Consider the following 57,671-nt stretch of genomic DNA (forward strand, 5'->3'; position numbering starts at 1 on the left):
GTTCCCATACCGAACACGGAAGTTAAGCTTCTCAGCGCCGATGGTAGTTGGGGGCTGTCCCCCTGTGAGAGTAGGACGCTGCCGGGCACATGAAAGAGCACCTGATGGGTGCTTTTTTTTATGTGTAATTATAGGTATCTGAATCAGTTGGACTCTTCTTTTTAGTTGAAAAGTGCAGATATGTGTCACTTCGGCCAACATATGCGTCACTTTTTCAGGATATGCTTCACTTGGGCACATATATGCGTCACTTTTCGCATTTATGCGCCAGAATTAAATTATATGCGCCATTCCTCATCTCGCCGTCTGTTTTAATAATCGATTTCATTCTTAGAAAGGAATTATCCCAAATGTAAGATAAACTTCACAATATGTTAGATAAAAATGAAAACTTGATAGATAAACTTATAAACATGTTAGATAAAACCCCATACATGCTAGATAAACTCCAAAATCTGCTAGATAAAACTGTTACGAACCTCTCTCCTGCATATAGCCTCTTTAACCCAGACAAACCCCATTAAAAGATAAGCAGTTTCATCCCACACAAAAAAGGATAACCTATACACAAAGAATCAATTTTTGAAAAAAGGTTATCAAAAGCCAATTTCTTTTGTACAATAGGGACTTAATGGGAAGAGGACACTCATTTGCCTCTTAATTCCCCTCTGAAGGAGGACTTGAATTGATGGAAAATAGTTTTATTATGGTCGCTATTATTCTGATCATTAATATCGTATATGTATCATTTTTCACCATTAGGATGATTCTGACGCTTAAGGGACAGCGTTACCTGGCAGCTTTTATAAGCACCATCGAAGTTGTTATCTATGTCATTGGACTGGGGCTGGTTCTGGATAATCTGAATGAAATACAAAATCTGATTGCTTATGCAGTCGGTTATGGAATCGGCGTTATTGTCGGGATGAAAATTGAAGAGAAGCTGGCCCTAGGCTATATTACCGTAAATGTAATTACAAAGGAATATGACAGAGACCTGCCAAAAGCCTTAAGGGAAAAAGGGTATGGCGTAACCAACTGGGCTGCCAATGGTCTTGAAGGCGATCGGATGGCCCTGCAGATCCTGACACCGAGAAAATATGAGTTGAAGCTTTATCAGACGATTAAAGAGCTGGATCCTAAGGCCTTTATCATCGCTTATGAACCGAAAACGATCCATGGCGGCTTCTGGGTAAAATCAGTTAAGAGAGGAAAGTTGTCTCAATGAGCAAAGGCAAGAATAAAATGTCATTCGAAATCCAGGAAAATGAAACGATTGATCAGTGCCTGGAAAGAATCAAAAAGGCTGGATATATACCTGTAAGAAGGACTGAAAAGCCTATTTTTAAAGAAGTTAAGACAGGCAGTAAAGTCGATTATGAACCGGCCGGCCGGCAGATTGTTTTTGAGGCAAAACGAGAAGAAGGCTAAAATCCGAACAATAATTGTCTGACTTTTAGTATTGTTCGATTTTTCAATTGACAGAATATCAGGTATGTTGTTAATATGGTGGTAGTTAATAAAACGTGAATAAACCCCTCGTATAATAATGGGAATAGGGCCCATAAGTTTCTACCTGGCAACCGTAAATTGCCGGACTATGAGGGAAAGCTGATATGCCCGGCATGCAGAAGGAATGGTCCCTGCCGTTTGCAGGTTTCTTCCTTACGGATCTTTTTAGCCCGGACAGATTACTTTCTCTCATATAAGAGAAGGGTCTGTGCGGGTTTTTTGTCGCAGTCTAACGGGCAGTAAGACCCCCTCTTCAAGACTCCGAAGAATCGAAGGAGGATAAGTGGGGGTCAAACTGACCGTAAGGGCCCGATTGGTGAGATACAGTGAAACTTGCCGACGCGCAGGCAGAGGCTTAGTTGAACCAATCGGGTTCGTAGTGTCGATTGATCGAAGCGCTAGCGGAGATCTTAGCGACACTAGAACGCGACTAACAATCACCGGGGGATAAAGCGCCCCCACTGATTGTAGTTTCACTTTATATTGGAAGATTTGGAGGAGAAGGAATGAGCGTACAAGCAGCAGTCATTATGGGAAGCAAGTCAGATTGGGAGACAATGAAGCACGCTTGCGGAATTCTGGAAGAGCTTGAAATCCCGTTTGAAAAGAAAGTTGTTTCAGCCCATCGGACTCCAGATCTTATGTTTGAATATGCTGAGCAGGCAAGGGACAGAGGCATTAAGGTTATTATTGCGGGTGCAGGCGGAGCAGCACATCTGCCAGGAATGGTAGCAGCGAAAACAACACTTCCCGTCATTGGAGTACCAGTGCAATCAAAGGCTCTAAAGGGACTGGATTCATTGCTGTCCATTGTTCAAATGCCCGGCGGCGTTCCGGTTGCAACAGTTGCAATTGGAAAAGCAGGAGCCGTTAATGCCGGATTGCTGGCAGCACAAATACTCGGCGCTTTTGATACAGCCATTGCAGAACGTCTTCAGTCCAAAAGAGATAAAACAAAACAGGAAGTACTGGAAAGTAGTGATGAACTTGTCTAATACAACCATTTTACCTGGACAAACAATTGGAATTATTGGCGGGGGACAGCTTGGGAGAATGATGGCGCTGGCAGCTAAGGCTAATGGCTTCAGGATTGCGGTATTGGATCCATCAGATGATTCTCCTTGCGGGCAGGTTGCGGATATAAAAATCCTTGGCGAATACGGCCATTTAGATTCTATAAAAGAGCTGGCGAAAGTAAGCAATGTTATCACTTATGAATTTGAGAATATCAGTGCAGAAGCTCTTGAGTGGCTTTGTGCAAATGCGTATGTCCCACAGGGGAGCGAGGTGCTGGGGATTACCCAGGACAGGTCAAAGGAAAAAGCAGCCATCCAAAAAGCCGGCTGCGAGGTCGCGCCATATGCGGTCATTACGACTGAAAAAGACATTTATGATAATATAGAAAAGCTTGGCTATCCAGCAGTGTTAAAGACATCCAGAGGCGGATATGACGGAAAAGGGCAGTTTGTAATAAAGAACGGGCAGGATATTGAGAAAGCTGCAAATCTTCTGGAGAATGGCGAGTGCGTCCTTGAAAAATGGATCGCTTTCGAAAAGGAAATATCGGTTATTATCTGCCGGAATATTTCGGGTGAAAAAGCAGTATTTCCAGTCGGGGAAAATGTCCATAAAGAAAACATACTGCACCAGACCATTGTGCCGGCCATGATCACAGCTGATGCGGAGGAACGGGCAGTAAAGGCAGCAAACCGGCTGGCAGAAGCTTTAAGCCTTGTCGGTACACTGGCAGTCGAAATGTTTCTGACAAAGGACGGACAGATTTACATTAACGAGCTTGCACCCCGTCCGCATAACTCAGGCCACTATTCGATTGAAGCCTGCGAAACCTCCCAGTTTGAACAGCACATCCGCGCGGTATGCAATTGGCCGCTTGGAAGCACAGAGCTATTAAAACCGGCTGTTATGGTAAACATATTAGGAGAGCACCAGGAGCCTTTAATTAAGAAAATACCCCAATTGGATGACTGGAAGATACACCTGTACGGAAAAAAGGATGCCAAATATAAACGCAAAATGGGACATGTCACACTTCTGCGGAACTCAGCCGAAGAGGCACTCGAAGAAGCAGAACAGAGCGGCATTTGGACCCCTGTGAAGGAAAAGATCGGAGGATAAAACATGATTGAACGCTATACGAGACCGGAAATGGGAGCTATCTGGACAGAAGAGAACCGCTTTAAGGCTTGGCTTGAGGTAGAAATTCTTGCCTGTGAAGCTTGGGCTGAATTAGGAGATATTCCGAAAGAAGATGTTCAGAAAATCCGTGAGAATGCTTCTTTTAATATTAACCGCATTAAAGAAATCGAAGAGGAAACACGGCATGATGTTGTCGCTTTTACTCGTGCGGTATCTGAAACGCTTGGCGAGGAGCGCAAATGGGTTCATTACGGGCTTACTTCCACAGATGTCGTTGACACGGCTCTTTCTTACGTAATCAAGCAGGCGAATGATATTCTTCTAAAAGATATTGAACGTTTTGTGGAAATCCTGAAAAACAAAGCACAGGAGCACAAGCATACAGTGATGATGGGCCGTACGCACGGAGTGCATGCGGAGCCAACAACTTTCGGTTTAAAGCTTGCACTATGGTATGAAGAAATGAAGCGTAATCTTGACCGCTTTAAAGAAGCAGCTGCTGGTGTAGAGTTCGGTAAAATCTCTGGTGCCGTTGGAACATATGCAAACATCGATCCGTTCGTTGAAAAGTATGTGTGTGAAAAGCTGGGCATCCAGCCTGCGCCAATTTCTACACAAACACTTCAGCGTGACCGTCATGCACATTATATGGGTGCACTTGCACTTGTGGCCACTTCAATCGAGAAATTTGCGACGGAGATCCGCGGCCTGCAAAAAAGCGAAACGCGTGAAGTGGAAGAGTTTTTCGCGAAAGGCCAGAAGGGATCATCAGCAATGCCGCATAAACGCAATCCGATTGGTTCAGAAAATATGACGGGAATGGCAAGAGTAATCCGCGGCTATATGATGACTGCTTATGAAAATGTGGCATTATGGCATGAGCGCGATATTTCCCACTCATCAGCTGAAAGAATCATCCTGCCTGACGCTACAATTGCACTGAACTATATGCTGAACCGCTTTGGGAATATCGTAAAGAACTTAACAGTTTTCCCTGAAAACATGAAGCGCAATATGGACCGTACTTTAGGGCTGATTTACTCTCAGCGTGTTCTTCTGGCCCTGATTGACAAAGGCATGACTCGTGAAGAGGCATATGATACTGTCCAGCCGCGGGCCATGGAAGCATGGGAAAAGCAGGTGCAATTCCGCAGCCTGATCGAACAGGACGTGACCATTACATCAAAGCTATCCGAAGCAGAAATAGATGACTGCTTTGACTATAACTACCACATCAAGCATGTGGATACTATTTTTGACCGTTTAGGTTTATAAAAAATAAAGAGGTAAAGAGCAGTCTTTACCTCTTTGCCATCACGAAAATTCCCAATCTTCAAAAAATAAGGAGGCTCTCCGCAATGGAAAAAGGAGCATTGTTATACGAAGGCAAAGCCAAAAAGGTATATCAGACAAACGATGAAAATATTGTCTGGATTGAATATAAAGATTCTGCAACAGCCTTTAATGGGGAGAAAAAAGCAAGCATCAGCGGCAAGGGCCGGCTGAATAATGAGATTACCAGTTTGTTATTTTCAAAGCTTCAGGAGCTGGGGATTGATTCTCATTTTATTAAAAAGCTTTCGGAGACAGAACAGCTTGTAAAAAAAGTGGATATCATTCCGCTCGAAACAGTGGTCCGTAATGTTGCGGCGGGGAGCTTTTCTAAGAGATTGGGAGCTGAAGAAGGGAAAGAATTATCAAGACCAATTGTTGAGTTCTACTACAAAGATGATGAGCTTGGTGATCCGCTGCTGACAGAAGATCATATTGAAGTTCTTCAACTGGCTGATAAGCAGGAAGTTATCCTTTTACAAGAAAAAGCACTACAAGTTAATGCCGTTTTAAAAGACTTTTTCAAAGACCTGGGCATTAAACTAGTAGATTTCAAGCTGGAGTTTGGTAAAGATGAATCTGGCCAAATTTTGCTGGCTGATGAGATTTCGCCAGATACCTGCAGGCTTTGGGATATTGAAACAAATGAAAAACTGGATAAAGATGTTTTCCGCAGGGACCTTGGAAATTTAACGGATGCATATGAAAATATTTTAGCGAGACTGGGAGGCCAAACCGTATGTACAAAGTAAAAGTTTTCGTCACATTAAGAGAAAGTGTTCTAGATCCTCAAGGAACAGTTGTAAAAAACTCTCTGCACTCCATGAACTACAGCGAAGTGTCTGATGTACGCATTGGAAAATACATGGAGCTGACAGTGGAAAAAAGCGACCGTCCTGTTGAAGAGGCAGTAAAGGAAATGTGTGAGCGCTTGTTGGCTAATGTTGTGATTGAAGATTACCGCTTTGAAATTGAGGAGGCTGTTGCTCAGTGAAGTTCGCAGTGATCGTATTTCCAGGGTCCAATTGTGACATCGATATGTACCATGCAGTAAAGGATGAGCTTGGAGCGGAAGCCGAATATGTCTGGCATGACGCAGAAAGCTTGGATGAATATGATGGAATCCTTCTTCCAGGCGGGTTCTCATATGGTGATTACCTTCGTTCCGGTGCAGTGGCACGCTTCAGCAATGTCATGAAGGAAGTAGTGAAAGCTGCTGAGGCAGGCAAGCCGGTTCTCGGTGTCTGCAACGGATTTCAAATTCTGCTAGAAGCCGGTCTTCTGCCGGGAGCGATGAGAAGAAACGACAGCTTGAAATTCATTTGCCGCACGGTCGAATTGAAGGTTGAAAACAATGGAACGATGTTTTCATCCTCATACGAAAAAGGCGAGGTAATCAATATCCCAATCGCCCATGGCGAAGGTAACTATTATTGTGACGAAGCAACTTTAGAGGCTTTAAAGGCAAATAATCAGATTGTCTTTACTTATAACGAAACAAACCCAAATGGCAGCCTGGAAAACATCGCAGGCATTGTCAATGAAAAGGGAAATGTACTCGGCATGATGCCGCACCCTGAAAGAGCCGTTGATGAGCTTTTAGGGGGAGCAGATGGCCTGAAACTTTTTCAATCAATCGTAAAACAATGGAGGGACGCACATGTCGTTAAGCTTTAAGCCAAGTCCGGAACAGTTAAAGGCACAGAAGGTATACAAAGAGATGGGATTGTCTGATGACGAATTTGCGATGATTGAAAAGATTATCGGGCGTTTGCCAAATTACACAGAAATCGGTTTGTTTTCGGTTATGTGGTCAGAGCATTGCAGCTACAAAAACTCAAAGCCCGTGTTAAGCAAGTTCCCGACAACAGGAGAGAAAGTACTTCAGGGACCAGGGGAAGGAGCTGGAATTGTTGATATCGGCGATGGGCAAGCAGTTGTTTTTAAAATTGAAAGCCATAATCATCCGTCTGCAATCGAGCCTTACCAGGGGGCAGCAACAGGTGTCGGCGGGATTATCCGCGATGTATTTTCAATGGGCGCAAGACCGGTCGCACTCCTCAACTCTTTACGCTTTGGAGAATTGGATTCTCCTCGTGTACGGTACCTTTTTAAAGAAGTAGTCGCAGGCATTGCGGGCTACGGAAACTGCATCGGCATTCCAACAGTTGGGGGAGAAGTGCAGTTTGATCCTTCCTATGAAGGAAATCCGCTTGTAAACGCTATGTGCGTCGGCTTAATTGACCATAAGGATATCAAAAAAGGCCAGGCCCACGGAGTAGGCAACACAGTCATGTATGTTGGTGCAAAAACGGGCCGTGACGGTATCCATGGTGCTACTTTTGCATCTGAAGAATTAACAGACCAATCAGAATCAAAACGCCCGGCTGTCCAGGTTGGCGATCCATTCATGGAAAAGCTTCTGCTTGAAGCATGTCTTGAACTGGTCCAGTCTGACGCACTTGTCGGCATACAGGATATGGGAGCTGCCGGTTTGACAAGCTCTTCTGCTGAAATGGCGAGCAAAGCGGGATCGGGAATTGAAATGAATCTGGACCTTGTTCCTCAAAGGGAAACGGGCATGACTGCATATGAAATGATGCTTTCCGAGTCTCAGGAGAGAATGCTGATTGTCGTGAAAAAAGGACGCGAGCAGGAGATCGTTGATTTATTTTCCAAATATGATCTTGAAGCTGTTTCGATTGGCAAGGTAACGGATGATAAAATGCTCCGCCTGACTCATCAGGGGGAAGTGGTGGCAGAGCTGCCGGTAGATGCGCTTGCAGAGGATGCGCCGGTTTATCATAAGCCATCAAGCGAGCCGCAGTATTACCGTGAATTTCAGGCAATGGAAAATGAAATTCCTGCGGTTGAGGATTATAAAGAAACATTGGTAAAGCTTCTTCAGCAGCCGACGATTGCAAGTAAGGAATGGGTTTACGACCAGTACGACTATATGGTCCGCACGAATACAGTAGTGGCACCTGGATCAGATGCCGCAGTCATCCGCATCCGCGGCACCCGCAAAGGGTTGGCCATGACGACAGACTGCAACTCCCGCTATATGTATCTTGATCCTGAAACAGGCGGAAAAATTGCTGTTGCCGAAGCGGCAAGAAATATCATTTGCTCTGGCGGCCAGCCATTGGCAATAACAGATAATCTGAACTTCGGAAACCCGGAGAAGCCTGAAATCTTCTGGCAGATCGAAAAAGCCGCAGACGGAATCAGTGAAGCATGCCGCACATTGAATACACCCGTTATCGGCGGAAACGTCTCATTATATAACGAAACAAATGGAACAGCTATTTACCCAACGCCTGTCATTGGAATGGTGGGGCTTGTAGAAGACATTGACCATGTGACAACACAATCTTTTAAAGCAGCTGGGGACTTAATTTACCTGGTTGGCGAAACGAAGGATGAATTCGGCGGCAGTGAGCTGCAGAAGATGACATACGGCAGGATTTTCGGAAAAGCGCCTGAGCTTGATCTTGAAGAAGAAGAAAAGGCACAGGAACAAATTTTAAAAGCCATCCGTTCAGGGCTGGTTGCCTCTGCGCACGATGTGGCAGAAGGCGGGCTGGCTGTAGCTGCTGCGGAAAGCCTGATCGGTTCAAAAGGTCTGGGTGCAGATATCCGGGTAACAGGAAATGCGACTTCAGCTTTATTCAGTGAATCACAATCCCGTTTCCTGCTATCAGTAAAAAAAGAAAACCAGGAAGCATTTGAACGTTTGGTGGATGCGACACTAATCGGTGAAGTAACCGAAGCACCTGTACTTTATATGTCTAATGAAGAGGGCCTATTGCTTGCCGAACAGGTTAACGTTCTGAAGCAGGCCTGGAAAGGAGCTATTCCATGCTTGCTGAAATAAGAGGACTGAATGAAGAGTGCGGTGTTTTTGGAATCTGGGGGCATCAGGATGCTTCCCAGATCACGTATTACGGGCTTCATAGTCTGCAGCACCGCGGCCAGGAAGGCACCGGGATGGTTGTTACGGATGGAAAGAAGCTGAAAGGCATGAAAGGTGAAGGCCTTGTAACGGAAATTTTCACAGCAGATGCCATGAAGGAGCTGGAAGGAAAAGCAGCGATCGGACATGTCCGCTATGCGACTGCCGGCGGGGGCGGATATGAAAATGTCCAGCCTCTCCTGTTCAACTCACAAAGCGGCAGCCTTGCTCTCTGCCATAACGGAAACCTGGTGAATGCGACTGCCTTGAAGCATCAGCTTGAAGGACAGGGAAGCATTTTTCAAACGAGCTCGGATACAGAGGTGCTGGCTCACTTAATTAAGCGTGCAGGTTTCTCTTCACTTAAGGACCGTGTCAAAAATGCATTATCCATGATTAAAGGAGCTTATGCTTTTCTGATTATGACCGAAACAGAACTGATGGTTGCGCTGGACCCGAACGGCATGAGGCCGCTCTCACTTGGCAAGATTGGCGATGCTTATGCGGTTGCATCTGAAACCTGTGCATTTGATGTGGTCGGGGCAGAGTTTATCCGCGACATTCTGCCGGGAGAGCTGCTGATCATTGATGATAATGGATTCCGATCCGAAATGTTTGCCATGGCCTCTAATATTGCCATGTGCACGATGGAATATGTTTATTTCTCCCGTCCGGACAGCAATATCAACGGGATCAATGTGCATACCGCCCGGAAAAATCTTGGGAAGCAGCTGGCTCTTGAAGTGCCGATTGAAGGTGATGTTGTTACGGGTGTGCCGGATTCCAGCATTTCAGTTGCGATTGGATATGCTGAAGCGTCTGGCATTCCATACGAGATGGGTCTGATTAAAAACCGTTATGTGGGGCGCACATTTATCCAGCCATCCCAGTCGCTGCGTGAACAGGGTGTGAAAATGAAGCTGTCCCCGGTACGCGGAGTGGTAGAAGGCAAAAGAGTCATCATGGTGGACGACTCGATCGTCCGCGGAACAACAAGCAGACGGATCGTTACCATGCTGAAGGAAGCTGGTGCGACTGAGGTACATGTGCTGATCAGCTCACCGCCGATTAAAAATCCATGCTTCTATGGGATCGATACGTCGACAAAGGAAGAATTGATCGCCGGCAATCATTCTGTCGAGGAAATAAGAGAAATCATTGGTGCAGATACCCTTACCTTCTTAAGTACAGAGGGGATGGTCAAAGCAATTGGACGAAAAGACGGACAATGCCTGGCATGCTTTACAGGACAGTATCCGACGGAGATTTATCCGAGTACATTGCATCCTTATGAAAAGGTATAGATATGAAACTTGGCCGGTATTTTGCTCTTTTTGGCCGGTAAATATAAAGAATTGGCCGGTAAATCATCATTTTTGACCGGTAAAAGCACAATGTTGGCCGATAAAATACAAAATCGGCCTTTATTTTTCCAATACGGGGTGAAAAACAGATGGCAAATGCATATAAACAGGCCGGAGTAGATATTGAAGCTGGCTATGAAGCAGTTTCCCGCATGAAAAAACACGTACAGAAGACGATTCGTCCGGGTGTGCTTGGCGGTTTGGGTGGATTTGGCGGCATGTTCGATCTTTCTGAACTGAACCTGAAGGAACCGGTTTTGGTGTCAGGAACAGATGGTGTCGGCACGAAGCTGATGCTCGCTTTTATGATGGAAAAGCATGACACGATTGGGATTGATGCGGTCGCCATGTGTGTAAATGATATTGTCGTACAGGGAGCAGAGCCCCTTTACTTCTTGGATTATATCGCTTGCGGAAAAGCGGCGCCTGAACGGATTGAAGCGATTGTGAAAGGCATCGCGGATGGCTGTGAACAGGCCGGGTGTGCACTCGTAGGCGGTGAAACAGCCGAAATGCCTGGCATGTACAGTGAGGAAGAATATGATCTTGCCGGCTTTGCAGTCGGTGCCTGTGAAAAATCCAGCCTGATAAATGGTGCGGACATCAAGGCAGGAGATGTGCTGATTGGCCTTGCATCCAGCGGAATTCACAGCAATGGGTATTCACTTGTCAGAAAGCTGTTTTTTGAAAAAGCGAATATGTCCTTAACCGATCATGTAGAAGAATTAGGCTGCACTTTAGGGGAAGAGCTGCTTCGTCCTACAAAAATTTATGTAAAGTCCCTTCTTTCAGCTATGAAGCAATTCAAGCTGAAAGGCATGGCCCACATTACCGGCGGCGGATTTATTGAAAATATCCCGCGCATGCTGCCTGAAGGCCTTGGCGCCCAGCTTACTGAAAGCAATTGGGAAGTGCCGCCTGTGTTCACGGTGATGGAGAAGCTTGGCCGACTCGAACGCAAGGAAATGTACAACATTTTTAATATGGGAACAGGCATGGTGATTGCAGCAGATAAAGATATTGCTGATGAACTGATCGCCTATTTTAATGAATTTGGCGAAAAGGCCTATCTGATGGGGACAGTAACGGATCAGGAAGGAATTGAAATTCTGTAACTTGGAGGAAGTCATGAAAAAAATAGCAGTGTTTGCTTCCGGAAGCGGAACGAACTTTCAGGCCATTGCTGATGCCGCCAGAAAAGGGGACTTGCAGGCTGAGATTGTCTTGTTTGTCTGTGACCGGTCAGGTGCCTACAGCATCCAGCGTGCGCAAAACGAACAGGTGCCGCAATTTGTTTTTTCAGCTAAAGACTATGCCGGCAAAGCAGAGTATGAAAGAGCGATTTTGCAAAGGCTGAAGGAGAGCGGGGCCGAGTATATTATTCTCGCAGGCTATATGAGACTGATTGGCCCGACGCTTTTGAAAGAGTTTGAAGGCAGGATTATTAATATCCACCCTTCTCTTCTTCCCGCTTTTCCAGGTAAGGATGCGATTGGCCAGGCATTATCTGCCAATGTGAAGGTAAGCGGTGTGACGGTTCATTTTGTCGATGAAGGAATGGATACGGGCCCGATAATTGCTCAGGCGCCAGTTGCTATAGATGAGGGTGAGACTCTTGAAAGTCTTCAAAAGAAGATACATGAAGTCGAGCATAAGCTTTATCCGCAGGTTTTGCAAAGTCTTTTCTGTGCTAAAATGGTAGAGAGCTAAAGTTTATTCAACAGAGTCAGGGGGAGCGAACATGAAGAAACGTGCATTAATCAGTGTTTCCGACAAAAATGGCATCACAGAATTTGCCCGGCAGCTAAGCGAACTGGGATTTGAAATTATTTCAACAGGCGGTACAAAAAAAGCGCTGGAAGAGAGTGGGGTTCCTGTTATCGGCGTAAGCGATGTGACAGGCTTTCCGGAAATCCTGGAAGGACGTGTAAAAACATTAAATCCGATGATACATGGCGGACTGCTGGCTAAGCATGGCGAACCAGCCCACAAGCAGCAGCTTGAGGAGCATGGGATCCAGCCTATCCAGGTTGTGTGCGTGAATTTGTATCCGTTCCAGCAAACCATAGCTAAACCGGATGTGACAGTAGAGGATGCGATAGAGAATATAGATATCGGCGGCCCGTCCATGCTGCGTGCTTCCGCCAAGAACCATGAATATGTAACGGTTGTGGTGGATCCTGTCGATTATGAAACAGTTCTTTCACAGCTGAAAGAAACCGGAGAGGTTCAAAAGGAAACCCGCCGCAGGCTTGCTGCGAAGGTATTCCGCCACACAGCTGCCTATGATGCGATGATCGCTGAATATATGACAGATTTGGCAAATGAAGAAACGCCTGAAAAATTAACGGTTACGTATGAATTGAAGCAAACATTGAGATACGGGGAAAATCCGCATCAAAGTGCTGCGTTTTACCGTAAGCCGCTTGGTTCTGAATTTTCGATTGCGAACGCTGAACAGCTTCACGGCAAGGAATTATCCTACAACAATATCAACGATGCAGATGCAGCTCTCCAAATCGTTAAAGAATTCTCGGAGCCTGCAGCAGTTGCTGTTAAGCATATGAATCCTTGCGGAGTGGGGACCGGAGAAAATGTATTTGATGCTTTTTCAAAAGCTTTCGCAGCTGACCCTGTTTCAATTTTCGGCGGAATCATTGCCTTAAACAGGGAAGTGGATGCAGAAACAGCCAAAAAGCTATATGAAATTTTCCTTGAAATCATCATTGCACCATCCTTCTCAGATGAAGCGCTTGAAATTTTGAAAGGGAAAAAGAACCTGCGCCTGCTGACCATTCCTTTTGAAGGAAAAAAGAAAGCGGAGATGAGATTGTCCGCTATTGAAGGCGGCCTGCTGACGCAGGAATATGATCTATTCACTCTTGAAGATGCAGAAGTAAAAGTTGCGACCAAGAGGGAGCCGACGGAAGAAGAGTGGAAAGCACTGAAGCTGGGCTGGAAAGTCGTTAAGCATGTGAAATCCAATGCGATAGTCGTCAATGATGCAAACATGACACTTGGAGTTGGTGCCGGGCAGATGAACCGCGTGGGCTCTGCCAAAATTGCGCTTGAACAGGCAGGTGAAAAAGCAAACGGAGCCGTAATGGCATCGGATGCCTTTTTCCCAATGAACGATACCGTTGAAGTCGCAGCCAAAGCAGGCATCACAGCCATCATCCAGCCGGGGGGCTCCATCCGTGATGAAGACTCCATCAAAAAGGCCGACGAGTACGGAATTGCCATGGTCTTTACAGGCGTACGGCATTTTAAACATTAAACGAAAAGCGGAAGCGCCTCGACCAGGGGCGACAAGCATAAGACGAGCTGTCGGAAAGGTGGTTCTTTACCTTTTTGACAGATTGGCTTATGACCTCGAGCCCCTAGGCGCTGTAGATAGACAAACGAAAAGCGGAAGCGCCTCGATAGGAGGAACGCAGACTAAGAGCGCCACGTCCTGTGGCAACGTCTGCATGACTCCCATCCTGGGAGCCTCAAGCATAAGACGAGCTGTCGGAAAGGTGGTTCTTTACCTCTTTACCTTTTTGACAGATTGGCTTATAACCTCGAGCCCCTAAGCGCTGTAGCTGGACAAACGAAAGCGGAAGCGCCTCGATCAGGAAGGCGCTGAGCTAAACAATACGAAAAGCGGAAGCTGACATTTTACGGAGGTGGGCGTAATGAAGGTATTGGTTATTGGTAGAGGCGGACGTGAACATGCAATTTGCTGGAAGATGAATCAAAGCCCTTCAGTTGAACAGGTTTTTGCGGCTCCGGGAAATCCGGGAATGGAAGATTCAGCAGTGCTTGCTGCCATTCAGGAAAACGACCAGGAAAAGCTTGTGCAATTTGCTCAGGAAAATGAAATTGACTTGACTGTAATTGGGCCGGAAGTGCCGCTGCTTGAGGGACTGGCAGACCGATTTGAAGAAGCCGGGTTAAAGGTATTTGGACCAAAAAAAGCTGCAGCTGAAATTGAAGGCAGCAAGTCTTTTGCCAAAGAGCTTATGAAGAAATATGCTATCCCTACTGCCGAATATGGAGTATTCAGCAACTATGAAGAAGCGAAAGCCTATATTGAAGCAAAGGGCGCTCCCATTGTTCTGAAAGCAGATGGCCTTGCAGCAGGAAAAGGCGTAATAGTGGCCATGACCATGCAGGAAGCATTATCCGGGATTGAGGAGCTATTATTAAATGAAAAGTTTGGACAGGCTTCTTCTACAGTTGTAATTGAAGAATTCCTTGAAGGGGAAGAATTCTCTTTAATGGCATTTGTGAACGGAGAAACCGTCGTTCCGCTGGAAATTGCCCAGGATCACAAGCGTGCTTTTGATGGAGATCTGGGACCGAATACAGGCGGAATGGGTGCTTATTCACCCGTACCGCATATTGGTGAGGAAACAATTGCAAAAGCTGTTGAACAGGTTTTGTACCCGGCAGCGAAAGCAATGGTTCAGGAAGGCCGAAGTTTTACCGGAATTTTATATGCAGGTCTGATTAAAACAGCAGCAGGCCCGAAGGTAATCGAATTTAATGCCCGTTTTGGAGATCCTGAAACACAGGTGATTTTACCGCGGATGAATTCGGATCTGGCGGAGGTAATGCTGGCAGTCCTGAATGGGGAGCAGCCTGAAATCGAGTGGAGTGAGGAAGCAATCGTCGGAGTGGTAGCTGCTTCAAAGGGCTACCCTGAAGCATACGAAAAAGGAGCTGTGCTGCATGGACTGGATGCGCTTAAAGATGTTTTTGTCTTCCATGCCGGCACTGATCGAAACAGCTCAGGTGAGTATGTGACAAATGGAGGACGCGTGCTGCTGGCAGGCGCCAGAGCGTCTACACTAAAAGATGCACAGCAAAAAGTATATTCCGAACTGGAAAACCTTCAGTGCGAAGGTGTATTCTGCCGCAAAGATATTGCCGATAAAGCTATCGCGCACGTCCTTTCTTAGTCTTCCGGATATACACAAACAGAAGTGCTACAATGCTTCCGATTATGGCTGTCAGCACAAATGTCATATCCATTACGTATTCCCAGAACATATTGTCAGCTCCTTTCTATAGTACAGCCCCCAAATAGGGGGCTGAATTTTTTTAAAACTTAAGACGGATTATAAGGAAGAATCTCCTCAACAGCCTCATCATTATTATGGTGATTTTCTCTCTTTTCCTGAACCATGTCCTGGCCTCTTTCAAAAAGAGCTGTCAATGGGCAAAAGCGGACAATCCCCTCAGCCACTTTCATTCCTCCCAGCATGGCCATCACAAGATAAGAGTCCCGCCAAGGTCTCTTCACAAGCTTTGAAGTGCTCCAGGCCAGTACCGTTAATCCGACTGTTATCCGTATCAAGGCATTTACAATGCCGATATTTGATTTTACATGCATAGGTCCCACCACTTTCATGAAATTTTTACAGTCTTTTACTGATTCTTTAATGCGTTAAACAGTGAAATATGTTACTATAATAAAACAGGAGAAAATGAAAGGGCTTTCTTTATTGATGTAAAGCCATTTTATTAATTGTGTTCATACTAAAAACAGAGTCTTTATATATATAGATATCAACAAGGGAGGGAGTATAGTGCTGGAACAGCGTTACCGTTGGAAAAACAGGCACTTGCGTGAACATGTTTCCGTATTGGACGGAAAACTTTCACCGACGATATTACTTAAGAACGCGCGTTATCTGAATCAGGCGCTTCGCAAATGGATAACAGCAAATATATGGATTTATGGCGACCGTATTGTTTATGTGGGCGAAAAGCTGCCGGAAAAAACAGATCAGTGTGAGGTCTTTGATTGTACAGGACTTACGCTCGTACCCGGATATATTGAGCCGCATGCCCATCCATTTCAATTATATAATCCCCATTCCCTGGCGAGCTATGCATCGCAGTTTGGGACAACAACCCTGATTAATGATAATATGGTGCTTGCTTTACAGCAGGATAAAAAGAAAGCGTTTTCTTTTTTGAAGGAAATGAGAAACATGCCTGCAACAACCTATTGGTGGTGCCGATTTGATGCTCAAACAGAGATCCAGCGCGAAGAATCTGTTTTTTCCCATGGAAACGTTAAATCGTGGCTTGAACATGATGCCGTGCTTCAGGGAGGAGAGCTGACAGGCTGGCCGAAGCTATTGGATGGCGATGATATGATGCTTCATTGGATTCAGGAAACAAAGCGGATGAGGAAAAAGATTGAAGGCCATTTTCCGGGGGCATCCGAAAAAACGCTGGCAAAGCTTATGCTGCTTGGCGCTGATTGTGACCATGAGTCAATGACTGGGAAAGATGTGTATAATCGCCTTTTACAGGGATATACCGTATCTCTCCGGTACTCTTCCATCCGTCCGGATCTGCCGGTTTTATTGGAGGAAATGCATGAAATCGGCATTGATCAATATGATCGGATGGTTTTCACAACAGACGGTTCCTTTTCTTCCTTTTATGAGCAGGGAATCATTGATCATATGATCCGCATTGCCATAGATAAAGGAGTGCCGGTAATTGATGCGTATAATATGGCAACCATTAATGTGGCCCGTCATTATGGAATTGATTATTTACATGGCTCCATTGCGACAGGAAGGGTTGCCAACATCAACTTCCTGTCAGATGAAAATGAACCAACTCCACTATCTGTTATTGCCAAAGGAGAATGGGTGAAGAGAGACGGTGAAAACCTGCATGCCTATAAGCCTGTGGCATGGGAAGAATTCGGCTTTGAACCGCTGGCTATTGATTGGGAGCTGACAAGTGATGATATGCAATTCTCCATGCCTTTCGGGATAAAGCTTGAGAATGCTGTAATTACGAAGCCATACTCCATCACAATTGACGTATCTTCCGAAGAGCTGGAGAAAGACCATGATGAATGTTTCTTCATGCTTGTTGACCGGAATGGACAATGGCGAATAAATACCATACTTAAAGGCTTCTCCCAAAGCCTGGATGGAATGGCAAGTTCATTTTCCAATACCGGTGACATCATTTTAATCGGCAAAAGCAAACAGGAAATGCTGAATGCTTTTAACAGGCTGAAAGAAATTGGCGGAGGCATTGTCATATCTGAAGGGGGAAGGATTGTCCAGGAGATGGAGCTCCGCCTAAAAGGTGTCATGTCCCATAAAAATGTGGAGGAATTAATGCAGGAAGAAAAACAGCTTGTGCATTATTTGCGTGATCAAGGCTACAGACATGAAGATCCAATGTACACGCTGCTCTTTTTCTCTTCAACCCATCTGCCTTATATCAGAATTACCCAGCAGGGAATGTATGATGTCATGAATAAAACGGTACTCTTTCCAACGATAATGCGTTAAAATATGAAAGAGGTGTAATAGAATAGAGATTAAAACTGCTCAAGGGAGCTAACATAGAATCCGCATCAAAAGCAAAAATCACACGGGGTGGAAAATGTTAAAAAGATGGATAGCTGTATCAGCAGCAGCAATGCTTCTCGTTTCTGGATGCAGTAAAGAAAAAGCAGAGGAGCCGGCAAAGCAGGAGACGGAAAAAGCGGAAGAAGCCACAAAAGGTGTCAGCTCTGAAAAAGAACTTCCATTTCAATATCCGCTCACAGGCTTCGGGTCGGAAACAGAGGTGGATGGAAGGGCTGTGGCGGTGATGATCAATAATCATCCGAAAGCCCGTCCGCAATCAGGGCTTAACCAGGCTGATGTCGTCTATGAAATGCTGGCAGAAGGGGACGTGACCCGTTTTCTTGCTATTTTTCAAAGTGAGCGGCCCGAAATGATAGGGCCTGTCAGAAGTTCCAGGGATTATTATATTGAGCTGGCCAAAGGCTATGACAGCCTTTACATTGCCCACGGCTACAGCCCGGAGGCTAAAGAGCTGCTGGATCAGGGGTATGTTGATAACCTGAACGGAATGCAGTATGACGGTACATTGTTTAAAAGGGAAAGCTTTAGACAGGCTCCGCATAATTCCTATATTTCTTTTGACAATGTGCTGAAAGGAGCAAAAGAAAAAAATTATGCGATGGAAGATGAGCCGAAATCTCTTGATTTTCTTTCGAAGGAAGAAATTAAGGCAATTCAGGGAGAGAAAGTTGACTCTGCCATGATCTCCTACTTGGACAATGAATTATTCAATGTCATCTATGAATATGATGCAGGACTTGAGAAGTATAAAAGATATTCCAATGGAGAGCTTACAGCTGACTACAAATCCGGGGAACCTGCATTACTTGATAACATTTTCATCGCAGAAGCAGACCATCAAGTGGTTGACAGCGCAGGCCGCCGTGATATTAACTTAACTTCTGGGGGAAAAGGATATCTCCTTCAAAAAGGAAAAGTGACAGAGGTGCAGTGGGAAAATATTGACGGGCGAATTCTTCCTGTCTTGAACGGCCAGCAGGCTGGCCTGGTTCCGGGGAAAACATGGATCAACATCGTTCCATCAAACCCGGGCCTGGAGCAAACGGTTTCCTTTGAAGCTAAACAATAATGATTGAAAATACTATTTAAACAAAGGGGTATGCAAATATATGCAAATTGATAAGCTAAGAGGCAAAGAACTGGATCAGTTATTTAAGTCTGTTCTATCTTTAAAAGACCTGGAAGAGTGCTACCGATTCTTTGACGACTTATGTACAGTGAATGAAATACAATCCCTGGCACAGCGCCTGGAAGTGGCACGCATGCTTCGTGAAGGAAAAACCTATCATAAAATTGAAACAGATACAGGCGCCAGCACGGCAACCATTTCACGTGTAAAACGCTGCCTCAACTATGGAAATGATGCCTATGAAATGGCATTGGAAAGAATCAAAGAAGAAGAAGCTGAAAAGGCGTAAATATTCGTTTTGCTTAAACCGATGGGGCTGGATCCCGCGGTTTTTTTCTTTGGCTTCTATTAATTTTTTCCACCCAATCCAACATCCTTCTTTTATTTTATCTAGCTTCAGCGCCTAGCCCCTCGAGGTCGCTTCAGGCCAATGGATGAAGTAAAAAAACGACTTCATTCACTGGCCTTCCGACGTACAGGATGTACTAGTGCCGACGTTGCCACAGGACGTGGCGTTTTTAGTCGGCCAGCGCTTGTTGGACTTGCACAGGACGTACTGACGTCAACGTTCGCCACAGGACATGGCGGCTTTTAGTTGACGTTCATCCCTTCAAAAAGACGCTTCAGCTTTTATTTTTTATTCCCAATCTTAAATGATATAATGATGAAATGGAATGATAGAATGGAGGCAATTTTGCATGTATGATGTTCGCGAATGGAGCCACGTATTCAAGCTCGATCCGGATAAAAATATATCAGATGAAGACCTGGAGAAAATTTGCGAGTCAGGGACCGATGCGATTATTGTGGGCGGAACAGACGGGGTCACATTGGAGAAAGTGCTGGATTTAATGGCACGCATCCGCAGATACACGGTTCCATGTGTGCTGGAGGTTTCGTCCATTGATTCAGTTACACCGGGCTTTGACCTGTATTTTATCCCGACAGTCCTTAACAGCCGGGATGTAAAGTGGGTTACAGGCCTTCATCAGGAAGCTGTAAAAGAATATGGGGATATTATGAATTGGGAAGAAATCCTTGTTCAGGGCTATTGCATTCTGAATGAAGAATGTAAAGCCGCGCAAGTCACCAATTCACGTACAGATCTATCTCTTGATGAGGTAAGGGCATATGCAATGATGGCCGAGAAAATGTTCCGCCTGCCCATCTTCTATCTCGAATACAGCGGAAAGTACGGAGATCCAGAAGTGGTCGCAGAGGTAAAAAATACTCTTGAAGAAACCGTATTATTCTACGGAGGCGGCATCCTGAATGCAGGACAGGCAAAAGAAATGGCTGAGCATGCGGACGTCATTGTGGTCGGAAATGTTATTTATGATGATCTGCAGGGTGCATTGGCCACAGTCGAAGCCGCTCGTGCTTAATACAGGTTGCTGATGATCAGCAAACAAGATAAAATAGATTATAAGAACATATGTTTCTATGGTGGTGAAGAGAAGGAATGCAATTTTTAACAGATAAATTATTGAACGGACTAAACCCGCAGCAGCAAAATGCGGTAAAAGCAACTGATGGACCACTGCTTATAATGGCAGGGGCGGGAAGCGGAAAGACAAGAGTTCTTACGCACAGAATTGCTTACTTAATGGTAGAAAAGGGTGTGAACCCCTACAATATTCTGGCAATCACTTTTACAAACAAAGCAGCCCGTGAAATGCGTGACCGTATCCATAATATGATGGGCGGAGCAGCAGACGATATCTGGATTTCAACGTTCCACTCGATGTGTGTGCGTATCTTAAGAAGAGATATTGACCGGATTGGCTATAACCGCAATTTCACGATACTTGATTCAACGGACCAGCAATCCGTTATTAAATCGATCCTAAAGGATAAAAACCTGGATCCCAAGAAATTTGATCCCCGTGCAATTTTGGGATCGATCAGCTCGGCAAAAAATGAATTGATCACTCCAGAAGAGTATGCGAAAACAGCTGGAGATTATATTCAGCAGGTTGCCAGTGATGTATATACAGAATACCAAAAGAGATTAAGACGTAATCAGGCGCTTGATTTCGATGATCTAATTATGATCACGATCCAGCTGTTCCAGCGGGTTCCGGAAGTACTGGAATATTATCAGAGAAAATTCCAATACATTCATGTGGATGAGTATCAGGATACAAACAGAGCCCAGTATATGCTTGTAAAGCTAATGGCAAGCCGATTTAAGAATCTTTGTGTAGTCGGTGACTCGGACCAGTCCATTTATAAATGGCGCGGTGCGGACATTGCCAACATTCTTTCCTTTGAGAAGGATTATCCTAATGCGCAAACCATCATGCTTGAACAAAATTACCGTTCAACAAAAAGGATCCTGCTGGCTGCGAACGAAGTCATCAGCAAGAACCTGAACAGAAAGCCGAAAAACCTCTGGACCGAAAATGCAGAAGGCAATAAGATCTTCTACTATCGTGCCGACAGCGAACAGGGAGAAGCTCAGTTTGTTGCAGGTAAAATCAAGGAATACATCAGCACCGGCAAGCGAAGCGCTTCGGATATCGCGATCTTGTACCGCACCAATGCACAGTCCCGTGTAATGGAGGAAGTGCTGTTAAAGTCGAACATAGAATATTCCATTGTCGGCGGCATCAAGTTCTACGACCGCAAAGAAATCAAGGACATCCTTGCTTATCTGCGCCTTATTGCCAACCCGGATGATGATATCAGCCTTCAGCGTGTGATTAATGTACCGAAGCGCGGAATCGGCTCCGGTTCGGTTGATAAAATCTCCAACTTTGCACAGCTTCATGAAATGAGTATGTTTGAAGCACTTGAATCTATTGAACTGATTGGCTTGAGCCCGAAAATTACAAAAGGGGCAGTTGAATTCAGGGATTTGGTTAAAAACTATACACAAATGCAGGAATACCTATCTGTGACAGAACTTGTGGAAGGGATTTTGGAAAAATCAGGATACCGCGATATGCTGATTGCCGAGAAGTCCATTGAAGCCCAGAGCCGTCTGGAAAACATTGATGAATTCCTGTCTGTTACAAAAAACTTTGAAGAAGCCAGCGAAGACAAATCGCTTATCGCATTTTTGACTGATTTGGCTCTTGTAGCTGACATTGATAAATTGGATGATGATGGTGAAAAAGCAGAATCTGTTGTTCTTATGACACTTCACTCAGCAAAAGGGCTTGAATTCCCTGTTGTCTTTTTACTGGGTCTTGAGGAAGGTGTATTCCCGCACAGCCGTTCTTTAATGGAAGAGTCTGAAATGGAAGAGGAGCGGCGCCTTGCTTATGTGGGAATCACCAGGGCAGAAGAGGAGCTTTTCATTACGAATGCTCAAATGCGTACTTTATTTGGACGCACGAACATGAATCCGCCATCCAGGTTTATTAAAGAAATACCTGCTGATTTGCTGGATGGCCTTGAGCCTGCTAAAAAGCCGTCTCCATTTGGATCATCATCATTTGGCTCTCCGTCTGCTTCAAGAGGAGCACAGCCTCAGCGGAAAGCAGTGATTCGTCCATCTGCATCGAACACAGGCGGAGACGATATTGCCTGGAAAGTCGGCGACAAAGCCCAGCACGGAAAATGGGGAACAGGTACTGTTGTCAGTGTGAAAGGATCCGGCGAAGGAACAGAGCTGGATATTGCGTTCCCGAAACCAGTTGGCATTAAGCGTCTGCTGGCCAAATTTGCACCGATTACAAAGGCGTAACCCCGCTGCATTTTCATTGGATTATAGAAAGGGTTGAATGTATGGACCTTCAATTGGCAGAAAAAAAGGTGAAAGATCTGCACAACCTTTTGAATCAGTACAATTATGAGTATTATGTTCTTGATCAGCCGTCTGTTCCAGATGCTGAATACGATAGGCTGATGAGGGAACTGATTGAGCTTGAAGAACAATTCCCTGAACTGAAAACAGAGGATTCTCCCACACAGAGGGTTGGAGGGGAAATTCTTGATATGTTTGAAAAAGTGGAGCATCAGTCGCAGATGCTCAGTTTGGGAAATGCTTTCAACGAACAGGATTTAAGAGACTTTGACCACCGTGTCCGCCAGGGTGCCGGAGAAAATGTTTCTTATGTATGTGAATTGAAAATTGATGGGCTGGCTGTCTCCCTCCGCTATGAGGATGGATTATTTATTCTCGGTGCCACGCGCGGTGACGGCTCCATTGGTGAAAATATTACTGCTAATCTAAAGACTATCCGTTCGATACCTCTCCGGCTGAAAGAGAACGTCACGATGGAAGTCCGCGGTGAGGCCTTCATGCCAAGACGTTCTTTTGAGAAATTGAATAAAGCAAAAGAAGAGAATGGGGAGGAGCCGTTTGCTAATCCAAGGAATGCTGCAGCAGGTTCCTTAAGGCAGCTGGATCCGCGCCTTGCAGCAAAGCGCAATCTCGATATTTTTGTCTATGGCATTGCAAATGCGGGGAATACAGGAATTGTATCCCACAGTGAAGGTCTGGATTTTCTGGATAGCCTCGGATTTAAAACAAATAAAGAACGCAAAAGATGTGAAAGCATTGAGGAAGTAATTGAATATGTACAGGGATGGACCGACAAACGTCCTGATCTGTCTTATGACATTGATGGTATTGTAATCAAAGTCGATTCACTGGAGGAGCAGGAGCAGCTGGGCGCTACGGCGAAAAGTCCACGCTGGGCCATAGCTTATAAATTCCCTGCAGAAGAGGTTGTTACTACACTCAGGGATATTGAATTAAGTGTGGGGCGAACCGGCGTAGTTACGCCAACTGCGCTACTGGAGCCTGTCCGTGTTGCCGGGACGACTGTCCAGAGGGCTTCACTTCACAACGAAGATTTGATCCGCGAAAAAGATATTAAGATTGGCGATCAGGTGGTTGTGAAAAAAGCGGGCGATATTATTCCCGAAGTTGTGAATGTACTGGCAGACAGGAGAACAGGTGAGGAGCAGGATTTTAATATGCCGACACATTGTCCTGAATGTGAGAGCGAACTGGTCCGTCTTGATGGTGAAGTGGCTTTGCGCTGCATCAATCCAAAGTGCCCGGCACAAATCAGAGAAGGCCTTATTCATTTTGTTTCCCGTAACGCCATGAACATTGATGGCCTGGGTGAAAAGGTGATCAGCCAATTATTTGCCGAAAATCTGATTAAAGATGTGGCAGATATCTACAAATTAACGTATGAACAGCTTATCCAGCTCGAACGGATGGGTGAAAAGTCAGTAAACAATCTTCTTCAGGCGATTCAAAACTCCAAAGGGAATTCTCTTGAAAAGTTGTTATTCGGCCTGGGAATCCGCCATGTGGGAGCGAAGGCAGCCAAAACGCTTGCCCAGGAGTTTAGCCATATGGAGGCACTTGAAAAAGCATCCCGGGACGATTTAACAGCAATAAATGAAATTGGTGAAAAAATGGCGGACTCCATTGTTTCCTTCTTTGAACAAGAGGAAGCTCATGAACTGATTGCCGAGCTGAAAGCAGCCGGAGTCAACATGGCTTATAATGGGCCAAAGCCAGTTTCTGCCGAAAGCTCAGATAGCTTTTTTGCAGGGAAAACCGTTGTTCTGACAGGAAAGCTTGAAATCATGAGCCGAAATGAAGCAAAAGACAAAATAGAAGCGCTTGGCGGCAAAGTATCCGGAAGCGTCAGCAAGAAAACTGATGTTGTAATCGCCGGAGAAGAAGCCGGATCTAAACTGACGAAGGCCCAGGAGCTGGGTGTAGAGGTTTGGAACGAGGAGAGACTGGTTGAAGAATTAAAAAAGTAAGAGGGTGTAAGCTCCGTGAAAAAACTCATGATGCTTGCTTTATCCCTGACCCTTCTGCTTGCAGGCTGTGCGCCTAATTTTAATAAGCAGGAGGAAGTCGTTCAGGAAGACAAGAACGAAAAGGATAAGGCGATCATTCCGAACTATAAAATTTCAGACAAGTATTATCGAACGCTGCTGCCATTTAAACCAAGTGAGTCCAGAGGTCTTGTGGTCAATAATATAAGCACTAAATATGACATTAATGAATTTGAGACCGGGCTAATGAGAATTGCTCAAAATACGTTTGACACGGAAAAATATTTTTTCCAGGATGGCCAGTATCTAAAAAGGGAAACTGTCCAAGCCTGGCTAAACCGCAAGTTCACGGAAGCTCAGCTGAAGGAACGCAAAATGAAAGCTGAAGATAACATCGGCCTAAATCCCATGATTACAGATGGCGGAGATATTGATAAAAATAATGAAAAAAGCCCAATATATCTAGCTCATATACTTGAACATAACTATCTCGTAAGGAATGATGATGGAAAAGGGAGGCTCGAAGGTGTTGTGATAGGTCTTGCCATGAACTCTGTTCATTATTATCAGAAAGAACAATATGGCGCGACTTTTGAAACCGAAATTAAACGGGATGTTCTTGAACGGGAAGGCAAAAAGATGGCTGAAGAAGTCCTTCAGAGAGTAAGGCAAATCAAAGGCCTGAAGGATGTGCCGGTAACCATTGCTTTGTTTGAACAGCAATCAAGAACTTCGGTTGTGCCGGGAAGCTTTTTTGCATATGCTAAGGCAGACAAAGGAAGCAATAAGCTAGGCGGATGGGAAGAGATCAGCGAGAAATATGTCCTGTTCCCTTCAAGCTCAGCTGAAAAAAATCATCGTGATGATTTAACCGCTTTTCTTAACTTTAAACAGGATGTGGAAACATACTTCCCTAACTTCAATGGAGTTATCGGGAAAGCTTTCTATGCCCAGGATCAATTGCAGGAAATCAACATTGATATCCCAATCCAATTCTATGGGAAAGCAGAAGGTATTGGATTTACCCAATATGTAACAGGTCTTGTTGTCAAACACTTCCCTGAATACATCTCAGTCCAGGTAAACATCTCATCAGTCAATGGCCCGGAGGCTCTTGTAGTCCGGAAAGCAGACCAAAGCGAGCCTTTTGTCCATATTTATCATTAGAACAAGGTACCCAGAAGTGCATGAGAAGCACCTTCTGGGTTTTTTGTTTTGAGAGCGATGGCTTTGTTGTGATGAAAAATATGTATTATGCCCAATACAGTACTAAAAAAAATATATAACAGTTTTATCCAACCCTGCCCAATAGGGCTTCAACTCCTTATCCTTCTAAGTGAAACCGCAACTCTGCCCTTTGGATGTTAATATATAACATCTAGGGAGAATGTTTGAAGATAATGATATTTTCGTGTTAATATAGTCTTTGGATGAAAACGTTTTAAGAGAATAGCAAACCTTGTTCCAGCATGTATAGAGCAGGGCGCTGGTATCTGACGTTTGATATTTGGACACTCAGGAGGCGGTAAAAATGGTACAACCTTATAAGCATGAGCCATTCACGAATTTTAAAGAAGAAGAACATCGTGAAGCATATTTAAAGGGTTTACAAACTGTAGAAAGCTATTTGGGCCAGGATTATGATCTATTAATTGGCGGAGAGCGCATTTCTACTGAAGATAAAATTGTATCAATCAATCCTTCTAATAAAGAAGAAGTAGTGGGCCGTGTTTCAAAGGCAAACCGCGAGCTTGCGGAAAAAGCGATGCAGGCTGCTGTGGAAGCATTCAAAACATGGAGAAAAGTAAAGCCGGAAACACGCGCAGATGTTTTATTCAAAGCTGCTGCGATTATCCGCCGCCGCAAGCATGAGTTTTCTGCCCTATTAACGAAGGAAGCAGGAAAGCCTTGGAACGAGGCAGATGCTGATACTGCGGAAGCGATTGACTTCCTTGAGTACTATGCACGTCAAATCTTAGAAATTAAAGACGGTGTTCCAGTCAACAGCCGTCCGAATGAATATAACCGTTATGACTACATTCCATTGGGAGTGGGCATCATCATCTCTCCTTGGAACTTCCCGCTTGCCATCATGGCCGGCACAACTGTTGCTGCGATCGTAGCAGGGAACACAGTTCTATTAAAACCAGCTTCTACAACACCGGTTGTGGCTGCGAAATTTGTTGAAGTAATGGAAGAAGCAGGCCTTCCAAAGGGCGTTCTAAACTTCGTGCCGGGAAGCGGTGCAGAAGTGGGCGACTACCTGGTTGACCATAAAGACACCCGCTTCATTTCCTTCACAGGTTCACGTGATGTAGGTCTTCGCATCAATGAGCGCGCGTCTAAATTAAACGAAGGCCAAATCTGGCTGAAGCGCGTGATCGCGGAAATGGGAGGCAAGGATACGATCGTTGTCGACAAAGAAGCAGACCTTGAATTGGCGGCGACTTCCATCGTGGCTTCTGCATTTGGCTTCTCCGGACAGAAGTGTTCAGCATGTTCACGAGCAGTAATCGTAGAAGATGTATACGATCAGGTTCTGAACCGTGTGGTCGAGTTAACTAATGAGTTAACACAGGGCAACCCTGAAGACCAAAGCAATTACATGGGTCCTGTCATCGACCAGGGCGCATTTGACAAGATCATGAGCTATATCGAAATCGGCAAAGAAGAAGGCAAGCTGATGACAGGCGGAGAAGGGGACAATTCAAAAGGCTTCTTCATCAAACCGACTGTATTCGCTGACCTTGCACCAGACGCGCGCTTAATGCAGGAAGAAATCTTTGGGCCGGTCGTTGGTTTCACAAAGGCAAAGGATTTCGACCATGCGCTTGAAATTGCCAACAACACAGAGTACGGCTTAACAGGAGCTGTGATCACACAGAACCGTGAACACATCCAAAAAGCGCGTGAAGATTTCCATGTTGGAAACCTATACTTCAACCGCGGCTGTACAGGTGCGATCGTTGGATACCAGCCATTCGGCGGATTCAACATGTCAGGAACAGACTCCAAAGCGGGCGGACCTGACTACATTCTTCTGCACATGCAGGCGAAGACTACTTCTGAAATGTATTAAAAGATCTCCATTCGGAGGCGGGAACAGCAACTTGGTTGCTGTTCTTTTTTTAGTTGGATATTCAGCCCGCTGAGGTATATGATGAAAGAAGAACTGCAGATTGGAGTGATGAAAAAATGTCAATTAAAGCCCTAATCAATATTGATTACACAAATGATTTTGTTGCTGAAGACGGTGCCCTGACATGCGGCAGGCCCGGACAGCTCTTGGAAAAGAAAATCACAGAGCTCACACAAGAGTTTATCGCAAGCGGGCATTACACTGTTTTTGCCATTGATGTTCATGATAAAGGAGACATCCATCACCCGGAAACGAATTTATTTCCCCCTCACAATATCAGAAACACGGAAGGAAGAAATCTTTACGGTTCATTGCAGGAGATTTATGAAACCAACAAGGACGCTGAAAATGTTTATTTCATGGACAAAACCAGGTATTCCGCATTTGCAGGAACCGGCCTGGAGATAAAACTGAGAGAACGCGGTATAGAGGAAGTGCACCTGGCAGGTGTTTGCACGGACATATGCGTCCTGCATACAGCTATTGATGCTTATAATAAGGGCTTTAGAATTGTGGTTTATAAAGATGCTGTCGCATCCTTTGACCAGGAGGGCCATGAGTGGGCTTTAAGGCATTTTGAAAAGACACTAGGAGCGGAAGTAATTTAAACATACCTTCTTTATAGTTCTCCGGCACCTCAAGCTAAAGACTATTCCTTTATGGGAGAATACAAAAAACCCTCTCCACATAGGAAGAGGGTTTCATCACTTATTTTATAAGAACAGATTTAAATTGATCGTGCTGTTCCTGAACTTCTGCTGATGGTGCCTTATCCAGAAGACTGACAACGATAATTGCCAGAACTGCAAATAGGAAGCCAGGCGCCAGTTCATACAGATCAAACAGTCCGCCGGTAAGCTGTGCCCATACAATTACTGTTACAGCACCAACAATAATGCCGGCTAGAGCGCCATTACGCGTCATGCGTTTCCAGAACAGGCTCAGAATGATGACAGGTCCGAAGGCAGCACCAAATCCGGCCCAGGCATAACTGACAAGTTCCAATACCTTGCTTTCGGGATTATACCCTAAGAAGATAGCGATAATGGCAATGCCCAATACAGCAATTCTGCCAACAATCATTTCTTCCTTTTGGGAAGCATTTCTTCTGAAGATAGATTTATAGAAATCCTGTGCCAATGCACTTGAAGAAACGAGCAATTGAGAGTCAACTGTGCTCATGATTGCTGAGAGAATGGCTGCTAATAAGAATCCGGCTACCCATGGATTAAATAGTACTTGTGAAAACATGATAAACACGGTTTCGGAATTGGCCAGCGGTGAATCTGCAAAATATGCGATACCTGCAAAGCCTACAAACAGAGCTCCGAATAAGGAAATAATCATCCAGGTCATACCGATTAAACGTGCTTTTGGCACATCATTTGTAGATTTTAATCCCATAAAGCGGACAAGGATATGAGGCTGTCCAAAATAACCTAATCCCCATGCTAATAATGAAGCTACACTAACAAAAGTGGCACCGGAATAGACATCTAAATAAGAAGTATCCATAGATCCGATTTTCTGCATCGTCTCATTCCATCCGCCAAGCTCCTGAATGGCAACAATCGGTATAATAATCATGGCAAGGAACATTAAAATTCCTTGAATGAAATCTGTCCAGCTGGCTGCAAGGAACCCTCCAAACAATGTGTATGACAAAATTACAGCAGCTCCTACCCAGAGTGCGAGTGTGTAATCCATCCCAAATGAGTTCTCTAATAAGATGGCACCGCCGACAAGGCTGGATGAAGTATAGAAAGTGAAAAAGATTAAAATAACGATTGCCGAAACAACACGCAATATTTTTGAAGTATCATGGAATCGGTTTTCAAAGTATCCGGGTACCGTAATAGAATCGTTGGCTACTTCCGTGTATACACGCAGTGGTTTGGCCACAAACTGCCAATTTAAATATGCGCCGACAGCCAATCCGATTGGAAGCCAAATCTCTCCCATACCTCCTAGATATACGGCACCAGGTAAGCCGAGCATCAGCCATCCGCTCATATCGGATGCCCCTGCACTCAAGGCTGCAACGCCAGGTCCCAGCCCTCGGCCGCCTAATACATAATCAGATAAATCTTTAGTCATTCTGGCTGCAAGCACGCCAATCAGCAGCATGCCGACCAGATACACAATAATCGCAATTAACGTTGGTATATTTATATCCATACTTACTTATTCTCTCCTTTCAACAAAATATGAGATGCCTGATAGTACGATTAATAATGGCATTGGAATAAGAAGCCAAAGCCACGTCGCCATAGTGAAATCCATTTGTTCACCTCCATTTTTCTCTTAGTATCCCCATAAAATCATTCGTAGGAAAATCACCTTTTATACAGTAACATACAGTTTTGTGTTTGTTAAAAAAATAGTTTGGGGAAATGTCCACATTAAAAAGACGTTTATTATCATAACATAATAATGAGTAATGGACAAAAAATCTAAAAAACTACTAAGTTAGAAATGAATAAATATATGATATTTCGCATTAATTTGCTGTTATAGTACATATATAAACATATCTATTCATCTAAATTTATAAAATTAAGTTTGAAAACAGGAGTGATTATTAATGGACAACAAAAAAGACCTAATTGTGATAGGCCCCAGTAAAATTACAAATTTAATTTGCTGAATACTTTCTCTAAAGAATTTTCCGTTGTTATATCCTTAAAGTCAATTCCGAGCTGGATGGCTGTCTGTGCGACTTCAGGACGGATGCCGAGCAAGGTTGACTGAACACCGATAAGTTTTAATGAGCTGATAACCTGGAAGATTTGGTGGGCAACCATTGTGTCGACCATGATGACACCCGAAAGGTCAATGATTAAATGAGTAATCCCCAGCTTTACACTCTGCTGCAAAGTAGATTCCATAATAAACTTGGCCCGTTCTGTATCAATATCCCCAATGAGCGGCAGCAGCCCAACATCTGAGGAAAGGGGGATTACCGGCGTGCTTAGTTCTTTTATTAATATAGATTGCGCGCTTAATCGGCTCAGCAATATATCCATAAAGTTTTCGGTGAAAGTTTCCATTACATAATCCAGCGTATAATCAATAACTTCCTGCCAATGAAATATATCCTCTGCTTTAATATCCAAGTCGGCAGTTTCAGCAAAACGTTTTATATGCATCCAATAAACCTTTCGGAATATCGAAAGATTTCTCTGAACATCGACAAGGGAGGTTCTGGATTTAACCCGATCAGCGGACGTCTGCTTTGTCCAGTTGGCTATCGTTTCCTTCATTTCTTCTTCTGTCTGAAGCAGCGATTTTGCTACAGTCCTGAAATACTTTGTATTTTGCTCCTCAACTTTCCTTGCCCTTTCCAGCGGGGCATCGGCGGAATAGTCGGAACCAGCCTTTACGACCTGAAAACTTCTCCAATCCTTCGTCATTTCAGGGGCTTTTTCAACTAGATAATTATATAAAGATCGATTTTTATCTTCCATACATTCTCCTTCATCCATCAGAATGATTAAAAAAATAACTAATCTCTATATCATAACACAGAGGGTGAAGGTGAAAAGAAGCAGGATGTTATATTCAGTAAATTTTAAATTTTTTAATTAAGGGGTTCCCATTCCGGATTAACTGTTATATAATACAACACATAGATATTTAATTGTTTTATAACAACGTAGACTAATAACATAACAGAACTATATTTTTAGTTCTGTTATGTTACAGAGTGTTTTGCAGCCGGGATCTTGCTGAAATGATGATTTTTCTAAATTAAAAGGAGGATTTAATCAAATGGCAGATGAAAGAGTGCGTCAGTTGCAGGAAAGCTGGGAAATGGATGAACGCTGGAATGGAGTAGAAAGACCGTACACCGCTGAGGAAGTCATTAAGTTAAGAGGATCAATTGATATCGAATATACATTAGCTCGCCGTGGTGCAGAGAAGTTATGGAAGCTTGTGAATGAAGAAGATTTTGTCAATGCATTAGGGGCGTTAACAGGAAACCAGGCTGTACAGCAGGTTAAGGCTGGGCTGAAGGCCATTTACTTAAGCGGCTGGCAGGTTGCTGCAGATGCGAACCTGTCCGGAAATATGTACCCGGACCAAAGCCTGTATCCAGCAAACAGCGTTCCAAGTGTAGTAAAAAGAATTAATCAGGCACTTCAGCGTGCTGACCAGATTCATCATATGGAAGGGGATCATTCCATTGACTGGTTCGCTCCAATTGTAGCAGATGCTGAGGCAGGGTTCGGCGGCCAGTTGAATGTATTTGAACTTATGAAAGGCATGATTGAATCGGGTGCCGGCGGGGTACATTTCGAGGACCAGCTTTCTTCTGAAAAAAAATGCGGCCATCTTGGCGGAAAGGTATTGCTCCCAACGCAGACTGCTGTTAAGAATTTAATATCTGCAAGGCTGGCAGCAGATGTTATGGGAGTGCCGACAGTTATTGTTGCCCGGACTGATGCTAACGCGGCTGACTTGATAACCAGCGATGTAGATCCATATGATGCACCTTTTATTACAGGGGAACGCACTCTTGAAGGATTCTTCCGGACAAAACCAGGACTCGACCAAGCGATCGCTCGGGGATTGGCGTATGCTCCTTATGCAGATCTGGTATGGTGTGAAACATCTGAACCTGATCTTGATGAGGCTAGACGTTTTGCAAAAGCCATTCATGAAAAATTCCCTGGCAAGCTGTTAGCGTATAACTGCTCTCCTTCATTTAACTGGAAGAAAAAGCTCGATGACGAAACGATTGCAAAATTCCAGGTGGAGCTCGGCAAAATGGGCTACAAGTTTCAGTTCGTTACTTTAGCAGGATTCCATGCTCTGAACCATAGCATGTTTGAACTGGCACGCGGCTATAAAGACCGCGGAATGGCTGCGTATTCTGAACTGCAGCAGGCCGAGTTTGCCAGCGAAACACATGGCTACACGGCGACAAGACATCAGCGTGAAGTAGGCACAGGCTATTTCGATCAGGTTTCCATGGTCATCACTGGCGGGACTTCCTCGACAACCGCTTTAAAGGGATCAACCGAGGAAGAACAGTTCACTGAAAAGCAGGAAGTTTAGTTTCTGTCCTTTGTAACTTGATTTTTTATCTTGTATATTCTCCTAATTTACACCTCTCTTCCTTGGAAGGGAGGTATTTTTTGCTTATCAGGCAAGCACAGTACCTCCTGCGAAAACATACATATTATATAGGTTAAATTTGAAATAGGGCATAATACTGAATACAATGTAAGCATTGAGGTCAAATAAGGACGGAGGATGTACAATTGGCTGAAAATATAGATGATTATCTTCAACAGGGGATTCATGGACAGAAACAGACCAAGCCTGATGAGCGCCGCAAGTTTCTAGGCTCGCTTCGGGAGAGGGTTGTCATTGCCCTGAAGCAGCCGCAGATGAGGGAGGATGGAACCTATCCTCAGGTGGAAGAAGCACTTAAAGCCAACAGCAAAGCCCATCTTTATCTGAATGGAAATATGAGTTACTCCTATTTGTCAAAATATATAAAATTGGCTTCATCCAATAAAGTAGAATATACAATTGTCACCAATAAAGAACATAATTCAGAGGTTGGGCTGGTTCTGGCCTATGACTATGCGATTGATAAACCGGAAATATTTGTGGACAGGAAAACGGTCAAATCGGAGACGAAAAAGGCGAATAAAGGCGGCCTGTTTGCCAAACTATTTAAGCGGAAATGAGCAGCGTCTGGCGCGCTGCTCTATTTTTGGGGGAAGGGCATCGTAATACCGGCCCAACTTCCACTCTTCCTGGCCAATGCCAGGTTTCCGCTTTCTATTCCAAAGGCTTCAGATACTTATGCGGGTCCAAATCAGGACCTTCAATCACAATTGCAGTCATGCCAAGGTAAGAACCTGATTCATGTTCCTCGCCTTCAGACCAGTAAACAGCGGTTCCTTTTTGGACTGCAGCCTGCTCACCGCCAGTGGTTTTAACCCATCCTTCGCCGTCAACGATGAGAAATAGCTGGGGACATGTTGCCGGATGCATGCCTAGTACACTATTATCCTTAAGATGGATACACCCAACTGTAGCTGTTTTGTTTCTGATAATCGGGCTGATGCTGGCATTGTGGCTGCTGAATTGACTAATTTCCCTGCTGACATCCAAATCAAATCGGAAAAATTCCATTACATACCTCCTGTACTTATAGTCGCATCCCCATTAATTCGGTTTTACTTTTCATATATCCTCTAGAGAAAGACACAAACACACATTTCCCCCTCAACTCATGGTAAAATAAGCAGAAGATTGCTGAAACAGCCCGTTCTCGCGTGTTGCTTTAACGCGTGAAAGTTTGGTATGATCATAATAATTGTGCATTGACAGTTTTCAAATTTTGGAGGTGGCATTAATGTCGAGAATTTCAATAGATCAGGTTAAGCATGTTGCACATTTGGCGCGACTTGCGATGACTGAAGAGGAAGCTGTTGCGTATACGGAACAGCTGGACAAAATGATTTCATTTGCAGAGCTTTTGAATGAGCTTGATACAGATCATGTTGAACCAACATCCCATGTTCTTGATATGAAAAATGTATTGAGAGAAGATAAGGCGAATAAAGGGCTTCCACAGGAAGAAGTTTTGAAAAATGCGCCGGAACATCAGGATGGCTATATAAAAGTGCCGTCTATTATTGAGTAGGGAGGGGAAAATGGTGAGTTTATTTGACCATAAGGTATCTGAGCTTCATCAGCTTTTACATAAAAAAGAAATCACGGTTACCGATCTTGTCAGTGAATCGTACAAGCGAATCGGTGAAGTAGAGGACAAAGTACAGGCTTTCTTGACGCTTGATGAAGAAAGAGCCCGTGAAGCAGCAAAAAAAATGGATGAAAAAATCGGCACGGACGAAGCGAAAGGCCTCCTGTTCGGTATGCCGATCGGAGTAAAGGATAACATCGTAACGAAGGGGCTGCGCACCACCAGTGCGAGTAAAATTCTTGAGAACTTTGACCCGATTTATGATGCAACGGCTGCTTCCAAATTACATAATGCTGAAACCATTACAATCGGTAAACTGAATATGGATGAATTTGCAATGGGATCATCCAATGAGAACTCAGGTTTTCAGGTAACCCGAAATCCCTGGAATCTTGAAAGAGTTCCCGGCGGGTCTTCCGGCGGCTCTGCTGCTTCTGTTGCAGCAGGGGAGGTTTTATTTTCTCTTGGATCAGATACAGGCGGCTCAATCAGACAGCCCGCTTCTTATTGCGGAGTTGTTGGGTTAAAGCCTACCTATGGAAGAGTATCCCGTTTCGGACTGATTGCATTTGCATCATCTTTGGACCAGATTGGACCAATTACCCGCACAGTTGAAGATAACGCCTATCTGCTTCAGGCTATTTCAGGTGTTGACCAAATGGATTCTACTTCAGCAAATGTAGATGTTCCAAGCTATGCAGAAAGCTTAACTGGCGATGTTAAAGGGTTGAGAATCGCCGTACCAAAAGAATATTTGGCTGAAGGTGTAGATGAAGATGTGCGCCAGTCAGTGCTGGATGCCCTGAAGGTGTTGGAAAAACTGGGGGCAACTTGGGAAGAAGTTTCCCTGCCGCACTCGAAATATGCACTGGCAACGTATTATCTGCTGTCCTCCTCCGAGGCATCGGCCAACCTGGCTCGCTTTGATGGCGTACGCTATGGCTATAGAACAGCAGATCCTGAGAGTTTAATCGATTTATACAAAAAGACCCGTGCAGAAGGCTTCGGGGATGAAGTAAAACGCCGCATTATGCTTGGAACATTTGCCTTAAGCTCTGGCTACTATGATGCATACTACAAAAAGGCTCAAAAGGTGCGCACGCTGATAAAACAGGATTTTGAAAATGTTTTTGAAAAGTATGATGTCATTATTGGACCGACAGCACCAACTCCTGCCTTTAAGATTGGCGAAAATACGTCTGATCCTCTGACTATGTATGCAAATGATATTCTGACCATTCCAGTTAACCTTGCCGGGGTTCCTGGAATCAGCGTTCCTTGCGGATTTGCGGATGGATTGCCGCTAGGCCTTCAGATTATCGGAAAGCATTTTGATGAAAGCACTGTTTACCGTGTAGCACATGCATTTGAGCAGGCTACAGAATTCCATAAGCAAAAACCGGGACTGTAAGGGGGGAAATTCATGAAATACGAAACGGTTATCGGACTTGAAGTACATGTTGAGCTAAAAACAGATTCTAAAATATTCTCAGCAAGCCCTAACCATTTTGGGGCGGAGCCAAACTCCAACACAACAGTAGTCGATCTCGGCTACCCTGGAGTGCTGCCTGTCATTAATAAAAAGGCAGTTGAATTCGGAATGAAAGCTGCGATGGCGCTGAACTGTGAAATCGCACCTGTTACAAAATTTGACCGGAAGAATTATTTTTACCCGGATAATCCTAAAGCCTACCAGATTTCGCAATTCGACAAGCCCATTGGAGAACATGGCTGGATTGAGATCGAAGTCGACGGCTATAAGAAAAAGATCGGCATTACGCGGATTCATCTTGAAGAGGATGCAGGCAAGCTGTCTCATGCTAAAGGTTATTCTCTTGTAGACTATAACCGCCAGGGTACTCCTCTGATCGAGATTGTATCTGAGCCGGATATCCGCACGCCAAATGAAGCATATGCATACCTGGAGAAGCTAAAGTCCATCATCCAGTATACTGGCGTTTCTGACTGTAAAATGGAGGAGGGTTCACTTCGCTGTGATGCGAATATTTCTCTTCGTCCTGTCGGCCAGGAGGAATTTGGCACAAAGACAGAGCTTAAGAACTTGAACTCGTTTAACTTTGTCCGCAAAGGACTGGAATACGAGGAGAAGCGGCAGGAAGAGATTCTAAGTTCTGGCGGAACAATTCAGCAGGAAACATTGCGCTATGATGAAGCCACCAATAAAACTATTCTAATGAGGGTAAAAGAAGGTTCGGATGATTATCGTTATTTCCCTGAACCTGATTTACTTGATATTCATATCGATGAAGAGTGGAAAGAGCGAATCCGTGCCGAGATTCCTGAGCTTCCGGACCAAAGAAAGAACCGCTATATCAGGGAACTTGGGCTGCCGGCCTATGATGCAGCTGTCCTGACAGTGACAAAAGAAACATCTGATTTCTTTGAGGCAGCTGTGAATAAAGGAGCAGACGCGAAACAGGCTTCCAACTGGGTAATGGGTGAATTGTCAGCTTACTTGAATGCTGAACAAAAAGAGCTGGCCGATATAGCTTTGACACCTGAGGGACTTGCCGGCATGATTAAGCTGATTGAAAACGGCACGATCTCTTCTAAAATTGCCAAAACAGTATTCAAAGAGCTGGTTGAAAATGGCGGAGATCCGGAAACAATCGTAAAAGAAAAAGGCCTCGTCCAAATTTCGGACGAAGGGGCACTTCTTAAAATTATCAGTGAAACGCTCGATGCGAACCCTCAATCCATCGAGGATTTCAAAAATGGTAAGCAAAAAGCAATCGGCTTCCTAGTCGGCCAAATTATGAAAGCCACAAAAGGACAGGCCAACCCGCCGCTTGTTAACAAATTATTGCAGCAGGAAATACAGAAAAGATAAAAGGTGAGCTGATGGAAATCCATCAGCTTTTCCTGTATTCGACAAAAATAAAGGCTATTTCCCAGGAAAAGATTCAGTTTTACAAAGTGCTACAGCAAATGCAGGAATGAAAGCGGATGGTAAAGAATAAACACTAAAGAAATCGAAAAAAGGGAGTGGGTTTATGGAATTAATGGACTGGTTTGCGAAGGGTCTATGTCCGCAGAATTATATAGAAGCGATGCAAGTTAACAAAGAAGAGATGAATAAAATATATAATCGTTTCTCTTTATCTGATGAGGAAAAAACAAGATTGGCAGACCTTAAGGGTACCGGCATGAAAGTAATTGCCCTTACTGAGGACTGGTGCGGTGATGCCATGCTGAATAATCCGATTCTACTAAAAATAGCTGAGGAAACCGGCATGGACGTCCGTTTTGTTTTGAGGGATCAGAACCTTGAGCTTATGGACCAGTATTTGACTAACGGAACATCCAGAGCGATACCGATTTATATTTTTATAGATAAAGAAGGGGACGAAAAAGCTATTTGGGGACCGCGTGCCAAACAGATTCAGGAATTGGTGGATGATGAAAGAGGCAAGCTTCCTGCACAGGATGCTGAAGACTTTAAGGAAAAACAAATGAGCATGTACAGGAGATTAACTGCCTCCTATCAGGAGGATTCTAAGATTTGGCATACGGTTGCTGATAGTGTAATAGATGCTCTTGTTTCGGGGAAATAAAGGAGGAAGGGTGATTTAAATGGGCTGGAACCGTAATTCCATCACTGCGATGCTGGATATAAAATACCCTATTTTTCAGGCTCCCATGGCTGGAGGGATGACAACGCCGCAATTAATCAGTGAGGTATCAAATTGCGGCGGACTTGGAAATATGGGTGCAGGCTATATGAGTCCGGATGAGATAAGAGAAGATATAAAACAAATTCGGAAATTGACAGATCGGCCATTTGGCGTCAATCTCTTTGTTCCGGATCTTGATGTGTCAGTGAATTCAGATGATATCAGCAGCATGGGGAATGTGCTTGAACGATACAGCAGTGAGCTGGGTATGGAGGTAAAGTCAACTCTTCCGAAAAAGGATTATGCTGCTTTATACAAAAAACAGCTTGATGTTTTGATGGGAGAACGTGTGCCTGTTTGCAGCTTTACGTTTGGCATACCTGATTCGGCCTTTATTTCAGAATTAAAGAAACAGGGTACGATGATTATTGGAACCGCAACAAATGTCAATGAGGCAGTGGAATGGGAAGAAGCGGGCGCAGATATTATTGTTGTACAGGGATTTGAAGCTGGGGGGCACCGCGGAACATTTCACAGGGAAGAAAGCGGTATGATCGGTTCCATGGCTCTCATACCGCAGGCGGCAGATGCAGTAAGCTGTCCTGTGGCCGCGGCAGGCGGAATCATGGATGCCCGGGGTATGGCTGCTGCCATGATTCTTGGGGCAGCAGGAGTCCAGCTTGGAACGGCCTTTCTTACATGCAGGGAAAGCGGGGCTCACTCACTTTACAAGCATGCTCTATTAAATGCAAGGGAAGATCAGACAGCTGTGACGAAAGCATTCTCAGGAAAGCCTGCAAGAGGGATTCGCAACAGATTCATGGAGGAAATGAAAGGTGTGCAGCCGTTGCCTTATCCATTGCAGAATGATATGACAGCGCCTATCCGGAAGCATGCAGCGAAGCTGGAGCGGCCGGAGTTTATGTCATTATGGGCCGGTCAGGGAGTGGGAATGGCTAAAGAGGTGACAGTGAAGGAATTGATGACCAGGCTTGTTAAGGGGACAGAAGCATTATTGGATAAGTAAAAAGCAGTGCCAAGTGCGGCACTGCTTCTGTATTATTTGCCGGCCAATACGTTTGTAAGAGGCGGTACGATCTGCTTTTTGCGTGAAACAACGCCCTTTAATACGGCACTGTTGTTTTTAAGTGTTACATCATAAGCTTTTTCAACTGCAGCAGCTTCTTTGCCAAGAGAAATGGCAACTGAGTCGTTGTTAAGGATATCAGTTAAAACAAAAACAAAAAGGTCAAGCTCTTTGCTATTAATGTTTTCAGTAATGACAGCCTCCAATTCTTCCTGGCGGCTTAGTACGTCATTCAGGTCCACAGCATTAACCTGAGCGATTTCTGTTTTATAGCTTCCCATTTGGAATTCCTTTGCGTCAAGGGAGATTAGCTCTTTCACGCTCTTCTTGCTTAAGTCTGCTCCTGCTTTCAGCATTTCGAGACCATATTCTTCAGGGTTTACTCCCGCGATTTCAGCAAGCTCGCGTGCTGCTGCAACGTCCTGATCTGTGCATGTTGGAGATTTGAACAGCAGGGAATCGGAAATAATGGCAGAAAGCATAAGGCCAGCAGTTTCCTTGCTGATTTCCACTCCGTTTTCCTTGTACATTTTGTTCAGAATGGTTGCTGTACAGCCAACAGGCTCTGCACGGTAGTAAAGCGGATCGCTTGTTTCAAAATTCGCAATGCGGTGGTGGTCAATAACCTCAAGGATTTTCACATCTCTGATATCATCAGCGCTTTGCTGGAACTCATTATGGTCTACAAGAATTACTTCGCTGGCTTCCTTGGATACTGCCTCAACAAGCCGGGGAGCTTCAGTCTTAAAATAATCTAGGGCATATTGTGTTTCCTCATTTACCTTGCCCAGGCGGATTGGCTCTGCATCAACGCCTAATTTGTTTTTTAATTCTGCATAAGCAAGTGCTGAACAGATTGAGTCAGTGTCAGGGTTTTTGTGTCCGAAGACAAATACTTTTGACATAATTCTTACTCCTTCTATATGTAATGTTGGTTTTGGCATGCTGTTATTTTACCATATTTCTAATGTAATGGCGGTCCAGGGAAAAATCAAATTTTGTTTTTTTCAATTGTTAGAGGAAGCTTGGGTGTTTTGGAGAAATATAAAAAAAGTAAGGAGGAGACAAACATGGGAAAAGTAGCCGTAATATCTGATATTCATGGAAATATCACAGCTCTGGAGGCTGTTCTGGACAATATCCGCGAACGCGGAATAGAGAATATTTTTTGCCTGGGTGACTTAATAGGAAAAGGACCCAATTCTCTTAAAGCCGTTGAACGGATTAAAGAGACCTGTGAAGTGGTCCTCCTGGGGAATTGGGATGACTTTATGCAGAAGCCGCTGGACTTTGAAGAGGGGCAGTGGCATCAGAGACAGCTGGGGGAAGAGGCCTTATCCTATTTAGGCACGCTTCCGTTCCATTACGATTTTTATATGAGCGGAAAATATATCAGACTCTACCATGCTTCAGCCAAAAGCATTTATCACCGGGTGGTGCCCATGAGGGATTCACATGACGAAAAGCTGGCTATGTTCGAGAATACGGAGAATATTACTGCCGGAGAGGAAGGCAGGATTCCGGATGTTGTCGGGTACGGGGATATTCACGCAGCCCTGGTTGAACCGATTCATCCGCAAAAGACACTATTCAATGCAGGAAGCGTCGGGAACTCCCTTGATATCCCTCAGGCTGCCTATGCAATCTTGCATGGGGAATACTTATCAAAAGAGGCTGCACCTTTTTCCATTGAGATTGTCCGGATTCCATATGATATTGAAAAAGAAATCAGCATTGCCAAAGACATGGGAATGCCGAATCTTGAGGCATACGTCCTGGAACTGCGCGAAGCGAAATATAGGGGGGCGCCGAAGAAAGTGCAGGCAGAGAAATAGGAGCCATCCCCGGGTTCTGAGAGCACATAAAAAAAGCTAAGCGCACATAAAAAAACTTATCCGCACACAAAAAACGCTAAACGCACATAAAAAATTTTATCTGCACAAAAATTCCGGTTATCCGCACATAATTTGCAGATGCATCATAAAAAACATAAAAAAGCTGACTTCCGTCCAATGCGGAATCAGCTTTTTGTATGATTAAAAGATTTTCCTGCCTTTTTTGGAAAGAGCATAATAAATGCCGTGCTGCAGGTTTGTGAAGCAGTTAAATTTAGAGAGATTAAAGTTGGTTTCCGTAATTTTAGTGCCAAGTTCCGGAGAAATGCCGACCAGAATGGTTTCTGTGCCGATCAGATTAGCTGCAGCAGCCAATTTGCTTAAGAATTCCACCGTGTAGGCACTGATGGACTGATTTAACCCGGTCAGGTCCAGGATTAGGCAATCTGCCTGGTGCTTCGGAAGGCTATGAAGAGTTTTATCGACGAGTTCTTCAGAGCGGAATTCATCATATCTTCCCAAAAGAGGGACAACAACAATTCCATCCAGGACAGGAATAACCGGTGAAGAGATTTCTTTAACAAGCTGCTTAAGTTCTAACGTGCGCACTTCCACTAATTTCTCAAGCTCACTGATTTTTTTTGATTCTTCCCGTCTCGTTAAATCATGGATATTTTCCTCAACCGTAACGCTTGAAGGGAAGAAATCCAGCTCTGTATATTCGTGGCCGGCTAACTGGTCAGATTCCTTTTTATACCAGATGCTTCTCCCAAACACAGCTGAAAAGATCCCTGCAAAATGTCCCGGCAGAAAGGTTCCGGACTCAGTTTTCCCTTGTTCCCTGTTAATCTTATATTCCCAGCTGTCAACAGTTCTGACCCTGGCTGTTTTGGCAGCGGGATCTACATTAGTAATGATGAATTTCCCCCAGCCGGCAGACGCGTATATTCTGGGGATGATATTGGCCACTTCAGTTATATGCAGATTCATGTCTTTAAAAAACTTTCCAACAACCATTCCCTGCCTGAAACCGGCGGTCTCAAGTACAAGACTGGAGGTTTCTTTGCCTGAAATCTCTTCAATTGTATCAAAAAAGCTTTTCATGGCTGAACTTATCCAAAAGAGGACTGAGTCTTCACCTTCAAAATTAAACTGACCTTTTTCCAGGTCCCAATTAAAATTAAAGCCATCAATTTTTGTTTCAAGCACAAGGCCTGCTTCTTTCATACCATTACCCCCTGATATTGATATGTATAGTAAAGCAACTTATTTTTCTGGTATGTAACTAATGTTAAATACCCTTAATTTCAGTCAATAAACCTATTTTGTAAAATTATCTGCGTCTGTTTATATTCAACTTCTTTGACTTTTCATTCACATAAGCGTACATAATCTCTTTCTCATTCAAATCGTTTTGACGAAGCTGATCTAAAAGCCAATCCTTGGTCTGTCCGAGCAGCTCGAGGTTACGGGTCTGAATCCTGCCATCCACAATCACTGCAATCGGGAGCCCCTCATCCTGAATGGGGATCTTTAAATGCTCAACTGTGACAGGCGTATTGGCCACTTTCGGTATGATGCTCACTTCACCGATTGGCTCGAGAATAGCGTAATCAACATCCGCAATCTTCGGGTAGCCTTTGCTTCTTAAAATGGACAGCAGCTGAGACATGGAAAGATGGGACTTTTCCAGATTGTCTTCCAGGATTTCACCATTTTTAATCAGCATCGTCGGCTCACCAAGAAAAAATCGGTTGCCAATTTGGTTTAAAGTCAAATAAGAGAAGAGAATGTGAAGGCCTACCAGAATGGCCAATGCTGCTAATGTTGGCCCGTATTTTGTGCTAATGAGAGGCTCAGAAGCCACTGTGCCAACGATAATGATAGCGACAAGGTCATAAGGAGTCATCTGGATAATCGTCGATTTCCCCATCAGTCTCATAATCATGATTGTGATTAAGTAAAGACTCGCTATTTTTAAGATCAAGAACATATGCAAGCTCCTTCGAACGCACTTTATTCAAAGGTTTTGCTTAAAGAGCTGCTTTCATGTGAAAAATAATAAAAAAACCCGAATGCAGGGTCCGGGTTTCAATTAAGCACGCTTTTTATCATCTCTTGGAGGGATGCGGTCATCTTTTAAGCGCTTATCATTGATTTTAGGCTCCTTATTATCAATAAAGTTATTAATGTTCGAACGATGCAGGAAAATCAGAAATAATAGGAAAATAGAAAAGATAAGTTCATGTTCAGTGCCTTCAGTAAATAAGGAATAGATAAGCAAGGATCCACCCACTGATAAAGAGCCAAAAAATACATACTTCGTTAGGAAAATGACAGCGACAAAAGAAATATAGGCGATTAAAAACATCCAAATATTTACAGAAAGCAATACACCTGCGGTGGTTGCGATGGCTTTTCCTCCGCGGAATCCTGCAAAGACCGGAAAGCAGTGGCCGGCAACTGCAACCATCCCGACTATTAGCGGATCAGCCTCAGCGTTCAGAATCACAGGAATTGCCGCAGCTGCAGCACCCTTGCTCACATCCACCAGCAGAACCACAATAGCCGCTTTCTTGCCAAGAACCCTTAATGTATTAGTCGCACCAGGATTATTGCTGCCATGATCACGAATGTCAATTCCAAAGGCAAATTTGCCAAACAATAAGGCAGTAGGAATTGATCCTATCAAGTATGCTGCCAGGTAAATAAGAAGAGTCATCGTATTCATCCTTTTTCATCAATATATTCAATTGTTATTTAGAGTTGTCCTTTATTTGAAATTTTTTTACTAGCCTCCTCTGCATGTAGTCATTGCTTACAGTTTACCATATAATGGTTTAGTGAAAAGGGAGAATTAATCATTATCCGGAATAGAAAATTCTGTAACTTTTTTAGTGAGAGATTATTATAAAAAAGGTATTGAATTATTCTTTCCTCTAAATTATGATTGTTTCGGCACTCAAAAAGAAAGCATGTTATTCGAATAGTTTTAAGGATATGTTTGATAAAAATAATACCCTGCAGGATATTATTTGTGCTTCAAAGCACTCCCTGTAAGGAACATTGGAAGGAGATGATTTTCATGGAGCATTTTTCATTAGAGGAATGGCGGAAATATTCGAAAAATGAGCTTTCTGAACCTGAGCGTGAACTCTATGAAGATCATCTCTATATATGTGATCAATGTCTGGAAGTATACCTCGAAGCGATGGAAGAGGAGGAGTACTCCTTGCCCGCAATGCCAGGGGAAGAGGCCTTTACCAATCTTGTTATGGCTCAGATTGCAGGCGGAACCCCCGAAGAAGCTTCTCAGGAACAGAGTGGGCTTCCTCCTAAAGCCTCCTGGTTTGAGCGCTGGTTCCCTCTTGCCTTCGCCTGCTTTGTGCTTATTGGGGGATTAGTAACCATGTACCGGGAGAAAAATCAAATAGATCAGGAGTAACTCTTAACCGAAGTTAGGAGTTTTTTACATTAAAAAATTTGAAAATTCATATAAAAATACTTACAATAAAAAAGACCGATCAGTTTATTTTAATTACAATACCTGGGGAGTGGGAGATATGGGAAGAAGGCAGGTTCCGCAGGAAATGCAAAAAAAGAGCAAGAGTGTCCATCTTGAGCAATGGATTTGGGATTTGGCAGCGCAGCTGCAGCCGTGCCGTTCAGCAGCTATCAGAGATTTATTTCTCGCTAAAATGAAAGAAGACTTGATAAGAGCGGGATTGGCGGAGGAAAGCACGGAAATCACGAGTGAACATGCCAGCCTGTATATAGAAGAAGTTCTGAAAGACAGTGAAATCAGCCGAAAGTGCTGCTGATAAATGCATAACTGAAAGAGAATAAATCAGTTGCCTTGGAGGGACAGAATTGCCGCCTATTGTATCAGAGGAATATAAACGGAAAAAAAAGAAAGAGATCCTGTCTGGCGCCTTGGCCTGTTTTGCCAAAAAAGGATTTCAGGCAGCAACCATAGATGATATAGTCGCCTACTCAGGAATAAGCAAGGGAGCCATCTATAATTATTTTAAAAGCAAGGAAGAAATCTATTTGGAGCTGTTGAATGAGCAGACAGAATCAGCTAATGCAAGACTTGCAGAGAAAATATCCATGTTATCCTCCGCGGAAGAGAAACTTGAATACCTGTTTGACTTGTACAGGGATATGAGCCCATTCAGCGAGGAACGAAAAGACAGAATAACTGTGCAGCTGGAATTTACGCTGCATTCCTCAAGAGATGAGAACCTGAATCGAATCCTCAATGAACGGGGAAAGAAGTTCTTTTTAAAGCTGATAACAGATATTATGGAGGAAGGACAGGATGCCGGGGAATTCCGTTCCGCTGCAGACCCAAATCATGTAGCGGGATTGTTCTGGACTTTTATGGACGGGGCCATGCTTCATAGAGTAATCAATGATGAATATCCATATAGAACCATTATTGACTATGTTAAGAGCCTTGTTTTGCAGGACCTGAAACAGGAATAATGCTCTGCCTTATCCTGGCTAATGATGATTTTAGATCAACAGGCCAAGAAATATAACTTAATTACGATACTTTTTTGCCTAATGAGGGTATAATTCATTTGTGCATCTGACTACTTGTGAAAATAGCAGGAAGTGAATAGAATAGAAACGGATAGCAGTGAATAATTGCTAAGCCGTGGACTATTCGCTATGATGTAAAAAGATGGAATAAAGAGGATTAAGTTTAGATATTTCAATAATAGGATGATGGGCTATGAAAAGAGCAAGAATTATTTATAATCCGACTTCAGGCCGGGAAATTTTTAAGAGACATTTAGCAGAGGTTTTGCAAAAATTGGAGAGAGCTGGCTATGAAACCTCATGCCACGCCACCACAGGTGAAGGGGATGCGATTAAAGCTGCCCGGACAGCTGTTGAACGCCGATTCGACCTGGTCGTTGCAGCAGGCGGAGACGGTACGATTAATGAGGTTGTAAATGGACTCGCCGAACAGGATTACCGTCCTCGCCTCGGCATTATCCCAACGGGCACAACCAATGATTTTGCCCGTGCTCTCCATATTCCAAGAGATGTGGAAGCGGCAGCAGATATCATTGTAAAAGGAGATACCATTCCTGTTGATATTGGCCGCATAAATGATAAATATTTTATTAATATTGCCGGTGGAGGAAGGCTGACAGAGCTGACTTACGAGGTGCCAAGCAAGCTTAAAACCATGATTGGCCAGCTTGCCTATTACCTAAAGGGAATTGAAATGCTGCCTTCAATCCGTTCAACTGAAGTGAGCATCGAGTTTGATGGCAAAATCTTTGAGGGTGAGGTCATGCTTTTCCTTGTCGGTCTGACAAATTCAGTCGGCGGGTTTGAGAAGCTTGCGCCGGATTCCTGTATTAATGACGGGCTATTTTCCCTGCTGATTTTAAAGAAAACCAACCTCGCCGATTTTATCCGGATCGCGACAATGGCAGTCCGGGGTGAGCATGTAAAGGATCCGAACGTCATCTACACGCAGGCAAATCGCATTAAAGTGCACTCCAAAGAGAAAGTACAGCTCAATCTTGACGGTGAATTTGGCGGGCTGCTTCCTGCCGAATTCGTAAACCTGTACAGACATTTGGAAGTATTTGTCCCTATTGACCAGATTCGTGAAGAAGACCGTCCCACCGATTGGGAAAGCTCCCGCGAATAATAGGAAGTCCGCTCTATTACAGGGCGGGCTTTTAATTTTGCGAAAACACATGAAGTTGTGAACGATTCAAATAGAAAAGTATTCCTGCCAATAGAAGAGTGAAAGAGCAAATAGATATGGAAACCTTGCAAATAGACCGGAAAATATGCAAATAAAGGGTTAGAATCTGCTAATAGGCATGCTCCAGGCTATGCAAAGATTCAGAATCCGAAAGATATCCATTTCGTATTTACCCCTGTTTTATGATACAATCTGTCTAGTCAAAAAAGGTCACGGAATTAAGCTGAAAAGGAAGAAAATGATGAGCAGAACATTACCTGTGCAGAAAAATGATTATATAGATGTTACATTTGAGGATTTGACCCATGAAGGGGCAGGAGTGGCAAAGGTGGACGGTTATCCGCTTTTTGTGCCGGATGGGCTTCCCGGTGAGAGAGCAAAGGTAAAAGTGATTAAGGTGAATAAGGGATATGGATTTGGGCGCCTGATCGAGACATACGAAAGCAGCCCATACCGGGTAGAAGCACCCTGCCCGATTTATAAGGAATGCGGCGGATGTCAGCTGCAGCACCTGAGCTATGAAGGCCAGCTTCTCGCCAAGGAAAAACAGGTCAGAGATGTTCTGGAAAGAATCGGGAAGCTTGAGGGCGTCAAGGTGCATCCGGTTCTCGGCATGAAGGATCCGTGGCGCTACAGAAATAAAGCGCAGGTTCCGATTGGAGAGCAGGAGGGCGGTCTGATCGGCGGGTTTTACCAGCAGCGCACCCACCAGATCATCGATATGAAGGAATGTCTCATTCAGCAGGAAAAAAATGATGAGGTTGTTCAAAAGGTAAAGGAAATTTGCGGCCGCTATGGTGTTCGCGCTTATGATGAAGGCAGGCATAAAGGCGAGCTCCGCCACGTGATGGCGCGCTATGGGCTTGCGTCCGGCGAAGTGATGATTGTTCTTGTTACCAGGACGAACGAGCTTCCGCATAAGCAAAAGATTGCGGAAGAGATTGCATCAAGCATCGAAGGTGTTAAATCCATCGTCCATAACGTGAATTCGCGGAAGACAAATGTGATCATGGGAGATGTTACACGAGTCCTTTGGGGCGAAGAAGTGATCTATGATTTTATTGGCGATATCAAATTTGCGATTTCAGCACGCTCCTTTTATCAAGTGAATCCGGAGCAAACGAAGGTTTTATATGATAAGGCATTGGAATATGCGGATTTGAGCGGTGAAGAAAAAGTTATCGATGCGTACTGCGGTATTGGCACCATCTCTCTTTTCCTGGCACAGAAAGCAAAAGAAGTGTTCGGTGTTGAAATCGTGCCGGAAGCCATTGAGGATGCGAAGAGGAATGCGGAACTGAACCGGATGACAAATGCTTCATTCGCAGTGGGGAAAGCAGAAGAAGTAATTCCTGAATGGTATAAAAAGGGGAACATGGCAGATGTGCTGGTCGTTGACCCGCCGAGAAAGGGCTGTGATGAAGCCCTTTTGAAAACCATCTTAAGTATGAAGCCAAAGAAAGTCGTCTATGTATCCTGCAATCCGGGAACATTGGCAAGGGATCTGCGTATTTTGGAGGATGGCGGATATAAAACCATCGAAGTGCAGCCTGTGGACATGTTCCCGCAGACTATGCATTGTGAAGCAGTCGCGGGATTGGAATGGAAATGTAACTGACCAAAGTTTCTTACCGACAACACAATAAACCTATCCGATTTCTCCATCAAGTGAGAATAAAGATCTCGCAAAAAAGCGTGAGAAAGACAGGGCTATCCCTTACGGGATAAGCCTTTTTCTTTTTGAGTCAAACGGAAGACTCTTTTCGATTTAAAGAAAAAGCGTGAAAAAAAGAGGGGAAATAGCGTGAAGAAAAGTGTGAAAAAGAGTGGGAAGGAGCGGGAGAAGGAGAATTCGGAAGACTTTTTTCGAACTTCGGTGGAATGCGGGTTTGGGTAGGTGATTTCGGAAGGGAATTTTGCGGGAGTCCATAGTAGATAGCAAAAAGACGAAAAACTAACGTATTTTCTCTTTTTTGTTAAGGGTTAAGGTAGCAAAGAGAAAAACAGAATTGTGTAACTGAAGAATAAAACCCTTATTTGTTAAAACAGACTTTTCCACAGTTTATCCACACCGAGAATAATCATTTTTATAAAAAGAGTGAGAAAAAGCCAGTTATCCCCGACCTATCAACAATCGAGGAAAAGCGGGAGACAAAACTATAAGGTATGACATAACCCTGATAATTCGGTAGACATACCATCAGTCGTTTTCTCAGTTTTTTGTTTAATCGAACGTTTGATTAAACAAAAAACAAGCCTTGTTGAATATGTAATAAAGCGAGAAAGAAAAACTGATATATTATTTAAAACATATATGAAATTAAAAATACCGACTCTTGCACAAAAATAACTTTCCAAGACCCAATGTTGGTGATCCGATTTGGATATACCAATCTATCAAGACTTAGGAAAAAATATGATAATCACTACAGAATTTTAAAAATATGTAAAGAAGATTGAAGTGTACCTCTATAAGTAATGAGCAGTTGATTAGAAGGATGTACATAAAATCATATATTACTTGGATTGTGATGTTCAGGCATGATGTCTTGACATTTTTTTAATAGTAAAACCATGTTGAAATCTAAATAACTTTACATTTTAATTTTATTTGAATATGAAACTTGACTAATTAGACAAAAAAGTAAATAATAATGGTAGATTATGGAGTGGAGAGTGAGTTAATGAATTCTAAAATAAAAGAATGTATGTTGAGTCCTGAACAGAGATACTTAATCCTTCAAGGAATTAAGAATAGCAAGGAAGCGTTTCGAGAGTCAACCCAATCAATCCCAAACACAGTCACCAAGAAGCACACTCCTCATTTGCTATCTGATTTAATAAACGAGCATGTTTTGAGAATGATAGAACAGAATCCTCACACACAAATGAAAGTTTATCCCAAGATTGCTGGATTTCACCCATATATTGCAATTCATGATACCGTAAGAAACATATTCATCCTACTTTCTAAATTGCCTAAAAGCAAATATATAATGAGTCCGAGTGGCTATAGAAAAGAATTTTCATCTGCCAACTTGAATCGCCTTTTGGATATGGGGGTTCCACAAGATGAATTGTTGAAAGATGTCCCTGTATATCAAGGATCGCTATTTTTAGGCGAGGCTAATCAGCCTTTTGGCATCATCGTTTGCTATGATAGCAAGAGCGATATTGTTTTTGAGGGAGCTTTAAGACCAGACCAGGAAGATTGGATTTTTAAAGAAGACATTACAGATGATATTAATCTTACAACTGGCAGTCTCTTTGGTCTAAATAGCCATAACCTGGAAGATATTAAAGTTACATTAAAAACTACAACGGCAGACGATGAAATTGTCTTAAAACTAAAAAATAGTACGTCATCATAGATTTACGTAAATAGTTGGGAGTAAAAGTATATGAATACTGATCAAGAATTGAAATTTAATCCAAAAAGGCTAAGGGAGGCTCGTTTAATACGGGGGTTATCAATCAGTGAACTTGCTGAACAGCTCCACATTTCAAAGCAAGCGATATCCCAATTTGAACTTGGAGATTATACGCCTAAATCTGAAACAATGATGGCTATAATCAATACTCTAAAATTCCCGAAAAACTTTTTTTATAAAGATTATAAGGATCAGTTTGTTGGTAATACGTTTTTTAGGGCGAATGCTACAGCTACAAAAAAAAGTAAAGAAACTCAGCTAAACAAAACCCTCTTGGCTGGATATATTTACGAGTATTTATTTGACTATATTGAGTTTCCAGAACTGAATCTGCCAGACATAACTGAGTTCGATAATGAATGGGATAATGAATCCATTGAGAAGTTGGCAAAAAATTTACGTGAATATTGGGGTATTGGTGATAAGCCAATCCCTAATATTGTCCATTTAATAGAGCGAAATGGGATTATGGTCTTCTCTGTAGATACGGATAGCCAAAAGGTAGATGCTTTCTGCCAGCATAGAAAAGGAAGACCGTTTATATTTCTTGGGAATGATAAACAATCTGCTTTTAGAAGGCAATTCGATGCAGGGCATGAGTTAGGACATATTCTAATGCATAAGGATATTGACAATCAAGAAGTGCTAAATAAACTTGAATTCAAACAAATGGAGAACCAAGCACACCGCTTCGCTTCTGCCTTTTTATTACCTGCAGAGGCCTTTGCAAAGACGGTGACATCAACTTCTTTGCTACACTTTATTGAGTTGAAAAAATATTGGAATGTGTCTATGGGAGCAATGATATATAGATGTTTCGATTTAGGGCTAATTGATGAAAGTCGGTACACCTCTTTACAGAAACAAATGTCTATGAAAAAAATTAGAACGAAAGAACCTCTTGATGATGTATTTCCTCTTCAACAGCCTGTTGTACTAAAGAAAAGCATCCTCATGTTGCTTGAAAACAATGTAAAAAATGAATTGCAGTTGATTCAAGAAATGGCAGTTCCACAAGAGTATATTGAGATGTTGTGTAACTTGAATAGAGGTACTTTGAATTTCAAGGAACCTGAGCCAACTATAAGGTTAGTTAAAAAGTAATGAATAAATTTAACACCAATAGATTGAAGAAGGGAGTAATGGATATTTTATTTCTGATGCTGGAAAGGATGAATTTTAATGGTAACGGGTACAAGTGAATGTTTCCTTTGCAAAGAAAAAAAGCCATTAAAAGCAAGTCATATAATTCCAAAGTTTGTTGGAAAGTGGCTGAAAGATACATCGGCAACTGGCTATTTACGTGAAACAAAGAATGCTGATAGGAGACAGCAAGATATAACGAAATTACCTTTATTATGCAATGATTGCGAACAACTATTTTCAAAAAGTGAAAAATTATTTGCAGAAAAAATTTTTAAACCATTTCAAGATGGAGAAAAACGATTTGATTATAATATATGGTTAATATATTTTGTCATTTCCGTTCAATGGAGAATAATTACTACCCAAAAAGATACTGCAAAAGAGATTCCCGATTTTCTATTGAGTCATTTAGATACCGCATCTGCAATATGGAGAGAGTTTTTACTTGGTAACAGTAACAATGTTGGTTCTTATGCCCACCATATGTTCTTCTTAGATACAATAGCAACGGTTGGTGACAATCTAACATTGCCTGATAAACCCAATATGTATTTATTAAGATCAATTGACAGTACAATTGCGTCAAATGGAAAAGATACATTATTTGTATATACCAAGTTACCAGGTATTATTATAGTTTCACATATTTATCCCAATAATATGAGAGGTTGGGATAAAACTAAGATTGTAAAAAGAGGAACTATAAAAATCCCTCAGGTTTGCGCTGTTAAAGGGTTTGGAGAATTTTTAAATCATAGAATAGAAGAATCGAGGAATTACACAATAAGTGAAAACCAAATCACAAAAATTAATGAAGAAGTAAGAAAAAATGAAAAACATTGCTAAATTCCAAATCAATTGAGGCAATGATAGCAGACGAAGAGTTAAAACAATTTAAAAACAGATTGTAGATTTTTTTATGAATTATGCTTAAAAGTGGCCAAGTTTTTATGGTTGTTCTGGTTCGGAAACATTGATTTATAGGAGGTTAGTGTCAATGAAGGATATGGAAAAAATTGTGACCCTAAAGTGTGTTGTGTGTGGAAATGACCAATTTTCATGTGTTGACGAATCAATCGAAGATATACAGGATGCCCCTGATGAAGCAGAGGTTAAGTGTTCGGATTGTGGGAGGGTAACAACAAAAGAACAACTTTTTGAAGATAACAGCGAGGTAATTGAGGCTAATGTCGAAGACTTTAAAGAAGAAATTGTTAAACAACTCCAGAAGGATTTCAAGAAGTTGTTTAAGTAGGAGGCTTTATGGATTCAATCGAACTGTGGTTAAAGTTTAAAGAGATTTTTGTCGACATTGTGAAATACGGCTTTCCATCAATAGCTATCCTATTATCCATCCTATCCTTTAGAGATTCCAGGAAAGCAAATAAGATAAGGGATAGGCTCAATGAATTAGAGGAGAAACTAAAGAGATATGCGATAGAGGAAAAGGAAAAAGAACGAGAACAAGCCAGTAAAGCATGTGTCGATGCTCGAATAGTGAATATAGCCAAGAACAAATACAAACTCAAAGTTTGGAATTCTGGTAAAGCTACAGCTTATAATGTCGATTATGAAATTCCACCTGAATATAACGGCGTAATATGGAGAGACAAAGTTCCATACGAGTTTCTTGAACCAGGGAAAAGTTTTGAAGAACATGTGATTGTGCATATGGGTACACCAAGAAAATTTACGATCACTACTACATGGGAAGGTGAAAAAGGTACAAAGTATTCAAAGGAGCAAATATTAACAGTGTAAGTTCTTTATTTCCATTGAACTAATTTGAATACAAATAAAGGAGAAATCTTATACCTTTAACCTTAACCCTTAAATCTTCTATGTAACTAAAAATTAAAATTCCTAACCCGTCACAAAAAACCTTTCCGATTTCTCCTTTGAGTGAGAAAAAAGATTTCGGAAAAAAAGCGTGATAAAACCAGGGTTATCCCTTACGGGATAAGCCTTTTTCTTTTTGAGTCAGTCGGAAAACTTTTTTCGAGTTGGAGAAAAAGCGTGAAAAAAAAGAGGGAGAAAAGCGTGAGAAAAAGCATGAAAAGAGGGGGGAAGGAGCGGGAGAAGGAGAATTCGGATGACTTTTTTCGATCTCGAAAACGAAGGAATGCGGGTTTCGATGGGGTGATTTCTGTGGGAGTTTTTTACGGGAGTACAGAAAGAGGGCAGCTGACCTGAGGGAAAGCTGCTTTTTTTTATTGAGCTCTAAAGAATCCTCATACTTTTTTTCATATAATTCTGTAAAATATAGTTTATAGAGTTATTAAATGGGGTGAGGTTAATGGTCAATGATTTCCCGATCCTTGGTAATGATGGTGAATCGATATATTCCAATCCTGATGAATTGCTCGATTTGTTCCTGAATTGTACGGCAGATGGGGTTGCCATCATTGATATGGAAAACCGTTTTATAAGGGTCAATCATATGTATACGGTGATTTTTGGCTATACCGAAGCGCAGGTTATCGGCAGGAAATTTACCGATTTTCAGAATCTGGAAGAAGTGAAGAAGATTATAAAACTGGTCAAGCTGGGGAAGGTTTACAGCAATGTGATCACACAGCGCTATCATCAGGATGGTTCGATTCTGGATATATCGGTTTCCTATTCTCCTTTCAGAAATTCCAAGGGAAAAATCATAGCTGTTCTGGCTATATTCCGTGATATGACAGAGTTTAAAAGTATGGAGAGGGAATTAAGAAAAACCAGGGAACTGTATGACTTAATTACGAAGAATACGACAGATATGATCAAGGTCTTCACAAGGGAACAAACGGTGATTTATGCATCCCCATCTCATGAAAAAGTATTGGGATATTCGCCGCTGCAGCTTGTGGGGAAGTCCTGCACCACTTTCATATATTCAGAGGAAGAGAGGGAAAAGTTTAACAAGGTCTCTCAAAACCTGCTTAAAACAGGAGAGCCTCAGCTCCTTGAGACAAAAATGAATACGGCCAATGGTGATGTCGTTTTCGTAGAGGCTAGCATTTCCCCTATTTTCAACGATAGGGGTGAAATTGAATTATTTGTGGCAGTAGGCAGAAATATAACTGACAGAGTGAATAATGATGCTGTTTTGAGGAATTTGGATCGCCTTTCCATTATTGGACAGCTTGCTGCAGGGGTTGCCCACGAAATCAGGAACCCGCTGACTTCTTTAAAAGGTTTTTCAAAACTGCTCCAATCAAGCATTAATCAGGAAAAACAGGATAATTATCTTTCCATTATTATGGAAGAGCTTGATCGAATTGATATCATTGTCAATGAGTTCATGTCTTTGGCAAAGCCTCAGGCAATCGAGTTTGAGAAAGGAAACTTAATGTCTATTCTGGAAAGTACGATTAAGGTGCTTCATCCGCAGGCACTGCTTCATAATGTCCAGATTCATCTCAAACATAGTGAGAATGATATTATGCTGTTATGTTCACCTCCTCAGCTGAAGCAAGTGTTTGTGAACTTTTTAAAAAATGCGATTGAAGCTATGCCAAACGGAGGAAATGTATATGTCAGCACGCAGCAAATAGAGAGCGGGCGTGTAAGGATTGCTTTTGCAGATGAAGGGGCAGGCATTGATGATGAAATGCTTAAGCATCTTGGGACACCTTTTTATACAACAAAAGATAAAGGAATCGGTCTGGGGCTCACAGTCAGCAACAAGATTATACAGGAACATCAAGGGCTGATGACTATCGATAGTTTTATAGGTGAAGGAACTACGGTGACTGTAGAATTGGATTGTATATAGTTTGTTCTGCCCATCTCTTTAGGTGTGGTTTTTTTAAAAAATGAAACACGGCCTTGCAGCACATAGCAAGGCCGTGTTTTTATTCTAAAGCATCTTTTAGAACTTTCCCCTCCAAAAAGTCAGGAGCCGGTATCTCCAGCAGTTTATAAACGGTTGGGGCGATATCCAGTACGGTAATCGAGCCAATTCGGCTGTCATTTTTAAAAGAAGGGCCTTGTGCAAAGAATACAGCCTTAAGTTCTTTCCGATCAGGGCTGCCGCCATGGCTGCCGAGTTCTATTGCCGGCATTTGGGGGCTTGTTAAGCTGCTGCCCATCATATAGCCTCTTGCACCAAGCAGCAATATGTCTCCCTGATTAGGGTGCTTATTCTCTTTTTTATTATCATAGGCAATCTGATAAGGCTTTTCTTCTTTCCTAAAGAGGTAATTGGAAAAATGCTTTGCCGTTTGATTAAATTGGCTGAACTTTCCTTCGGCGAGGAAATCACCGGCTTCACCCAAATAGCCCTTTAGGATTTTTGTCTTAAATTCGGATTTGATTTTATATTCGCTAAAGAGTTTCAACACTTGGTCTGCAGCCTTTTCCTTTTCTCTTTTGGAGAGGTTTTCATTCAGATATATTTGGGCAGCTGATCCGCTGGCTACAGCCATTGCTTTGGACTTCTCCTCATCCACTCTGCCTTTTTTATCTGTTTTTAAAAGACCTGCTTCTTTCAGAAGTGTGTTTGGAGCCAGAATGGTGTGGACTGGCTCCATGCCGTGATCAGATACCACAAGAAGGTGGTCTTCTTCGCTAAGGCTGTCCATCGTCTGTCCTACTACATCATCTGCAAGCTTGTAGGCCCATTCAATGTATTTCGAATGTCTTTGGGAATTTCCCTCTGAATACCCGGGCTGCCGCGGATCTGCCAGCAGAAAATGATGTGATTCATAATCAATCTGGGGTGTGTAAAACATCAGCAGATCGGGCTGGTATTTTTCTTTAATATAAAGAGACACATCAGTTGCCCAGCGGACAAAACGCGAACCAATTTCCTCGTACTCTTCCCGAGTAATCCACTTTTTTTCAAAAGCCTTTGTATCATCCTGGACGGGGAAAAAGCCGAATTCCGATAGAAGCTCCTCTTCAAATCCTTCTGGACCTTCAATGAGGGCTGACGTAACGGCAGTACGGTAAATGCTCGCTTTCTCAAGGCTGGCATCAGTTTTCAGCTTAAACCAGAACCCTGCAGATTCACCGTCAGCTTCAACAGGAATTGACCCCCATTCATTGGCATTGACGATAACATCTTCGGAGTCTGCCGAACGGTTTTCCGAAAAAATGAAGCGGTTATAGCCGGTTTTTCCATCATCCGAAGTGTCTAAAGCTAATATATAGATCTCTTTATTCTTTGCTTTTTTCAATGGCAGCTTCACTGCAGCTTCTTTTGCAGGGCTAAAGCTGTTTTCGGTGTGCTCCCAGCTCTCTGTTTTTTTGAACTGAAGCTTATCCAGAGAGCTTTCTGCCCAGGTTTCACCATAATAAACTGCATAATCAGCCTGTTCGCCTGCATCAGGGTTTGACCCGGGAAACAGCACGGTTGCTGTTGTTTTGCCATTCTTTTTGGCTTCTGCCCAAAGCGGGCTTTTATCAAGCGGCTGATGAAAAGCGCTTTCTCCATTGGCCAATTCCTTGTTGGGGTCCTGCCATTTATTGCTGACCATGCCGGTTTCCGATGGAACTGCACCTGAAGCAATTGCCGCATGTGATGGTGCGGTCAGAGAGGGGGTTACAGTCTTGGAATCCTTGGCGGCTACTCCGTTCTCCATAAGTGACTTAATATGAGGAAGCTTGCCGTCCTTTACAAACTCTTTTGCCAGGTCGTTTCTCATTCCATCAAAGGAAATCAGTACAACCTTGTTTTCCTTCTTAGAATCCTCTGTATATCCTGAGGAAGGAAATACAATCGATCCTATTAATAAAATAACTATATAAAAATAGTGCTTATTCATTATGTTTCCTCCAAGATGTAAGTAAATTGGTACAAGAGCTTATTCCCTGCATTTTTTATAAATAAACATTTTCAAAAAGGAAGATATACAGATGCCAAATATACTGACTCCGCTAAATAAGCTAATTCAAACTGATTCAATAGAATCAATAAAATTTTTCCAGTCCCAAAGAGGTAGACTTGAAGTTTGCGAATCTTTATTTTTAGAGTAGTCCGCAAAGTTCGACAGAAAAAAATGAGGGATATGGAGGAAAGTGTATGGCAATTTTAAAAGGTTCATATGGAAACAGAGCTATATTAAAAGGGACTGTTGCTGCAGCTATTTTAGCAGGAGGAGTCTTGTCGCCGTCAATTCCGAGCTTTTCAAACGAGGCAGTTGCAGAAGCAGCTTCCTATACTTACACAGTGGATGCAACCAGTCTGAATGTCCGTTCCGGTCCAGGTACAAATTACAGCCGGATTGGCAGCCTGGCCCAAGGCAGCAGTATTCAGGCTATTGACCGTCTTGCGAACGGCTGGTACAAAATAACGTACAATGGCAAAACAGGCTATGTCAGCGGCCAATATGTTAAA

The 57,671-nt window shown here is 43.2% G+C and carries 53 protein-coding genes, 1 rRNA gene and 1 riboswitch (1 of these 55 running past the window's edge); of the genes, 44 read left to right on the forward strand and 10 right to left on the reverse strand.

The window, feature by feature from the left end; translation table 11 throughout:
* The 15 genes from rrf to purD all read left to right on the forward strand — a co-directional run.
* Positions 1 to 87, forward strand: a 5S ribosomal RNA gene (gene rrf, locus ACTHRG_RS11760); the annotation flags it as partial.
* Between the two features lie 598 nt (positions 88 to 685).
* Complete coding sequence (locus ACTHRG_RS11765; RefSeq protein ID WP_076263580.1) at positions 686 to 1,228, forward strand: DUF2179 domain-containing protein; 543 nt, start codon at positions 686 to 688, stop codon at positions 1,226 to 1,228.
* Positions 1,225 to 1,431 carry an NETI motif-containing protein gene (locus ACTHRG_RS11770; protein ID WP_076263583.1) on the forward strand — a complete coding sequence of 69 codons (207 nt, stop codon included), beginning with the start codon at positions 1,225 to 1,227 and terminating at the stop codon, positions 1,429 to 1,431. The genes ACTHRG_RS11765 and ACTHRG_RS11770 overlap by 4 nt, the downstream gene beginning before the upstream one ends.
* Positions 1,432 to 1,519: 88 nt before the next feature.
* Positions 1,520 to 1,621: riboswitch (purine riboswitch) on the forward strand.
* A 397-nt stretch (positions 1,622 to 2,018) separates the two neighbouring features.
* Positions 2,019 to 2,507 (forward strand): 5-(carboxyamino)imidazole ribonucleotide mutase, encoded by a 489-nt coding sequence (gene purE, locus ACTHRG_RS11775; protein WP_440231238.1) that lies wholly within the window; start codon positions 2,019 to 2,021, stop codon positions 2,505 to 2,507.
* A complete protein-coding gene (gene purK, locus ACTHRG_RS11780; RefSeq protein ID WP_286149093.1) occupies positions 2,494 to 3,648 on the forward strand; it encodes a 5-(carboxyamino)imidazole ribonucleotide synthase in 1,155 nt (384 codons plus the stop codon). Before purE ends, purK begins: the two co-directional genes overlap by 14 nt.
* Before the next feature lie 3 nt (positions 3,649 to 3,651).
* Positions 3,652 to 4,944 carry an adenylosuccinate lyase gene (purB, locus tag ACTHRG_RS11785; protein ID WP_076263229.1) on the forward strand — a complete coding sequence of 431 codons (1,293 nt, stop codon included), beginning with the start codon at positions 3,652 to 3,654 and terminating at the stop codon, positions 4,942 to 4,944.
* Between the two features lie 83 nt (positions 4,945 to 5,027).
* Positions 5,028 to 5,753: a phosphoribosylaminoimidazolesuccinocarboxamide synthase gene (gene purC / locus ACTHRG_RS11790; protein WP_076263231.1), complete on the forward strand. Its 726-nt coding sequence runs from the start codon at positions 5,028 to 5,030 to the stop codon at positions 5,751 to 5,753.
* The gene (purS, locus tag ACTHRG_RS11795) at positions 5,741 to 5,995 is read left to right on the forward strand and encodes a phosphoribosylformylglycinamidine synthase subunit PurS (protein WP_009336741.1); all 255 of its coding nucleotides are present in this window, start codon (positions 5,741 to 5,743) and stop codon (positions 5,993 to 5,995) included. Before purC ends, purS begins: the two co-directional genes overlap by 13 nt.
* Positions 5,992 to 6,678 (forward strand): phosphoribosylformylglycinamidine synthase subunit PurQ, encoded by a 687-nt coding sequence (gene purQ, locus ACTHRG_RS11800; protein ID WP_076263234.1) that lies wholly within the window; start codon positions 5,992 to 5,994, stop codon positions 6,676 to 6,678. The genes purS and purQ overlap by 4 nt, the downstream gene beginning before the upstream one ends.
* A complete protein-coding gene (gene purL, locus ACTHRG_RS11805) occupies positions 6,662 to 8,878 on the forward strand; it encodes a phosphoribosylformylglycinamidine synthase subunit PurL (protein WP_440231239.1) in 2,217 nt (738 codons plus the stop codon). Before purQ ends, purL begins: the two co-directional genes overlap by 17 nt.
* Entirely contained in the window at positions 8,863 to 10,260 is a 1,398-nt protein-coding gene (gene purF / locus ACTHRG_RS11810; protein ID WP_076263238.1) for an amidophosphoribosyltransferase, read from the forward strand. The genes purL and purF overlap by 16 nt, the downstream gene beginning before the upstream one ends.
* Before the next feature lie 149 nt (positions 10,261 to 10,409).
* Positions 10,410 to 11,435, forward strand: coding sequence for a phosphoribosylformylglycinamidine cyclo-ligase (gene purM / locus ACTHRG_RS11815; RefSeq protein WP_076263241.1), 1,026 nt, complete (start codon positions 10,410 to 10,412; stop codon positions 11,433 to 11,435).
* A gap of 13 nt (positions 11,436 to 11,448) precedes the next feature.
* A complete protein-coding gene (purN, locus tag ACTHRG_RS11820; protein ID WP_076263243.1) occupies positions 11,449 to 12,030 on the forward strand; it encodes a phosphoribosylglycinamide formyltransferase in 582 nt (193 codons plus the stop codon).
* A gap of 31 nt (positions 12,031 to 12,061) precedes the next feature.
* Positions 12,062 to 13,597, forward strand: a complete 1,536-nt coding sequence (gene purH, locus ACTHRG_RS11825) for a bifunctional phosphoribosylaminoimidazolecarboxamide formyltransferase/IMP cyclohydrolase (RefSeq protein ID WP_076263245.1) — start codon at positions 12,062 to 12,064, stop codon at positions 13,595 to 13,597.
* A gap of 400 nt (positions 13,598 to 13,997) precedes the next feature.
* On the forward strand, positions 13,998 to 15,266 hold the full coding sequence (purD, locus tag ACTHRG_RS11830) for a phosphoribosylamine--glycine ligase (protein WP_076263247.1): 1,269 nt from the start codon (positions 13,998 to 14,000) through the stop codon (positions 15,264 to 15,266).
* On the opposite strand, the gene ACTHRG_RS11835 is transcribed toward purD, so the two are convergent.
* Positions 15,244 to 15,357, reverse strand: coding sequence for an EYxxD motif small membrane protein (locus tag ACTHRG_RS11835; RefSeq protein ID WP_323805933.1), 114 nt, complete (start codon positions 15,355 to 15,357; stop codon positions 15,244 to 15,246). The genes purD and ACTHRG_RS11835 overlap by 23 nt on opposite strands.
* A 58-nt stretch (positions 15,358 to 15,415) precedes the next feature.
* Positions 15,416 to 15,700 (reverse strand): YgaP family membrane protein, encoded by a 285-nt coding sequence (locus ACTHRG_RS11840; protein WP_076263250.1) that lies wholly within the window; start codon positions 15,698 to 15,700, stop codon positions 15,416 to 15,418.
* Between the two features lie 196 nt (positions 15,701 to 15,896).
* Here ACTHRG_RS11840 and ACTHRG_RS11845 point away from each other — a divergent pair, with 196 nt between their 5' ends.
* From ACTHRG_RS11845 to ACTHRG_RS11885, 9 genes are all read left to right on the forward strand, one after another.
* On the forward strand, positions 15,897 to 17,639 hold the full coding sequence (locus ACTHRG_RS11845; protein WP_175609182.1) for an adenine deaminase C-terminal domain-containing protein: 1,743 nt from the start codon (positions 15,897 to 15,899) through the stop codon (positions 17,637 to 17,639).
* A gap of 94 nt (positions 17,640 to 17,733) precedes the next feature.
* Positions 17,734 to 18,789, forward strand: coding sequence for a DUF3048 domain-containing protein (locus tag ACTHRG_RS11850; RefSeq protein ID WP_076263255.1), 1,056 nt, complete (start codon positions 17,734 to 17,736; stop codon positions 18,787 to 18,789).
* A 40-nt stretch (positions 18,790 to 18,829) separates the two neighbouring features.
* Positions 18,830 to 19,138: a YerC/YecD family TrpR-related protein gene (locus ACTHRG_RS11855; protein WP_035333268.1), complete on the forward strand. Its 309-nt coding sequence runs from the start codon at positions 18,830 to 18,832 to the stop codon at positions 19,136 to 19,138.
* A gap of 409 nt (positions 19,139 to 19,547) precedes the next feature.
* A complete protein-coding gene (locus ACTHRG_RS11860) occupies positions 19,548 to 20,234 on the forward strand; it encodes a heptaprenylglyceryl phosphate synthase (protein WP_076263257.1) in 687 nt (228 codons plus the stop codon).
* A 77-nt stretch (positions 20,235 to 20,311) separates the two neighbouring features.
* Complete coding sequence (gene pcrA / locus ACTHRG_RS11865) at positions 20,312 to 22,543, forward strand: DNA helicase PcrA (RefSeq protein WP_076263260.1); 2,232 nt, start codon at positions 20,312 to 20,314, stop codon at positions 22,541 to 22,543.
* A 41-nt stretch (positions 22,544 to 22,584) separates the two neighbouring features.
* Positions 22,585 to 24,591, forward strand: coding sequence for an NAD-dependent DNA ligase LigA (gene ligA, locus ACTHRG_RS11870; RefSeq protein WP_076263262.1), 2,007 nt, complete (start codon positions 22,585 to 22,587; stop codon positions 24,589 to 24,591).
* Between the two features lie 15 nt (positions 24,592 to 24,606).
* Positions 24,607 to 25,776, forward strand: coding sequence for a CamS family sex pheromone protein (locus ACTHRG_RS11875; protein ID WP_076263265.1), 1,170 nt, complete (start codon positions 24,607 to 24,609; stop codon positions 25,774 to 25,776).
* Between the two features lie 364 nt (positions 25,777 to 26,140).
* Complete coding sequence (gene pruA / locus ACTHRG_RS11880) at positions 26,141 to 27,688, forward strand: L-glutamate gamma-semialdehyde dehydrogenase (RefSeq protein ID WP_335449907.1); 1,548 nt, start codon at positions 26,141 to 26,143, stop codon at positions 27,686 to 27,688.
* A gap of 116 nt (positions 27,689 to 27,804) precedes the next feature.
* The gene (locus ACTHRG_RS11885) at positions 27,805 to 28,356 is read left to right on the forward strand and encodes a cysteine hydrolase family protein (RefSeq protein ID WP_076258437.1); all 552 of its coding nucleotides are present in this window, start codon (positions 27,805 to 27,807) and stop codon (positions 28,354 to 28,356) included.
* A 100-nt stretch (positions 28,357 to 28,456) separates the two neighbouring features.
* Here ACTHRG_RS11885 and putP read toward each other — a convergent pair whose 3' ends face one another.
* Positions 28,457 to 29,926, reverse strand: a complete 1,470-nt coding sequence (gene putP / locus ACTHRG_RS11890) for a sodium/proline symporter PutP (protein ID WP_076258201.1) — start codon at positions 29,924 to 29,926, stop codon at positions 28,457 to 28,459.
* 449 nt (positions 29,927 to 30,375) lie between these two features.
* Entirely contained in the window at positions 30,376 to 31,215 is an 840-nt protein-coding gene (locus ACTHRG_RS11895) for an STAS domain-containing protein (protein WP_076258202.1), read from the reverse strand.
* 304 nt (positions 31,216 to 31,519) lie between these two features.
* On the opposite strand from ACTHRG_RS11895, the gene aceA reads away from it, so the two are divergent.
* Both aceA and ACTHRG_RS11905 read left to right on the forward strand, forming a co-directional pair.
* Positions 31,520 to 32,809 (forward strand): isocitrate lyase, encoded by a 1,290-nt coding sequence (gene aceA, locus ACTHRG_RS11900; protein WP_076258203.1) that lies wholly within the window; start codon positions 31,520 to 31,522, stop codon positions 32,807 to 32,809.
* Positions 32,810 to 33,015: 206 nt separating this feature from the next.
* Positions 33,016 to 33,450 (forward strand): YueI family protein, encoded by a 435-nt coding sequence (locus ACTHRG_RS11905; RefSeq protein ID WP_076258204.1) that lies wholly within the window; start codon positions 33,016 to 33,018, stop codon positions 33,448 to 33,450.
* 94 nt (positions 33,451 to 33,544) lie between these two features.
* Here the strand turns inward: ACTHRG_RS11905 and ACTHRG_RS11910 are convergent, their stop codons facing one another.
* On the reverse strand, positions 33,545 to 33,901 hold the full coding sequence (locus ACTHRG_RS11910; protein ID WP_076258205.1) for a cupin: 357 nt from the start codon (positions 33,899 to 33,901) through the stop codon (positions 33,545 to 33,547).
* Positions 33,902 to 34,124: 223 nt separating this feature from the next.
* Here ACTHRG_RS11910 and gatC point away from each other — a divergent pair, with 223 nt between their 5' ends.
* The 5 genes from gatC (at position 34,125) to ACTHRG_RS11935 (ending at position 39,137) form a co-directional block, all read left to right on the forward strand.
* Positions 34,125 to 34,415 carry an Asp-tRNA(Asn)/Glu-tRNA(Gln) amidotransferase subunit GatC gene (gene gatC / locus ACTHRG_RS11915; protein ID WP_009335962.1) on the forward strand — a complete coding sequence of 97 codons (291 nt, stop codon included), beginning with the start codon at positions 34,125 to 34,127 and terminating at the stop codon, positions 34,413 to 34,415.
* Positions 34,416 to 34,428: 13 nt separating this feature from the next.
* A complete protein-coding gene (gatA, locus tag ACTHRG_RS11920; protein WP_335449966.1) occupies positions 34,429 to 35,886 on the forward strand; it encodes an Asp-tRNA(Asn)/Glu-tRNA(Gln) amidotransferase subunit GatA in 1,458 nt (485 codons plus the stop codon).
* Positions 35,887 to 35,898: 12 nt separating this feature from the next.
* Positions 35,899 to 37,326: an Asp-tRNA(Asn)/Glu-tRNA(Gln) amidotransferase subunit GatB gene (gatB, locus tag ACTHRG_RS11925; protein ID WP_440231241.1), complete on the forward strand. Its 1,428-nt coding sequence runs from the start codon at positions 35,899 to 35,901 to the stop codon at positions 37,324 to 37,326.
* 163 nt (positions 37,327 to 37,489) lie between these two features.
* Positions 37,490 to 38,050: a thioredoxin family protein gene (locus tag ACTHRG_RS11930; protein WP_076258207.1), complete on the forward strand. Its 561-nt coding sequence runs from the start codon at positions 37,490 to 37,492 to the stop codon at positions 38,048 to 38,050.
* Positions 38,051 to 38,069: 19 nt separating this feature from the next.
* Positions 38,070 to 39,137, forward strand: coding sequence for an NAD(P)H-dependent flavin oxidoreductase (locus ACTHRG_RS11935; RefSeq protein WP_076258208.1), 1,068 nt, complete (start codon positions 38,070 to 38,072; stop codon positions 39,135 to 39,137).
* A gap of 32 nt (positions 39,138 to 39,169) precedes the next feature.
* Here the strand turns inward: ACTHRG_RS11935 and ACTHRG_RS11940 are convergent, their stop codons facing one another.
* A complete protein-coding gene (locus ACTHRG_RS11940; protein WP_076258209.1) occupies positions 39,170 to 40,102 on the reverse strand; it encodes a manganese-dependent inorganic pyrophosphatase in 933 nt (310 codons plus the stop codon).
* 165 nt (positions 40,103 to 40,267) lie between these two features.
* Here ACTHRG_RS11940 and ACTHRG_RS11945 point away from each other — a divergent pair, with 165 nt between their 5' ends.
* Complete coding sequence (locus ACTHRG_RS11945) at positions 40,268 to 41,032, forward strand: metallophosphoesterase family protein (RefSeq protein ID WP_076258210.1); 765 nt, start codon at positions 40,268 to 40,270, stop codon at positions 41,030 to 41,032.
* Between the two features lie 201 nt (positions 41,033 to 41,233).
* Here the strand turns inward: ACTHRG_RS11945 and ACTHRG_RS11950 are convergent, their stop codons facing one another.
* The 3 genes from ACTHRG_RS11950 to plsY form a co-directional block, all read right to left on the reverse strand.
* Complete coding sequence (locus tag ACTHRG_RS11950; RefSeq protein ID WP_076258211.1) at positions 41,234 to 42,259, reverse strand: STAS domain-containing protein; 1,026 nt, start codon at positions 42,257 to 42,259, stop codon at positions 41,234 to 41,236.
* A 106-nt stretch (positions 42,260 to 42,365) separates the two neighbouring features.
* The gene (locus ACTHRG_RS11955; RefSeq protein ID WP_076258214.1) at positions 42,366 to 43,025 is read right to left on the reverse strand and encodes a DUF421 domain-containing protein; all 660 of its coding nucleotides are present in this window, start codon (positions 43,023 to 43,025) and stop codon (positions 42,366 to 42,368) included.
* Positions 43,026 to 43,127: 102 nt separating this feature from the next.
* Positions 43,128 to 43,754, reverse strand: a complete 627-nt coding sequence (plsY, locus tag ACTHRG_RS11960; protein ID WP_335449889.1) for a glycerol-3-phosphate 1-O-acyltransferase PlsY — start codon at positions 43,752 to 43,754, stop codon at positions 43,128 to 43,130.
* A 363-nt stretch (positions 43,755 to 44,117) separates the two neighbouring features.
* Here plsY and ACTHRG_RS11965 point away from each other — a divergent pair, with 363 nt between their 5' ends.
* From ACTHRG_RS11965 to ACTHRG_RS12015, 11 genes are all read left to right on the forward strand, one after another.
* Positions 44,118 to 44,477, forward strand: a complete 360-nt coding sequence (locus ACTHRG_RS11965; RefSeq protein ID WP_076258218.1) for a hypothetical protein — start codon at positions 44,118 to 44,120, stop codon at positions 44,475 to 44,477.
* 118 nt (positions 44,478 to 44,595) lie between these two features.
* Entirely contained in the window at positions 44,596 to 44,853 is a 258-nt protein-coding gene (locus ACTHRG_RS11970; protein WP_076258219.1) for a hypothetical protein, read from the forward strand.
* 49 nt (positions 44,854 to 44,902) lie between these two features.
* Positions 44,903 to 45,520: a TetR/AcrR family transcriptional regulator gene (locus tag ACTHRG_RS11975; RefSeq protein WP_076258220.1), complete on the forward strand. Its 618-nt coding sequence runs from the start codon at positions 44,903 to 44,905 to the stop codon at positions 45,518 to 45,520.
* A gap of 253 nt (positions 45,521 to 45,773) precedes the next feature.
* Positions 45,774 to 46,709, forward strand: coding sequence for a diacylglycerol kinase (locus ACTHRG_RS11980; RefSeq protein WP_076258221.1), 936 nt, complete (start codon positions 45,774 to 45,776; stop codon positions 46,707 to 46,709).
* A gap of 301 nt (positions 46,710 to 47,010) precedes the next feature.
* Positions 47,011 to 48,387: a 23S rRNA (uracil(1939)-C(5))-methyltransferase RlmD gene (rlmD, locus tag ACTHRG_RS11985; RefSeq protein WP_076258222.1), complete on the forward strand. Its 1,377-nt coding sequence runs from the start codon at positions 47,011 to 47,013 to the stop codon at positions 48,385 to 48,387.
* A gap of 1,066 nt (positions 48,388 to 49,453) precedes the next feature.
* On the forward strand, positions 49,454 to 50,140 hold the full coding sequence (locus tag ACTHRG_RS11990; protein ID WP_076258231.1) for a hypothetical protein: 687 nt from the start codon (positions 49,454 to 49,456) through the stop codon (positions 50,138 to 50,140).
* Between the two features lie 30 nt (positions 50,141 to 50,170).
* Positions 50,171 to 51,304, forward strand: a complete 1,134-nt coding sequence (locus ACTHRG_RS11995) for a helix-turn-helix domain-containing protein (RefSeq protein ID WP_076258233.1) — start codon at positions 50,171 to 50,173, stop codon at positions 51,302 to 51,304.
* Between the two features lie 78 nt (positions 51,305 to 51,382).
* A complete protein-coding gene (locus ACTHRG_RS12000) occupies positions 51,383 to 52,192 on the forward strand; it encodes a hypothetical protein (RefSeq protein ID WP_076258235.1) in 810 nt (269 codons plus the stop codon).
* Between the two features lie 151 nt (positions 52,193 to 52,343).
* A complete protein-coding gene (locus tag ACTHRG_RS12005; RefSeq protein ID WP_076258237.1) occupies positions 52,344 to 52,601 on the forward strand; it encodes an ECs_2282 family putative zinc-binding protein in 258 nt (85 codons plus the stop codon).
* An 8-nt stretch (positions 52,602 to 52,609) separates the two neighbouring features.
* Entirely contained in the window at positions 52,610 to 53,107 is a 498-nt protein-coding gene (locus ACTHRG_RS12010; RefSeq protein ID WP_076258239.1) for a hypothetical protein, read from the forward strand.
* 535 nt (positions 53,108 to 53,642) lie between these two features.
* A complete protein-coding gene (locus ACTHRG_RS12015; protein ID WP_076258241.1) occupies positions 53,643 to 55,106 on the forward strand; it encodes a PAS domain-containing sensor histidine kinase in 1,464 nt (487 codons plus the stop codon).
* Positions 55,107 to 55,185: 79 nt separating this feature from the next.
* Here ACTHRG_RS12015 and ACTHRG_RS12020 read toward each other — a convergent pair whose 3' ends face one another.
* The gene (locus ACTHRG_RS12020; RefSeq protein WP_076258244.1) at positions 55,186 to 57,099 is read right to left on the reverse strand and encodes an alkaline phosphatase family protein; all 1,914 of its coding nucleotides are present in this window, start codon (positions 57,097 to 57,099) and stop codon (positions 55,186 to 55,188) included.
* A gap of 257 nt (positions 57,100 to 57,356) precedes the next feature.
* On the opposite strand from ACTHRG_RS12020, the gene ACTHRG_RS12025 reads away from it, so the two are divergent.
* Positions 57,357 to 57,671 carry the 5' end (the start) of an SH3 domain-containing protein gene (locus tag ACTHRG_RS12025; protein WP_076258246.1) on the forward strand. The gene runs 789 nt beyond the window's last position, so 315 of the gene's 1,104 nt are visible here — the first part of the coding sequence; it begins with the start codon at positions 57,357 to 57,359; its stop codon lies off the right edge, out of view.

Source organism: Cytobacillus sp. SAFR-174 (genome assembly GCF_051964675.1).
GTDB lineage: Bacteria > Bacillota > Bacilli > Bacillales > Cytobacillaceae > Cytobacillus.

What these genes read in the sequence shown, in the direction of transcription:
- ACTHRG_RS11770 (WP_076263583.1), top strand. Translation starts at nt 1,225, where the DNA reads ATGAGCAAAGGCAAGAATAAAATGTCATTCGAAATCCAGGAAAATGAA.
- purE (WP_440231238.1), top strand. Translation starts at nt 2,019, where the DNA reads ATGAGCGTACAAGCAGCAGTCATTATGGGAAGCAAGTCAGATTGGGAG.
- purK (WP_286149093.1), top strand. Translation starts at nt 2,494, where the DNA reads ATGAACTTGTCTAATACAACCATTTTACCTGGACAAACAATTGGAATT.
- purB (WP_076263229.1), top strand. Translation starts at nt 3,652, where the DNA reads ATGATTGAACGCTATACGAGACCGGAAATGGGAGCTATCTGGACAGAA.
- purC (WP_076263231.1), top strand. Translation starts at nt 5,028, where the DNA reads ATGGAAAAAGGAGCATTGTTATACGAAGGCAAAGCCAAAAAGGTATAT.
- purS (WP_009336741.1), top strand. Translation starts at nt 5,741, where the DNA reads ATGTACAAAGTAAAAGTTTTCGTCACATTAAGAGAAAGTGTTCTAGAT.
- purL (WP_440231239.1), top strand. Translation starts at nt 6,662, where the DNA reads ATGTCGTTAAGCTTTAAGCCAAGTCCGGAACAGTTAAAGGCACAGAAG.
- purF (WP_076263238.1), top strand. Translation starts at nt 8,863, where the DNA reads ATGCTTGCTGAAATAAGAGGACTGAATGAAGAGTGCGGTGTTTTTGGA.
- purM (WP_076263241.1), top strand. Translation starts at nt 10,410, where the DNA reads ATGGCAAATGCATATAAACAGGCCGGAGTAGATATTGAAGCTGGCTAT.
- purN (WP_076263243.1), top strand. Translation starts at nt 11,449, where the DNA reads ATGAAAAAAATAGCAGTGTTTGCTTCCGGAAGCGGAACGAACTTTCAG.
- purH (WP_076263245.1), top strand. Translation starts at nt 12,062, where the DNA reads ATGAAGAAACGTGCATTAATCAGTGTTTCCGACAAAAATGGCATCACA.
- purD (WP_076263247.1), top strand. Translation starts at nt 13,998, where the DNA reads ATGAAGGTATTGGTTATTGGTAGAGGCGGACGTGAACATGCAATTTGC.
- ACTHRG_RS11835 (WP_323805933.1), bottom strand. Translation starts at nt 15,357, where the DNA reads ATGTTCTGGGAATACGTAATGGATATGACATTTGTGCTGACAGCCATA.
- ACTHRG_RS11840 (WP_076263250.1), bottom strand. Translation starts at nt 15,700, where the DNA reads ATGCATGTAAAATCAAATATCGGCATTGTAAATGCCTTGATACGGATA.
- ACTHRG_RS11850 (WP_076263255.1), top strand. Translation starts at nt 17,734, where the DNA reads ATGTTAAAAAGATGGATAGCTGTATCAGCAGCAGCAATGCTTCTCGTT.
- ACTHRG_RS11855 (WP_035333268.1), top strand. Translation starts at nt 18,830, where the DNA reads ATGCAAATTGATAAGCTAAGAGGCAAAGAACTGGATCAGTTATTTAAG.
- ACTHRG_RS11860 (WP_076263257.1), top strand. Translation starts at nt 19,548, where the DNA reads ATGTATGATGTTCGCGAATGGAGCCACGTATTCAAGCTCGATCCGGAT.
- pcrA (WP_076263260.1), top strand. Translation starts at nt 20,312, where the DNA reads ATGCAATTTTTAACAGATAAATTATTGAACGGACTAAACCCGCAGCAG.
- ligA (WP_076263262.1), top strand. Translation starts at nt 22,585, where the DNA reads ATGGACCTTCAATTGGCAGAAAAAAAGGTGAAAGATCTGCACAACCTT.
- pruA (WP_335449907.1), top strand. Translation starts at nt 26,141, where the DNA reads ATGGTACAACCTTATAAGCATGAGCCATTCACGAATTTTAAAGAAGAA.
- ACTHRG_RS11885 (WP_076258437.1), top strand. Translation starts at nt 27,805, where the DNA reads ATGTCAATTAAAGCCCTAATCAATATTGATTACACAAATGATTTTGTT.
- putP (WP_076258201.1), bottom strand. Translation starts at nt 29,926, where the DNA reads ATGGATATAAATATACCAACGTTAATTGCGATTATTGTGTATCTGGTC.
- ACTHRG_RS11895 (WP_076258202.1), bottom strand. Translation starts at nt 31,215, where the DNA reads ATGGAAGATAAAAATCGATCTTTATATAATTATCTAGTTGAAAAAGCC.
- aceA (WP_076258203.1), top strand. Translation starts at nt 31,520, where the DNA reads ATGGCAGATGAAAGAGTGCGTCAGTTGCAGGAAAGCTGGGAAATGGAT.
- ACTHRG_RS11910 (WP_076258205.1), bottom strand. Translation starts at nt 33,901, where the DNA reads ATGGAATTTTTCCGATTTGATTTGGATGTCAGCAGGGAAATTAGTCAA.
- gatC (WP_009335962.1), top strand. Translation starts at nt 34,125, where the DNA reads ATGTCGAGAATTTCAATAGATCAGGTTAAGCATGTTGCACATTTGGCG.
- gatB (WP_440231241.1), top strand. Translation starts at nt 35,899, where the DNA reads ATGAAATACGAAACGGTTATCGGACTTGAAGTACATGTTGAGCTAAAA.
- ACTHRG_RS11930 (WP_076258207.1), top strand. Translation starts at nt 37,490, where the DNA reads ATGGAATTAATGGACTGGTTTGCGAAGGGTCTATGTCCGCAGAATTAT.
- ACTHRG_RS11935 (WP_076258208.1), top strand. Translation starts at nt 38,070, where the DNA reads ATGGGCTGGAACCGTAATTCCATCACTGCGATGCTGGATATAAAATAC.
- ACTHRG_RS11940 (WP_076258209.1), bottom strand. Translation starts at nt 40,102, where the DNA reads ATGTCAAAAGTATTTGTCTTCGGACACAAAAACCCTGACACTGACTCA.
- ACTHRG_RS11945 (WP_076258210.1), top strand. Translation starts at nt 40,268, where the DNA reads ATGGGAAAAGTAGCCGTAATATCTGATATTCATGGAAATATCACAGCT.
- ACTHRG_RS11950 (WP_076258211.1), bottom strand. Translation starts at nt 42,259, where the DNA reads ATGAAAGAAGCAGGCCTTGTGCTTGAAACAAAAATTGATGGCTTTAAT.
- ACTHRG_RS11955 (WP_076258214.1), bottom strand. Translation starts at nt 43,025, where the DNA reads ATGTTCTTGATCTTAAAAATAGCGAGTCTTTACTTAATCACAATCATG.
- plsY (WP_335449889.1), bottom strand. Translation starts at nt 43,754, where the DNA reads ATGACTCTTCTTATTTACCTGGCAGCATACTTGATAGGATCAATTCCT.
- ACTHRG_RS11965 (WP_076258218.1), top strand. Translation starts at nt 44,118, where the DNA reads ATGGAGCATTTTTCATTAGAGGAATGGCGGAAATATTCGAAAAATGAG.
- ACTHRG_RS11970 (WP_076258219.1), top strand. Translation starts at nt 44,596, where the DNA reads ATGGGAAGAAGGCAGGTTCCGCAGGAAATGCAAAAAAAGAGCAAGAGT.
- ACTHRG_RS11980 (WP_076258221.1), top strand. Translation starts at nt 45,774, where the DNA reads ATGAAAAGAGCAAGAATTATTTATAATCCGACTTCAGGCCGGGAAATT.
- rlmD (WP_076258222.1), top strand. Translation starts at nt 47,011, where the DNA reads ATGAGCAGAACATTACCTGTGCAGAAAAATGATTATATAGATGTTACA.
- ACTHRG_RS11990 (WP_076258231.1), top strand. Translation starts at nt 49,454, where the DNA reads ATGAATTCTAAAATAAAAGAATGTATGTTGAGTCCTGAACAGAGATAC.
- ACTHRG_RS11995 (WP_076258233.1), top strand. Translation starts at nt 50,171, where the DNA reads ATGAATACTGATCAAGAATTGAAATTTAATCCAAAAAGGCTAAGGGAG.
- ACTHRG_RS12000 (WP_076258235.1), top strand. Translation starts at nt 51,383, where the DNA reads ATGGTAACGGGTACAAGTGAATGTTTCCTTTGCAAAGAAAAAAAGCCA.
- ACTHRG_RS12005 (WP_076258237.1), top strand. Translation starts at nt 52,344, where the DNA reads ATGAAGGATATGGAAAAAATTGTGACCCTAAAGTGTGTTGTGTGTGGA.
- ACTHRG_RS12010 (WP_076258239.1), top strand. Translation starts at nt 52,610, where the DNA reads ATGGATTCAATCGAACTGTGGTTAAAGTTTAAAGAGATTTTTGTCGAC.
- ACTHRG_RS12015 (WP_076258241.1), top strand. Translation starts at nt 53,643, where the DNA reads ATGGTCAATGATTTCCCGATCCTTGGTAATGATGGTGAATCGATATAT.
- ACTHRG_RS12020 (WP_076258244.1), bottom strand. Translation starts at nt 57,099, where the DNA reads ATGAATAAGCACTATTTTTATATAGTTATTTTATTAATAGGATCGATT.